The sequence below is a fragment of the Streptococcus sp. ELY_90 genome (assembly GCF_058314475.1).
Genome location: NZ_JBZFUJ010000005.1, coordinates 57,672 through 115,016, shown reverse-complemented (window position 1 = coordinate 115,016; position 57,345 = coordinate 57,672). Strand labels below are relative to the sequence as shown.

Annotated in this window: 55 protein-coding genes and 3 pseudogenes; 39 read left to right on the top strand and 19 right to left on the bottom strand. The window is 42.7% G+C overall.

The window, feature by feature from the left end; genetic code table 11:
- Positions 1-21 precede the first annotated feature (21 nt).
- Positions 22-1,650, top strand: coding sequence for a chaperonin GroEL (groL, locus tag AC4HAF_RS04680; RefSeq protein ID WP_491096864.1), 1,629 nt, complete (start codon positions 22-24; stop codon positions 1,648-1,650).
- 438 nt (positions 1,651-2,088) lie between these two features.
- On the top strand, positions 2,089-3,792 hold the full coding sequence (locus AC4HAF_RS04675; protein WP_491096863.1) for a zinc ribbon domain-containing protein: 1,704 nt from the start codon (positions 2,089-2,091) through the stop codon (positions 3,790-3,792).
- Positions 3,793-3,884: 92 nt separating this feature from the next.
- Here AC4HAF_RS04675 and AC4HAF_RS04670 read toward each other — a convergent pair whose 3' ends face one another.
- Positions 3,885-4,751 carry an RluA family pseudouridine synthase gene (locus AC4HAF_RS04670; protein WP_491096862.1) on the bottom strand — a complete coding sequence of 289 codons (867 nt, stop codon included), beginning with the start codon at positions 4,749-4,751 and terminating at the stop codon, positions 3,885-3,887.
- A gap of 43 nt (positions 4,752-4,794) precedes the next feature.
- Here AC4HAF_RS04670 and pbp2a point away from each other — a divergent pair, with 43 nt between their 5' ends.
- The 17 genes from pbp2a (at position 4,795) to AC4HAF_RS04585 (ending at position 23,074) form a co-directional block, all read left to right on the top strand.
- The gene (gene pbp2a / locus AC4HAF_RS04665; protein ID WP_491096861.1) at positions 4,795-7,065 is read left to right on the top strand and encodes a penicillin-binding protein PBP2A; all 2,271 of its coding nucleotides are present in this window, start codon (positions 4,795-4,797) and stop codon (positions 7,063-7,065) included.
- A gap of 51 nt (positions 7,066-7,116) precedes the next feature.
- Positions 7,117-7,269 (top strand): 50S ribosomal protein L33, encoded by a 153-nt coding sequence (gene rpmG, locus AC4HAF_RS04660; protein WP_486388101.1) that lies wholly within the window; start codon positions 7,117-7,119, stop codon positions 7,267-7,269.
- Positions 7,270-7,280: 11 nt separating this feature from the next.
- A complete protein-coding gene (secE, locus tag AC4HAF_RS04655) occupies positions 7,281-7,457 on the top strand; it encodes a preprotein translocase subunit SecE (RefSeq protein ID WP_491091995.1) in 177 nt (58 codons plus the stop codon).
- Between the two features lie 221 nt (positions 7,458-7,678).
- Complete coding sequence (gene nusG / locus AC4HAF_RS04650; protein ID WP_027975305.1) at positions 7,679-8,218, top strand: transcription termination/antitermination protein NusG; 540 nt, start codon at positions 7,679-7,681, stop codon at positions 8,216-8,218.
- Between the two features lie 231 nt (positions 8,219-8,449).
- Entirely contained in the window at positions 8,450-9,292 is an 843-nt protein-coding gene (locus AC4HAF_RS04645) for a patatin-like phospholipase family protein (RefSeq protein ID WP_491096860.1), read from the top strand.
- Positions 9,293-9,477: 185 nt separating this feature from the next.
- Positions 9,478-9,936: a ferritin-like domain-containing protein gene (locus AC4HAF_RS04640; protein ID WP_491096859.1), complete on the top strand. Its 459-nt coding sequence runs from the start codon at positions 9,478-9,480 to the stop codon at positions 9,934-9,936.
- Positions 9,937-10,142: 206 nt separating this feature from the next.
- Positions 10,143-12,644, top strand: a complete 2,502-nt coding sequence (gene leuS / locus AC4HAF_RS04635) for a leucine--tRNA ligase (protein WP_491096858.1) — start codon at positions 10,143-10,145, stop codon at positions 12,642-12,644.
- 231 nt (positions 12,645-12,875) lie between these two features.
- Positions 12,876-13,685, top strand: coding sequence for an amino acid ABC transporter substrate-binding protein (locus tag AC4HAF_RS04630; RefSeq protein ID WP_491096857.1), 810 nt, complete (start codon positions 12,876-12,878; stop codon positions 13,683-13,685).
- Positions 13,686-13,871: 186 nt separating this feature from the next.
- Positions 13,872-14,714 carry a MetQ/NlpA family ABC transporter substrate-binding protein gene (locus tag AC4HAF_RS04625; RefSeq protein ID WP_491096856.1) on the top strand — a complete coding sequence of 281 codons (843 nt, stop codon included), beginning with the start codon at positions 13,872-13,874 and terminating at the stop codon, positions 14,712-14,714.
- A 257-nt stretch (positions 14,715-14,971) separates the two neighbouring features.
- On the top strand, positions 14,972-16,345 hold the full coding sequence (locus AC4HAF_RS04620) for a M20/M25/M40 family metallo-hydrolase (protein WP_491096855.1): 1,374 nt from the start codon (positions 14,972-14,974) through the stop codon (positions 16,343-16,345).
- Complete coding sequence (locus tag AC4HAF_RS04615) at positions 16,338-17,402, top strand: methionine ABC transporter ATP-binding protein (RefSeq protein ID WP_491096854.1); 1,065 nt, start codon at positions 16,338-16,340, stop codon at positions 17,400-17,402. The genes AC4HAF_RS04620 and AC4HAF_RS04615 overlap by 8 nt, the downstream gene beginning before the upstream one ends.
- A 3-nt stretch (positions 17,403-17,405) precedes the next feature.
- Complete coding sequence (locus AC4HAF_RS04610) at positions 17,406-18,095, top strand: methionine ABC transporter permease (protein WP_491096853.1); 690 nt, start codon at positions 17,406-17,408, stop codon at positions 18,093-18,095.
- Positions 18,096-18,149: 54 nt separating this feature from the next.
- The gene (locus AC4HAF_RS04605; protein WP_491096852.1) at positions 18,150-18,932 is read left to right on the top strand and encodes a carbon-nitrogen family hydrolase; all 783 of its coding nucleotides are present in this window, start codon (positions 18,150-18,152) and stop codon (positions 18,930-18,932) included.
- A gap of 214 nt (positions 18,933-19,146) precedes the next feature.
- Complete coding sequence (locus AC4HAF_RS04600) at positions 19,147-19,992, top strand: SAM hydrolase/SAM-dependent halogenase family protein (RefSeq protein WP_491096851.1); 846 nt, start codon at positions 19,147-19,149, stop codon at positions 19,990-19,992.
- Between the two features lie 9 nt (positions 19,993-20,001).
- The gene (locus AC4HAF_RS04595; protein WP_491096850.1) at positions 20,002-20,547 is read left to right on the top strand and encodes an ECF-type riboflavin transporter substrate-binding protein; all 546 of its coding nucleotides are present in this window, start codon (positions 20,002-20,004) and stop codon (positions 20,545-20,547) included.
- Between the two features lie 27 nt (positions 20,548-20,574).
- Positions 20,575-22,251, top strand: coding sequence for an ABC transporter ATP-binding protein (locus tag AC4HAF_RS04590; protein WP_491096849.1), 1,677 nt, complete (start codon positions 20,575-20,577; stop codon positions 22,249-22,251).
- Complete coding sequence (locus tag AC4HAF_RS04585; RefSeq protein WP_491096848.1) at positions 22,244-23,074, top strand: energy-coupling factor transporter transmembrane component T family protein; 831 nt, start codon at positions 22,244-22,246, stop codon at positions 23,072-23,074. The genes AC4HAF_RS04590 and AC4HAF_RS04585 overlap by 8 nt, the downstream gene beginning before the upstream one ends.
- 87 nt (positions 23,075-23,161) lie before the next feature.
- Here the strand turns inward: AC4HAF_RS04585 and rsmG are convergent, their stop codons facing one another.
- Positions 23,162-23,875: a 16S rRNA (guanine(527)-N(7))-methyltransferase RsmG gene (rsmG, locus tag AC4HAF_RS04580; protein WP_491096847.1), complete on the bottom strand. Its 714-nt coding sequence runs from the start codon at positions 23,873-23,875 to the stop codon at positions 23,162-23,164.
- An 85-nt stretch (positions 23,876-23,960) separates the two neighbouring features.
- On the opposite strand from rsmG, the gene AC4HAF_RS04575 reads away from it, so the two are divergent.
- The 9 genes from AC4HAF_RS04575 (at position 23,961) to AC4HAF_RS04535 (ending at position 31,982) form a co-directional block, all read left to right on the top strand.
- Positions 23,961-24,521, top strand: coding sequence for a LemA family protein (locus AC4HAF_RS04575; RefSeq protein ID WP_491096846.1), 561 nt, complete (start codon positions 23,961-23,963; stop codon positions 24,519-24,521).
- Positions 24,522-24,530: 9 nt separating this feature from the next.
- Complete coding sequence (htpX, locus tag AC4HAF_RS04570) at positions 24,531-25,430, top strand: zinc metalloprotease HtpX (RefSeq protein WP_491096845.1); 900 nt, start codon at positions 24,531-24,533, stop codon at positions 25,428-25,430.
- Between the two features lie 239 nt (positions 25,431-25,669).
- Positions 25,670-26,206: a YceD family protein gene (locus AC4HAF_RS04565; protein ID WP_491096844.1), complete on the top strand. Its 537-nt coding sequence runs from the start codon at positions 25,670-25,672 to the stop codon at positions 26,204-26,206.
- A gap of 358 nt (positions 26,207-26,564) precedes the next feature.
- Positions 26,565-27,254 (top strand): response regulator transcription factor, encoded by a 690-nt coding sequence (locus AC4HAF_RS04560; protein WP_491092014.1) that lies wholly within the window; start codon positions 26,565-26,567, stop codon positions 27,252-27,254.
- 177 nt (positions 27,255-27,431) lie between these two features.
- Positions 27,432-27,923 (top strand): transcriptional regulator NrdR, encoded by a 492-nt coding sequence (gene nrdR / locus AC4HAF_RS04555; protein WP_027975324.1) that lies wholly within the window; start codon positions 27,432-27,434, stop codon positions 27,921-27,923.
- The gene (locus tag AC4HAF_RS04550) at positions 27,910-29,079 is read left to right on the top strand and encodes a DnaD domain protein (protein ID WP_491096843.1); all 1,170 of its coding nucleotides are present in this window, start codon (positions 27,910-27,912) and stop codon (positions 29,077-29,079) included. The genes nrdR and AC4HAF_RS04550 overlap by 14 nt, the downstream gene beginning before the upstream one ends.
- Complete coding sequence (dnaI, locus tag AC4HAF_RS04545) at positions 29,080-29,982, top strand: primosomal protein DnaI (protein ID WP_491096842.1); 903 nt, start codon at positions 29,080-29,082, stop codon at positions 29,980-29,982.
- Between the two features lie 12 nt (positions 29,983-29,994).
- The gene (der, locus tag AC4HAF_RS04540) at positions 29,995-31,305 is read left to right on the top strand and encodes a ribosome biogenesis GTPase Der (RefSeq protein WP_491096841.1); all 1,311 of its coding nucleotides are present in this window, start codon (positions 29,995-29,997) and stop codon (positions 31,303-31,305) included.
- A gap of 53 nt (positions 31,306-31,358) precedes the next feature.
- Positions 31,359-31,982, top strand: a complete 624-nt coding sequence (locus AC4HAF_RS04535) for an HI_0552 family protein (RefSeq protein WP_491092089.1) — start codon at positions 31,359-31,361, stop codon at positions 31,980-31,982.
- 139 nt (positions 31,983-32,121) lie between these two features.
- On the opposite strand, the gene AC4HAF_RS04530 is transcribed toward AC4HAF_RS04535, so the two are convergent.
- Together AC4HAF_RS04530 and AC4HAF_RS04525 are read right to left on the bottom strand one after the other, a co-directional pair.
- Positions 32,122-32,289 carry a hypothetical protein gene (locus tag AC4HAF_RS04530; RefSeq protein ID WP_491092018.1) on the bottom strand — a complete coding sequence of 56 codons (168 nt, stop codon included), beginning with the start codon at positions 32,287-32,289 and terminating at the stop codon, positions 32,122-32,124.
- A gap of 26 nt (positions 32,290-32,315) precedes the next feature.
- Positions 32,316-32,597: a bacteriocin gene (locus AC4HAF_RS04525; protein WP_491092019.1), complete on the bottom strand. Its 282-nt coding sequence runs from the start codon at positions 32,595-32,597 to the stop codon at positions 32,316-32,318.
- Positions 32,598-33,031: 434 nt separating this feature from the next.
- Here AC4HAF_RS04525 and AC4HAF_RS04520 point away from each other — a divergent pair, with 434 nt between their 5' ends.
- Positions 33,032-33,196 (top strand): hypothetical protein, encoded by a 165-nt coding sequence (locus tag AC4HAF_RS04520; protein ID WP_491096840.1) that lies wholly within the window; start codon positions 33,032-33,034, stop codon positions 33,194-33,196.
- Positions 33,197-33,338: 142 nt separating this feature from the next.
- Complete coding sequence (gene glpK, locus AC4HAF_RS04515; protein ID WP_491096839.1) at positions 33,339-34,859, top strand: glycerol kinase GlpK; 1,521 nt, start codon at positions 33,339-33,341, stop codon at positions 34,857-34,859.
- Between the two features lie 222 nt (positions 34,860-35,081).
- Here the strand turns inward: glpK and AC4HAF_RS04510 are convergent, their stop codons facing one another.
- The 3 genes from AC4HAF_RS04510 to serS all read right to left on the bottom strand — a co-directional run bounded on the left by AC4HAF_RS04510 (position 35,082) and on the right by serS (position 37,327).
- A complete protein-coding gene (locus AC4HAF_RS04510; protein ID WP_491096838.1) occupies positions 35,082-35,441 on the bottom strand; it encodes a hypothetical protein in 360 nt (119 codons plus the stop codon).
- Positions 35,442-35,484: 43 nt separating this feature from the next.
- Positions 35,485-35,712, bottom strand: a complete 228-nt coding sequence (locus AC4HAF_RS04505; protein ID WP_491096837.1) for a bacteriocin — start codon at positions 35,710-35,712, stop codon at positions 35,485-35,487.
- A gap of 331 nt (positions 35,713-36,043) precedes the next feature.
- Positions 36,044-37,327: a serine--tRNA ligase gene (gene serS, locus AC4HAF_RS04500; protein WP_491096836.1), complete on the bottom strand. Its 1,284-nt coding sequence runs from the start codon at positions 37,325-37,327 to the stop codon at positions 36,044-36,046.
- Between the two features lie 478 nt (positions 37,328-37,805).
- Between serS and AC4HAF_RS04495 the strand changes: the two genes are divergently transcribed.
- Positions 37,806-38,888, top strand: a complete 1,083-nt coding sequence (locus AC4HAF_RS04495) for an acyltransferase (protein ID WP_491092025.1) — start codon at positions 37,806-37,808, stop codon at positions 38,886-38,888.
- 208 nt (positions 38,889-39,096) lie between these two features.
- Here the strand turns inward: AC4HAF_RS04495 and AC4HAF_RS04490 are convergent, their stop codons facing one another.
- The 4 genes from AC4HAF_RS04490 to AC4HAF_RS04475 all read right to left on the bottom strand — a co-directional run bounded on the left by AC4HAF_RS04490 (position 39,097) and on the right by AC4HAF_RS04475 (position 42,536).
- Complete coding sequence (locus AC4HAF_RS04490) at positions 39,097-39,474, bottom strand: DUF956 family protein (protein WP_491092026.1); 378 nt, start codon at positions 39,472-39,474, stop codon at positions 39,097-39,099.
- Between the two features lie 231 nt (positions 39,475-39,705).
- A complete protein-coding gene (locus AC4HAF_RS04485) occupies positions 39,706-40,617 on the bottom strand; it encodes a PTS system mannose/fructose/sorbose family transporter subunit IID (RefSeq protein ID WP_491092027.1) in 912 nt (303 codons plus the stop codon).
- Between the two features lie 15 nt (positions 40,618-40,632).
- A complete protein-coding gene (locus tag AC4HAF_RS04480; RefSeq protein WP_491092028.1) occupies positions 40,633-41,448 on the bottom strand; it encodes a PTS mannose/fructose/sorbose transporter subunit IIC in 816 nt (271 codons plus the stop codon).
- Between the two features lie 95 nt (positions 41,449-41,543).
- Positions 41,544-42,536 (bottom strand): PTS sugar transporter subunit IIB, encoded by a 993-nt coding sequence (locus tag AC4HAF_RS04475; RefSeq protein WP_491096835.1) that lies wholly within the window; start codon positions 42,534-42,536, stop codon positions 41,544-41,546.
- Between AC4HAF_RS04475 and AC4HAF_RS04470 the strand changes: the two genes are divergently transcribed.
- Positions 42,520-42,795, top strand: coding sequence for a hypothetical protein (locus AC4HAF_RS04470; RefSeq protein ID WP_491096834.1), 276 nt, complete (start codon positions 42,520-42,522; stop codon positions 42,793-42,795). The two genes, AC4HAF_RS04475 and AC4HAF_RS04470, sit on opposite strands and share 17 nt — an antisense overlap.
- A gap of 85 nt (positions 42,796-42,880) precedes the next feature.
- Here the strand turns inward: AC4HAF_RS04470 and AC4HAF_RS04465 are convergent, their stop codons facing one another.
- The 4 genes and pseudogenes from AC4HAF_RS04465 to rnhC form a co-directional block, all read right to left on the bottom strand.
- Positions 42,881-43,351, bottom strand: coding sequence for a hypothetical protein (locus AC4HAF_RS04465; RefSeq protein ID WP_491096833.1), 471 nt, complete (start codon positions 43,349-43,351; stop codon positions 42,881-42,883).
- Between the two features lie 322 nt (positions 43,352-43,673).
- Positions 43,674-45,879, bottom strand: a pseudogene (gene recD2, locus AC4HAF_RS04460) (SF1B family DNA helicase RecD2); the annotation flags it as partial.
- 83 nt (positions 45,880-45,962) lie between these two features.
- Complete coding sequence (lepB, locus tag AC4HAF_RS04455) at positions 45,963-46,550, bottom strand: signal peptidase I (protein WP_491092032.1); 588 nt, start codon at positions 46,548-46,550, stop codon at positions 45,963-45,965.
- 13 nt (positions 46,551-46,563) lie between these two features.
- Positions 46,564-47,460, bottom strand: coding sequence for a ribonuclease HIII (rnhC, locus tag AC4HAF_RS04450; RefSeq protein WP_491096832.1), 897 nt, complete (start codon positions 47,458-47,460; stop codon positions 46,564-46,566).
- 208 nt (positions 47,461-47,668) lie between these two features.
- On the opposite strand from rnhC, the gene AC4HAF_RS04445 reads away from it, so the two are divergent.
- From AC4HAF_RS04445 to trxA, 4 genes and pseudogenes are all read left to right on the top strand, one after another.
- Positions 47,669-47,974, top strand: coding sequence for a hypothetical protein (locus tag AC4HAF_RS04445; protein WP_491092034.1), 306 nt, complete (start codon positions 47,669-47,671; stop codon positions 47,972-47,974).
- The gene (locus tag AC4HAF_RS04440; RefSeq protein ID WP_491092035.1) at positions 47,971-48,516 is read left to right on the top strand and encodes a CvpA family protein; all 546 of its coding nucleotides are present in this window, start codon (positions 47,971-47,973) and stop codon (positions 48,514-48,516) included. The genes AC4HAF_RS04445 and AC4HAF_RS04440 overlap by 4 nt, the downstream gene beginning before the upstream one ends.
- A gap of 70 nt (positions 48,517-48,586) precedes the next feature.
- Positions 48,587-50,917 carry an endonuclease MutS2 gene (locus tag AC4HAF_RS04435; protein ID WP_491096831.1) on the top strand — a complete coding sequence of 777 codons (2,331 nt, stop codon included), beginning with the start codon at positions 48,587-48,589 and terminating at the stop codon, positions 50,915-50,917.
- 70 nt (positions 50,918-50,987) lie between these two features.
- Positions 50,988-51,305, top strand: a pseudogene (gene trxA / locus AC4HAF_RS04430) (thioredoxin); the annotation flags it as partial.
- A gap of 566 nt (positions 51,306-51,871) precedes the next feature.
- Here trxA and mutY read toward each other — a convergent pair.
- Positions 51,872-53,035, bottom strand: coding sequence for an A/G-specific adenine glycosylase (mutY, locus tag AC4HAF_RS04425; protein WP_491096830.1), 1,164 nt, complete (start codon positions 53,033-53,035; stop codon positions 51,872-51,874).
- 1,337 nt (positions 53,036-54,372) lie between these two features.
- Between mutY and rpsF the strand changes: the two genes are divergently transcribed.
- From rpsF to rpsR, 3 genes are read left to right on the top strand one after another with little or no spacing between them, the layout of a single operon-like run.
- On the top strand, positions 54,373-54,663 hold the full coding sequence (gene rpsF, locus AC4HAF_RS04420; RefSeq protein WP_491096829.1) for a 30S ribosomal protein S6: 291 nt from the start codon (positions 54,373-54,375) through the stop codon (positions 54,661-54,663).
- Positions 54,664-54,680: 17 nt separating this feature from the next.
- A complete protein-coding gene (locus tag AC4HAF_RS04415; protein WP_027975348.1) occupies positions 54,681-55,172 on the top strand; it encodes a single-stranded DNA-binding protein in 492 nt (163 codons plus the stop codon).
- 36 nt (positions 55,173-55,208) lie between these two features.
- Entirely contained in the window at positions 55,209-55,448 is a 240-nt protein-coding gene (gene rpsR / locus AC4HAF_RS04410) for a 30S ribosomal protein S18 (protein ID WP_000068664.1), read from the top strand.
- Positions 55,449-55,478: 30 nt separating this feature from the next.
- On the opposite strand, the gene AC4HAF_RS04405 is transcribed toward rpsR, so the two are convergent.
- From AC4HAF_RS04405 to AC4HAF_RS04395, 3 genes and pseudogenes are all read right to left on the bottom strand, one after another.
- Positions 55,479-56,180, bottom strand: a complete 702-nt coding sequence (locus AC4HAF_RS04405; protein WP_491096887.1) for a hypothetical protein — start codon at positions 56,178-56,180, stop codon at positions 55,479-55,481.
- Positions 56,178-56,459: pseudogene (locus AC4HAF_RS04400) on the bottom strand (LytTR family transcriptional regulator); the annotation flags it as partial. The gene AC4HAF_RS04405 and the pseudogene AC4HAF_RS04400, both read right to left, overlap by 3 nt.
- A gap of 139 nt (positions 56,460-56,598) precedes the next feature.
- Positions 56,599-57,264: a DUF1129 domain-containing protein gene (locus tag AC4HAF_RS04395; protein ID WP_491096827.1), complete on the bottom strand. Its 666-nt coding sequence runs from the start codon at positions 57,262-57,264 to the stop codon at positions 56,599-56,601.
- Positions 57,265-57,345: the final 81 nt, after the last annotated feature.

The window sequence follows — 57,345 nt, the reverse complement described above, 5'->3', positions numbered from 1 at the left end:
TTAGATAAAGAGGATTAGATTATGGCAAAAGATATTAAATTTTCAGCAGATGCCCGTTCTGCAATGGTACGCGGTGTGGATACTTTGGCAGATACCGTTAAGGTAACGCTTGGCCCTAAAGGGCGCAATGTGGTTCTTGAAAAGTCATTTGGCTCTCCTTTGATTACCAACGATGGGGTAACCATTGCTAAAGAAATCGAATTAGAAGATCATTTTGAAAATATGGGAGCTAAGCTGGTCTCAGAAGTTGCTTCAAAAACCAATGATATTGCCGGTGACGGTACGACAACGGCAACTGTTTTGACACAAGCGATTGTTCGTGAAGGTCTCAAAAACGTAACAGCCGGTGCCAATCCAATCGGTATCCGCCGGGGAATCGAAACTGCGGTTGCAACAGCAGTTGAAGGTTTACAAGCAATTGCTCAGCCTGTTTCTGGCAAGGAAGCGATTGCTCAGGTTGCAGCTGTTTCTTCACGTTCTGAAAAAGTCGGAGAATACATCTCTGAAGCTATGGAAAAAGTTGGCAACGACGGTGTTATCACTATTGAAGAATCACGCGGTATGGAAACAGAACTTGAAGTTGTTGAAGGTATGCAGTTTGACCGCGGTTATCTGTCTCAATACATGGTAACTGACAATGAAAAGATGGTTGCCGATCTTGAAAATCCTTATATTTTAATTACTGATAAGAAAATCTCAAACATTCAAGATATTCTTCCTCTCCTTGAAGAAGTGCTTAAAACCAACCGTCCGCTTTTGATTATTGCTGACGATGTGGATGGTGAAGCTCTTCCAACCTTGGTTCTGAATAAGATTCGCGGTACATTTAATGTTGTGGCTGTCAAAGCTCCGGGATTCGGTGACCGCCGTAAGGCTATGCTGGAAGATATTGCTATTCTGACAGGCGGTACGGTCATCACTGAAGATCTCGGCCTCGAACTTAAAAATGCGACAATGGATGCTCTCGGTCAAGCAGCCCGCATAACAGTTGATAAGGATTCAACAGTTATCGTTGAAGGTTCAGGCAGCAAAGAAGCGATTGAAAACCGTGTTGCGCTGATTAAATCGCAAATTGAAACAACAACGTCAGATTTTGACCGTGAAAAACTGCAAGAACGTTTAGCTAAATTATCAGGCGGTGTTGCTGTCATTAAAGTCGGTGCAGCTACTGAAACAGAATTAAAAGAGATGAAACTTCGTATTGAAGACGCTCTGAATGCAACACGCGCTGCTGTTGAAGAAGGCATTGTGTCCGGAGGCGGTACAGCCCTAATCAATGTGATTGAAAAAGTTGCTGCTCTTGATTTGGAAGACGATGCTGCAACAGGCCGCAACATTGTCCTGCGCGCCTTGGAAGAACCGGTACGTCAAATCGCTAAAAATGCCGGCTACGAAGGTTCAGTTGTTATTGACAAATTGAAGAACAGCCCTGTAGGAACAGGCTTTAATGCCGCTAACGGCGAGTGGGTTGATATGATCAAAGAAGGTATCATTGATCCGGTTAAAGTGACGCGTTCAGCTCTGCAAAATGCCGCTTCAGTGGCAAGTCTCATTTTGACCACAGAAGCAGTTGTTGCTGATCATCCGGCACCGGAAGCTCCTGCTTCTGCTCCAGCCATGGATCCGGGCATGATGGGCGGTATGATGTAATTTAAAATGAAATAAAAAATTGAGCTGCAGAATCTTATTGATTTTGCGGCTTTGTTTGTTTTATTGATATTGATCGAGAGAGGATTTGACTGCCTTGTAAGATCGTTAATTTATGAGATTAAAACAGCCCAAGCTCTTTTACTGCGAAAGGGGGAAGCCGGAGCAAATACCTGTCCGGCCGTTTGTAAGTGAGCCTTCCATAAGAGACAGTTAAGATATTTGCTTTAAAAAACAGTTGATTTTGATTGTTTTGTTATCATTTTGTTATAATTTAAAAAAAGAAAAAAAGTATAATGCGAGAACAGATGAAAAGAACAGCGCTGTCTTGATATCTGTTTGCAGACTCAATAGGTTTATCTGCTTTTCTTTCCAGTGCTGAAAAAAGAAGCTCAGATGGTAAAAATCAATTGGTCAGTCAGTATTTGTGAGGAGTAAAAGATGGAAAAATTGAAGAAAGAATGGCAGCAATTCTTGCAAAAGGCAACGAATCTGCTGGGGCCGCTTTTTGAAAAAATCCAGAAGGCAGTCAAAAGGCTGCTCCAAAAAAAGCCCATACGTACCACTCTCGTGATTATTGGGGTTCTTTTAGTCATCTTCGGTTTATGGGGAAGTCTTCATTATTCTAAAACAGCTACGCTGGATCGTTATATTAAGGCTCGGAGCGCTTCGGGTAAGACTTTTGAAAATATCAAGGAATACATGGTCTGGGATGACACCAATGAGCTGATTACTAATGATGAAGCACAGTATACCAAATTTTTGCCTTTAAAAACGAAAGCTTCCCAACGCAGCTTGCGCAGAAAATTATTGACGGCTGACAGTTCTGATACGGTCTATCTCAAACGTATCGGGCGCCGTTTCTTCTTTTTTCCAGACTATCGGCTGGCAATGAAGCCGCTAAAATTAAAGCTGAAAACAAATGTGTCAGACTTGGATGTCCTTTTGAATGATAAAAAAGTTGCAACCAGCAATTCTGATCAGTACCATCTGACGCTTAGCCATTTACCGGTTGGGGATTACCGCTTTACCCTTAATGGTCTGCATAATGGCAAAGAAGTTGAATTCAGCAAAGACTATGATGGCAAGCATAAGACAGTTGATATGACTTTGGCCTTTAAGAATTTCACGGTCAAAAGCAATCTGGCAAACGGTGACCTCTATTTCGGCAAAAAGAAGGTCTCCTCACTTTCCAATGGAGAATATGCAGTCAGTGACTATCCTGTCATGGAAACCAGACCTGTCTATGTTAAAAAGACCTTTTCAGACGGGGAAATAAAATCCAAGAAGCGGTCGCTCCTTGATATTGCTGACGGTAGCACCGTTCAGCTGGATGTTGCGGATCAGCTGGATGATGCGACTGCTCAGAATTTGCTCAAGTCTGCTTTTGAGAAATTTTCGGCCTACGCTACCAGCGGTCAGGATCCTGTGGATTTAAATACTGTTTTTGAAAAAGGTGCAGAAAATCATTTTTACAGTGCATTAAAAGACAGCATTAAGCAAAAAATGCTGACAGACAGCCGAAAACCATCCAGTTTTGCCATTACTTCTGCGACGCTGAGCGACCTGCACCAAACAGGTGTCAAAACTTATAATCTGTCTTATGCAGCTACCTATGACTATTACTATGATGAAGCAACGGATCCAGAAAAGAAAACCTCAGGTCACCTGCTTCAAAGCTTTACTGGTCAGATCAAGGTTAAAAGAACAGCAAAAGGCTATAGCGTCATTAAATCAATCAGCGGCCCGACAATGGTCGGTGAAGACAATCAGGTGAAAAGTCCGACACCGCTGCCGGAGGAACTGATTGGAACTTGGGAGACTAAGGAAGATGACAAGACAGTAACCATGACCTTCTCGGAAGACGGAACTGTGACGAAAAAGACTGACTATAAGGATGATAAGAAAGAAGATACAACCAAAACGGCCAAGGTTGAAAAAACTGATGAAACTTCAGACGGTACTTATCGCTATTACTACCAATCCGGCGATAAAGCGGCCTTTACGGTTTTAGATGACATCGGTGCCGATGATCACTATACCTATGGTGTCAAAATCAACGGCACAAGTATTACAACGGTTTATTGGGAAAGTGATGACACCAGCGGTGCTCCTAAAACAGGCATCAGCTTAACCAAAAAATAGAAACTGGACGCTTTTGAATTTAGCTGTATTTGAAAAGCCCGGCCGGTTTGATTTCTATGCCAAGTCAAAGCAGAAAAGAGCTTCCAAAATAATTATTTTGGAAGCTCTTTTTCAAAACTGTCTGATTGTGCTTGCACGGTTATTTTCTGTAAGGTCAGAGGATGTGTAAAACTTAATTGGTGAGCGTGCAGCATGAGCCTGTTTGCCGTTTGATGACTGTACAAAGGATCTCCTATGAGCGGATAGCCATGATAGGCCAGATGGACGCGAATTTGGTGGGTACGGCCTGTTTGAAGCCGGCATTTGATCAGGCTGGTATGATTAGCACAGTGTCTTACAAGCGAAACTTGAGTGATGGCTTCTTGACCGTGTTTGCGGTCAACTACCCGCTTACGGCGGTCATGGCGGTCTCGCCCGATTCGTTCTTTAAAAACAAGGCTTTTTTCGGGGAATTGACCGGCTGTCAGAGCTAAGTATTCACGCTGAATGTGCTTGTTTTCCAACAAACGGTTGACGATAGGCAGAATAAACGGATTCTTAGCAAACAGGACAGCTCCGCTGGTCTCCATATCAAGCCTGTGGACCACATAGCAGGTCTGCTTTGTATAGGCAGATACATGGTTTAACAAAGCTATTTCTTTAGGTTCATTGCCGTGTACTTTCATCCCTTCAGGCTTATTGACGATAATCAGGTGCTCATCTTCGTAAAGACAGTCTATTAAATCCTTGTTTCCCATGGGAATCGTTTTAGTCGGATAGTCGCTGTCATCAAAGATTAACTCAATCAGGTCTCCTGTGTTGACAGGGCTTTGCCAATTGATCATTTCGCCATTGATGAAAACATGCTTCTTGGTTCTTAGAAAATGTCTGATTTTCCTTGGAATCAGCAAACGTTCTTCTAAAAGTTCTTTCACAGTCCCCTTGGGATAGGGATTGGTAATTTTTACGGTAAAAGTCATAATTTTATTATATCATTTTCGCCAAAATTGATATAATAGGTGCATGAGTATATTAGAATTGTTAAAAAAGAAATTTTTTCCTAAACAATATCAGGCTGAACAAGAACGCCGCAAAGAGGAGGAAGCTGCAGCTCTAAAGGAAGAGCAGGAAGACGCTGACAGCGGCTATCACCGCAGCTACGGCCAAAAAGCAGACACAGGGAAAGTCAATGCCTTTTTAGCTAAGATCGGTCTGGCTAAAAACGGCTTGGTGCGCAGATACTGGCGGCGCTATCACGTCGGAAAAATTTTGCTGATTGCGCTGGGAACCTTTGTTCTTTTGACGGGTTCTTACCTCTTTTACTTGGCCAAAACGACCAATGTCTCTAATTTGCAGCAGGCCTTAAAAGCAACGACGGTCATCTATGACAAAAATGAAAAGCAGGCCGGCTCGCTTTATGGCCAAAAAGGAACGTATGTTGAACTGGATGCTATTTCTGACGATTTAGAAAATGCGGTGATTGCAACCGAGGACAGAAGTTTTTATGAGAACAGCGGTATTAATTACAAGCGAATGTTTTTGGCTGTGCTCACTTTAGGGTATTCCGGAGGCGGATCCACCATTACTCAGCAGCTGGCTAAAAATGCCTTTTTGACTCAGGAACAAACGGTCAAAAGAAAAGCACGGGAATTTTTCCTGGCTTTGGAGCTGACTAAAAAATACAGTAAAAAAGAAATCCTGACCATGTATCTCAACAATGCTTATTTCGGCAACGGCGTCTGGGGGGTTGAAGATGCCAGCCAGAAGTATTTTGGGACAACAGCTGCTCAGCTGACGCTGGATGAGGCGGCAACTCTGGCAGGAATGCTTAAGGGACCCGGCATCTATAACCCGCTTTATTCGGTTGAAAATGCGACCAACCGGCGCGACACCGTTTTACAAAATATGGTAGCTGCCGGAAAAATTTCTCAAAATCAGGCTAGCGAAGCGCAAAGTGTCGGTATGGGCAATCGCTTGAGCGATACCTATGTAGCTAAAACAGATGACTATGAGTACCCGTCTTACTTTGATGCTGTTATCAGTGAAGCCAGCTCTGTTTACGGCATCAGTGAAAAAGATATTGTCAATAACGGCTACAAAATTTATACGGAACTGGATCAGAATTACCAGACCGGTATGCAGCAGACTTTTGATGAGGACAGTCTCTTTCCTGTTTCGCCCTATGATAACAGCAGCGCACAGGCTGCCAGTGTGGCCCTTGATCCGAAAACCGGCGGCGTCAGAGGTTTGGTCGGCCGGGTTAACAGTGCCAAGGATGTGACCTTTAGAAGCTATAACTATGCCACCCAGTCCAGCAGAAGTCCGGGTTCAACGATTAAGCCTTTGACGGTTTATGCTCCGGCTATTGCGTCAGGCTGGTCCATGGATAAGCTCCTGCCGAACAGAGCCAGAGATTTTGACGGCTATAAGCCGAATAACTACGGCAATATTGAAACAGAGGATGTTCCCATGTATCAGGCTCTGGCTAATTCTTATAATATCCCTGCGGTCTATACGCTTGATAAATTAGGCATTAATAAAGCCTTCTCTTACGGTAAGAAGTTTGGTTTAAATATGGATGATGCCAAAAGAGAATTAGGCGTTGCCTTGGGCGGCAGTGTTACGACCAATCCGCTTGAGATGGCTCAGGCGTATTCAGCTTTTGCCAATGGCGGCGTTATGCCGACAGCCCATCTGATTACTCGCATTGAAACGGCCAGCGGGGAAATTCTGAAGAAATTTACACCGAACGACAAGCGTGTTATCAGTAAATCTGTCGCCGATAAGATGACCAGTATGATGCTTGGAACCTTTTCAAACGGTACCGGGGTTAATGCCAATGTTTATGGCTATACCTTAGCCGGTAAAACAGGGACAACTGAAACTAATTTTGATGCCAACCTTGCCAGTGATCAATGGGTCATCGGCTATACACCTGATGTTGTTATCAGCCAGTGGCTGGGCTTCAACGAGACTGACGAAAAGCACTACCTGAGTGATTCCAGTTCAGGAACGGCATCGAATATCTTTAGCACGCAGGCAAGTTATATTTTGCCTTATACGAAAGGAACGGAATTTAAGGTTAAAAACGCCTATTTCCAAGACGGTATTCAGTCAACTTACGATCCAGATGATGCTTCTGACCAAACAAATACAGATTCACAGGACATTATTGACAGTATCCGGGAGAAGGCTCAGAATGCTACAGATTCAATCAAGAAGCAAGTGGATGATGCCAATCTGACAGATAAGGCTAAAAACCTTTGGGATAAGGTAGTCGATTATTTTGAGTAAACTTGCAAGAATAGTAGAACCATGTTAAAATAAAAAGGCTATGGAGGCATTATGGCACAGAAAAAAGCAAGTCTGGCCTGTGTGGAATGCGGTTCGCGCAACTACTCGATCGGAGTGAGCAGCAACCCCAAACCCAATCGGCTGGAAGTTAATAAATTTTGTAAATATTGTAAGAAATACACACTGCACAAAGAAACACGTTAGGAGAAACAGCGATGAAATTTATCGGAGGCGTCTTTTCGGTTCTAAAACATACTACTTGGCCGACACGCAAGCAGTCTTGGCATGATTTTATTTCAATCCTTGAGTACTCGGCATTTTTTGCCTTGGTTATCTTTTTGTTTGATAAGCTGCTGAACCTTGGTTTGACAGATTTATTGAATCGTTTTTAATCAGAGGAAATGAAACTATTTTAAGCAGAAGATAGGGTGACTTCTTCCGACTATTGGAAGATCTGACTGTTTACTTTGCGGAAAAAGCGCAGTCAAGCGGCTGCGCTTTTGTTTTTATTGCCGGGAATACAAAAAAGCCTGTCGTTTTTGGGACCTTTATGGTATAATACAGTAAAAGTTCCAAAAGCCGCACGGGCTTTTTTATAATGGAGGAAATTATTATGTTAGATTCATTTGATAAGGGCTGGTTTGTTCTGCAGACCTATTCAGGCTATGAAAATAAGGTTAAAGAAAATCTCCTGCAGCGGGCGCAGACCTACAACATGCTGGATAACATCCTGCGCGTGGAAATTCCCACACAGACGGTCAATGTTGAAAAAAACGGGAAAACCAAAGAAATCGAAGAAAACCGTTTTCCGGGCTATGTTCTGGTTGAAATGGTCATGACAGATGAGGCTTGGTTTGTGGTGCGTAATACACCAAATGTCACTGGTTTTGTGGGGTCGCACGGGAACCGTTCCAAACCGACGCCGCTGCTTGAAGAAGAAATTCGTTCAATCTTGCTGTCTATGGGACAAACCGTTGATGTCATTGATACCAATATCAAAGAAGGCGACGTGGTTCAAATTATTGACGGTGCCTTTATGGGGCAGGAAGGCCGTGTTGTTGAAATTGAAAACAACAAAGTTAAAATCATGATTAACATGTTTGGTTCAGAAACACAGGCCGAACTGGAATTGTATCAGATTGCAGAACTGTAAGCAAGATGAAGCTGGAACGTTTGTTTCAGCTTCTTTTCATATTAAGGCCAGCAGGCGCTCCAGAAAAAAATTAGGCCATTGGTCCTGTTTTTGGTTTCATTCTTTCAGCAAAGAAAAATCGTTTAGCCCGGTATTTTTGCTGACAGATGAGGTTCCATCAAGCCCCGGCACAACATTTTCTTGCCATCTTTTGTTATAATAAAGACATTGATTCGTGAAAGAAGGGATTAGATGTCTGTTGGTTTGGTTTTGGAAGGCGGCGGCATGCGCGGTCTGTATACGGCTGGGGTGCTGGATGCCTTTTTAGATGCAAAAATTAGGGTTGACGGTATTGTTTCAGTGTCCGCCGGTGCTCTTTTTGGGGTTAATTATGTATCAGGACAGCGCGGCCGTGCCTTGCGTTACAACAAAAAATACATCTCTTATCCTAATTATATGGGCCTGCGCTCCTGGCTGACAACCGGCAATGTGGTTAATAAGGACTTCACCTATTATAAGATTCCCATGGAGCTGGATGTTTTTGACGAAAAAACTTTTGAGCAGGCCGATATTCCTTTTTATGCAGTAGCGACAAATATCGAAACCGGTAAGCCCGACTATATTAAGATTGATAATGTTTTTGAACAAATGGAAGCTCTGAGAGCCAGCTCTGCCTTGCCGGTAGCATCGAAAATTGTCGAATGGAATGGCAAAAAGTATTTGGACGGCGGGCTGTCTGATTCTATTCCGGTTGATTTTGCCAGAAGTCTGGGTTTTGATAAGCTGATTGTAGTTTTAACGCGCCCGATTGACTACCGCAAAAAACCATCCAGCGGCCGAGTGTACAAGCTCCTCTATCGCAAATACCCTGATTTTGTCAAGGCAGCTTCTAAGCGTCCTGAGCACTATAATGCGACAGTCGAGCATATCATTGATCTGGAAAAAGCCGGGGAACTCTTTGCTTTTCGTCCCAGCCGTACGGTTGAAATCGGCCGTCTGGAGAAAAATCCGGATAAATTTGATGAGATATACCAGTTAGGACTGGCGGACACTCAAGCTGCTATGGAACAGCTGCAGAGCTACTTAGCGAAATAAAGAAGGCTGTAAATCTTACCAGTTGCTTGATTGTATGTGCTCACAGTTACTGACGGCTCACATCTGATGCAATGGTGCTCGAATGAACAGGGCAAAAGCAGGAAAAACAAAAAATTGATTTAAAAAATTAAAGTGATAAAATTTAAGACATAAAGTGTATATGGTCAATTTGAAAGGAGTTTTTTATGACAAAAGAAGCAGTTTTATATTTGCAAAATCTTGTAACAGCGATGAATACGCAGGCAACCCACCATCAGATGCAAGCCAGAATTTTTGGAGCGCTCGGTTTTAGCAAACTGGAAACAAAATATGACGGCCACGCCAAAGAAGAACGCGATTTTATGAATCAATTCATCAACCGTATCTTGGACTTGGGCGGAGAGTTGAAGATGGAAGCAGGAGAGTCAGAACCGCTTTTTCAAAATCCTATTGATTATTTGAAACATGACCTTGACGTTTCAAAAGAGGGGCTTGCTTCCTTAAAAGCGAATGGTCTTTTTGAGGATTTTAAGACAGACTATGCCACTTATGATCTTTTGAAAGATTATTACAAAGATGAAGAAGAAGACATGCTTTGGACAGAGGCCCAGCTTGATTTGATTGAGCTGATCGGGGCTCAAAACTGGCTGGCACAGCAACTATAAAAAGTGTAATAGTGAAGAAATCGCTTGATAGTACCCACAGTGGATTTATTCGCTGCAGATATTACAGAGCGGCTCGCAGCTGCTTGCTGAAGCCGCGCAGTCTTACCTATTAGCAACCGAAAAGGCGGAGAAGGAGCTCTTTTTCGCCTTTTTTCTTTAGTCATTTCGTGCTATAATAATGAAGACTATATTTTTTGGAGAATATTATGGTTTACTATAATCACAAAGCAATTGAAAAGAAATGGCAGACCTTCTGGGCTGGAAATAAGACTTTCAAAACCGGAACGGATGCTTCAAAACCTAAATTTTATGCGCTGGACATGTTCCCTTATCCATCTGGAGCAGGGCTCCATGTAGGGCACCCGGAAGGTTACACGGCAACGGATATTCTCAGCCGCTTCAAACGTGCTCAGGGCTATAATGTTTTGCACCCAATGGGCTGGGATGCTTTTGGTTTACCGGCTGAGCAGTATGCCATGGATACGGGCCATGATCCTGCTGAATTTACCGCTAAAAATATTGAAACCTTTAAACGGCAGATCAATTCACTTGGTTTCTCTTATGACTGGTATCGTGAAATCAATACCACTGATCCTAACTATTACAAGTGGACCCAGTGGATTTTCACTAAATTGTATGAAAAAGGCTTGGCCTATGAAGCTGAAGTCCCTGTCAACTGGGTTGAAGAATTAGGCACAGCCATTGCCAACGAAGAAGTCCTGCCTGATGGCACCTCAGAACGCGGCGGCTATCCTGTTGTCCGCAAACCTATGCGCCAATGGATGCTGAAAATTACGGCCTATGCAGAGCGTTTGCTGGAGGATTTAGAAGACCTTGACTGGCCTGAATCGATCAAAGACATGCAGCGCAACTGGATTGGCAAGTCAACTGGTGCTAATGTGACCTTTAAGATCAAGGACACAGACAAGGACTTTACTGTGTTTACGACGCGTCCTGACACCTTGTTTGGGGCAACTTATGCCGTTTTAGCGCCTGAACATGGGCTGGTTGATGCGATTACAAGTGAGGCTCAGGCAGGAGCTGTTGCTGATTATAAACATCAGGCCAGCCTCAAGTCTGATCTTGCACGTACTGACTTGGCCAAGGAAAAGACTGGGGTCTGGACGGGCGCTTACGCTGTCAACCCTGTCAATGGCAAAGAAATTCCTATTTGGATTGCTGACTATGTGCTTGCAAGCTACGGTACGGGGGCTATCATGGCTGTTCCGGCTCACGACGAGCGTGACTGGGAATTTGCCAAACAGTTTGATCTTGAGATTATTCCGGTTCTTGAGGGGGGCAATGTCGCAGAAGCTGCTTTCACCGAAGACGGTCCTCATATCAATTCCCAATTTTTAGATGGTCTTGATAAGGCTGCCGCTATTGATCAGATGGTCGCCTGGCTGGAAGAAAAAGGTGTCGGCAATAAGAAAGTGACTTACCGTCTGCGCGATTGGCTCTTTAGCCGTCAGCGCTATTGGGGTGAACCAATTCCGATTATCCATTGGGAAGACGGCACCTCAACTGCAGTTCCTGAAAGTGAGCTGCCGCTCGTTCTTCCGGTAACCAAAGACATCCGCCCTTCAGGAACAGGAGAGTCACCGCTGGCTAACTTGACAGACTGGTTGGAAGTCACTCGCGAGGACGGTGTTAAAGGCCGCCGCGAAACCAACACCATGCCGCAGTGGGCCGGTTCAAGCTGGTATTTCCTGCGTTATGTTGATCCGCACAATGATCAAAAATTAGCCGACGAAGACCTGCTTAAGCAATGGCTGCCGGTTGACATCTATGTCGGCGGTGCCGAACATGCGGTGCTTCACCTGCTGTATGCGCGTTTCTGGCATAAATTCCTCTATGATCTCGGCGTTGTACCGACCAAGGAACCCTTCCAAAAACTCTTTAATCAGGGAATGATTTTGGGAACAAGCTACCGTGACCACCGCGGAGCCTTGGTAGCAACCGATAAAGTCGAAAAACGTGACGGTTCTTTCTTCAACATTGAGACAGGAGAAGAGCTGGAACAAGCGCCTGCTAAGATGTCTAAATCGCTCAAAAATGTTGTCAATCCGGATGATGTTATTGAACAGTACGGCGCAGATACCCTGCGTGTTTATGAGATGTTCATGGGACCTCTTGATGCTTCCATTGCTTGGAGCGAAGAAGGCCTTGAAGGGTCACGCAAGTTTCTTGACCGTGTTTACCGCCTGCTGACGTCAAAAGATATTGTTGAACACAACAACGGTCATTTAGATAAGGTTTACAATGAAGCGGTCAAAACGGTGACAGAACACCTTGAAGCTATGCGCTTTAACACGGCTATCTCTCAGCTCATGATCTTTGTCAATGCTGCCAATAAAGAAGAGGAACTCTTTGCTGATTATGCCAAAGGTTTTGTCCAATTATTAGCGCCGTTTGCTCCGCATTTAGCTGAGGAGCTCTGGCAAAAGCTGACACAAAGCGGAGAGTCGATTTCTTATGTAGCTTGGCCGACTTACGACGCAAGTAAGCTGGTTGAAGATGAAATTGAAATTGTGCTTCAAATCAAAGGAAAAGTTCGGGCTAAGGCTGTTGTTCCTAAGGATTCCAGCCGTGAAGAGCTGGAAAAGATTGCCCTTGCCAATGATAAGATTCAAGCTGAAATTGCCGGCAAAGATATCATCAAGATCATTGCAGTTCCTAATAAGCTGGTTAATATTGTTGTGAAATAAAAATGAACATTTAAAAGATGAGGCTGAACCTTTGAACAGCTCCCTGTCCACTTGACAGGGAGCTGTTCACTTTGGTTTAGTCTCTTTTTGCCGGATTATTATCAGAAAAGCTAAGGCTGCCTTGCTTTAGCTGTGATAGAAATATCTTATCACCGTGATAGAAATAATATAATAGGCAAGGTTCTCAATTAGTGATAAGATAGAAGCAATCAGTATTCTTGGAGGAAACTTATGAAATTGAAAACTATTGTTAAGGCAGGCGCACTTGCTGCTGCTTCGCTTTTCGTGCTGGCAGCCTGCGGCTCCGGTTCGAAATCATCAAAAGAAACGGTAACGCTGGCAACTGTTGGAACGACGAATCCTTTTTCTTATGAAAAAGACGGCAAACTGACAGGTTATGACATTGAAGTTGCAAAGGCTGTCTTTAAGGGAACAGATAAATACAAGGTCAAATACCAAAAGACTGAATGGACCAGCATTTTCTCAGGACTTGACAGTGACAAATACCAAATTGGTGCGAACAACATCAGCTACACGAAAGAACGTGCCAACAAATATTTGTATTCCAATCCGACAGCTTCCAATCCGTTAGTGCTCGTTGTGCCTAAAGACAGTGACATTAAGTCTTATGATGACATTGCCGGACACAGCACCCAAGTTGTTCAGGGGAACACAACGGTGTCGATGCTGCAAGAATTCAATAAAAAACACAAAGACAATCAGGTTGACATAAACTTTACCAAGGAAGATATTGCCAATCAGATCCGTAATCTCAGCGATGGTAAATATGACTTTAAGATCTTTGAAAAAATTTCCGCTGAAACTATTATTAAAGATCAAGGACTTGACAACCTGAAAGTCATTGAGCTTCCGGCAGACCAAAAACCGTATGTCTATTTCATTTTTGCACAGGGACAAGAGGATCTGCAGAAGTTTGTGAACAAGCGGATTAAAAAGCTCTACGAAGACGGAACGCTGGAGAAAATTTCTCAAAAATATCTGGGCGGCAGCTACCTTCCGGACAAAAAAGATATTAAATAAGGCACAAGGGAGCGAACTGACCGAATGTAAAGCTGGAGAAGTTCAGCTCCTTTTTATCAGCAGAAGGGAATCGGTCAAACAAGAGATATAGTTTAAAACTATAAGAAAACGCTTGAAATAACAATTTGATAGCTATAAGCAATTATGAGAAAATAAGTGTACTTTAATAGAAAAGGTGGATTGACAATGAATTTGAAAAAAGCATTAAGTGTTTTAGGTTTGACCCTGGCAGCAGTATTTCTGCTTGCAGCCTGCGGTCAAAAAAGCGATAAAAATACCCTGACTGTTGGCGTGATGACCATGACGGATTCTGACAAGGCGCGTTGGGATAAGATTGAAGAACTCCTTAAAGAGGACAATGTCAAACTTAAGTTTAAGGAATTTACGGACTATTCTCAGCCCAATAAGGCTCTGAAAAACGGAGAAGTCGACATCAACGCCTTCCAGCATTACAATTTCTTAAATGACTGGAATAAGGAAAATAGGGGAGACTTGGTGAGTGTTGCTGAAACTTATATCAGCCCTGTCAATCTCTTTTCAGGGACCGAAAACGGCAAAGCTAAATACACCAGCGTCAAACAGCTTCCAGACAAAGCTCAGATTGCTGTTCCTAACGACCCTACCAATGAAAGCCGTGCCCTTTACGTCCTTCAGGATGCCGGTCTGATTAAACTTGATGTATCAGGCGACACACTGGCTACTATTAAAGATATCAAATCCAACCCTAAAGATCTTGATATTAAAGAAGTTGATGCCAGCCAAACAGCCAGAAACCTGACTTCTGTAGATGCTGCGGTTGTCAACAACAGTTACGCTGTTCCGGCTAAAATTGATTTTAAAACGTCTCTTTACAAAGAAAAAGTCAATGCCGGTTCTAAGCAATGGATTAACATCATTGCCGCACAAAAGAACTGGAAAAAATCAGATAAGGCAGCTGCTATTAAGAAATTAATCAAGGTTTATCATACAGATGCCGTTAAGAAAGTTATCGAAAAGACATCAAAAAATGTTGACCAACCTGTCTGGTAAGTGATAGCAGGAAAAAGGCAAGCAAATGACAAAGCAGGGCTCCGTAACTATTTTTCGGAGCTTTTGCCCCTGCCAAGGCGGGGCAGATGAGTGGGGAACAGTATTTGAGACCGGAGGTTTCTTGTTTGCAAGCTGAAAAAGTCTTAAAGGGCTCTTCATTTCTTTAAGTCATTGCTGCCTTAGACATGTCAAATGCAGATTACTGAAAGCGAGAGGTTGAGACACGGTCCCAGCCTCTTGTCGTATAAAGGAGAATAATGGTAGTTTCAAGTGAAAAAGAACAAATTGTCAAATTTTGGCAGGATGAAGTTGCTCAGCACTATTTTGAAGTTTTGCGAACCTTGATTTCTAAGAAATCAATATTTGCCCAGCAAACAGGTCTTCAGGATGTTGCCGGCTATCTGGGAGAAATTTTTGCCAATGTTGGTGCGGAGGTGACCATTGATGAGACCTATACGGCTCCTTTTGTCATTGCTAAATTTAAAAGTCCCAACCCTCAGGCCAAGACCATTATCTTTTACAATCATTACGACACTGTACCGGCTGACGATGATCAGGTCTGGACAGATGATCCGTTTAAACTGACCGTGAGAAAGGGCTATATGTACGGCCGCGGTGTGGATGATGATAAAGGACACATCACGGCTCGCCTGACAGCTGTTCGAAAGTACATGCGCGAAATTGGCAATCTTCCTGTTAACATTACTTTTATCATGGAAGGTGCTGAAGAATCAGCTTCGACAGATCTTGATAAGTATTTGACCAAATACGCAGACAGCTTACTTCCGGCCGATGTTCTGATTTGGGAGCAGGGCGTTAAAAACAGCCGTGGACAGTTAGAGATAACGGGCGGCAATAAAGGGATTATTACTTTTAATCTTTCGGTTTCCAGTGCCGAAGTTGATATTCATTCCAAGTACGGAGCAGTTGTTGAATCGGCAACTTGGTACCTTCTGAATGCCATCTCCAGCATGCGGGCTGATGACGGCCGGATTCTGATTGACGGCATTTATGAAAGGGTGCTTGAGCCCAATGAGCGTGAGCTGGACTTGGTAGGGCGCTTTGCCCTTGAAAACAGTGAGGGGCTGCGCAGGGTTTACGGCTTGAAACTCCCGGCTCTGAAAAAAGAACGGCAGGATTTTCTTAAAACCTACTTTTTTGAACCGGCTCTGTCCATTGAAGGGCTTTCCTCGGGCTATCAGGGTCAGGGAGTGAAGACTATTCTCCCGGCTTCTGCCAGTGCTAAGATGGAAATGCGGCTGGTGCCAGGGCTCAGTCCCAAATATGTTTTTGAAAAGATTAACAGTCATTTGAGAAAACTGGGCTTTGAGCATGTTAAAGTGACTTATACGCTGGGAGAGGAGTCCTACCGCAGCGATATGAGTGCTCCGGCTATTTTGAATATTGTAGAATTAAGCAAGCAGTTCTATGAAGCGGGGGTTTCTGTTCTGCCAACCGCAGCAGGTACAGGTCCTATGTACACAGTCTATGAAGCTTTGGGGGTTCCTATGCTGGCTTTTGGCATTGGCAATCCTAACAGCCGGGATCATGGCGGCGATGAAAATGTCAACCTAGCCGACTACTATACCCACATTGAATTAATTAAGGAGCTAATCAGAAGTTATGAGTAAGGCGATTATAAAACTTGACCATATTGATATCACCTTTCAGCAAAAAAAGCGCCGAATAGAAGCGGTTAAGGATGTCAGTGTGCACATTAATCAGGGCGATATCTACGGCATTGTCGGCTATTCCGGTGCCGGTAAGTCTACGCTTGTGCGTGTTATCAACCTTTTGCAGATACCGACGGCCGGAAAGGTTACGGTTGATGACGATGTTACCTTTGATAAGGGAAAAATTGAGCTGTCCAGTCAGGAGCTGCGGCAGAAGCGGCATGAGATTGGTATGATTTTTCAGCATTTCAATCTCATGGCACAAAAAACGGCCCGGCAGAATGTGGCCTTTGCTTTGCGGCATTCAGACTTAAGCGCTGCAGAAAAAGACCAAAAGGTGGCCGAACTGCTGGATTTAGTAGGTTTGTCTGACCGTGCAGACAATTATCCTGCTCAGCTGTCAGGCGGGCAAAAGCAGCGCGTGGCAATCGCGCGTGCGCTTGCCAATGATCCTAAGATTTTAATTTCGGATGAGGCAACGTCTGCCTTGGATCCTAAAACGACCAAACAGATTTTGGCGCTCCTGCAGGATTTAAACAAAAAATTAGGTCTGACGATTGTCATGATTACCCATGAAATGCAGATTGTCAAAGATATCTGCAACCGTGTGGCTGTCATGCAGGCCGGAGCGATGATTGAAGAGGGTTCGGTCTTGGACATTTTTTCTAATCCTAAGGAAGAGCTGACCAAGGACTTTATTAAAACAGCAACAGGTATCGAAGATGCTCTGATTAAGATCAAGCAGCAGGACATTGTCCAAAACTTACCGGCAGACGCGGTCTTACTGCAGCTGAAATATGCCGGTACAGCCACGGATGAGCCGATTTTAAATAATCTTTATAAGCATTATCAGGTAACTGCCAATATTCTTTACGGCAATATCGAGATTTTAGAAGCCACACCTGTCGGTGAAATGATTGTCATTTTAGAAGGTGATGCGGCTAATATCAAGCAGGCGCTGGCTGACCTGGAATCCTTAGATTTAACAGTGACTGTTTTAAAGAGGGGAGCTTAAGGAATGCATTTAATTCAAACTTATTTACCAAATGTCTATGAGCTTGGTCTGACAGGCGATGCAGGCTGGCTGACAGCTCTTTTAAATACGCTGTATATGACCGTTGTTCCTTTTATTATCGGCGGCGGTGTCGGTCTCATTTTTGGTCTTTTGTTAGTACTGATGGGGCCTGGCGGTGTCATTGAAAACAAGACCGTCTGCTGGATTATCGATAAAATAACATCTGTCTTTCGGGCCATTCCCTTTGTTATTTTAATTGCTGTCCTAGCGCCTTTGACCATGCTTTTGATGCAGACCAACTTAGGGGCGACAGCAGCCTTGGTTCCTTTGTCCTTTGCGACCTTTCCTTTCTTTGCCCGTCAGGTTCAGGTTGTCTTTTCTGAGTTGGACCGCGGTGTGATTGAAGCGGCTCAGGCTTCCGGTGCTACTTTTTGGGATATTGTCAAGGTTTATCTCAGTGAGGGCTTCCCGGACTTGATCCGTGTGTCAACAGTGACCTTGATTTCACTAGTTGGTGAAACGGCTATGGCGGGAGCTATCGGAGCCGGAGGACTTGGAAATGTTGCCATCTCTTATGGCTACAACCGCTTTAACAATGATGTGACCTGGGTTGCAACTCTCATCATCCTGCTGCTTATTTTTAGTATTCAGTTTATCGGCGATACGCTGACAAGAAAAGTCAGCCACCGCTGATAATGCGGCTGTGTTTTAGCTAAAAGCAGCTGTGATGATTTTGGAGGTGATTTTTTGAAGATAAGTCTTATACAGTTTGATATCAGAGACGGCCAGCCTCAGCTCAATAAAGAAAAGGTTCAGGAACTCCTGCAAGAAGCGCTTGCGGAAAATCCTGATGTTCTAGTTCTGCCGGAATTATGGAATACCGGCTATGCTTTGGACGAGCTGGAAGAGATAGCTGATGAAAATGGAAAAGACAGTATCGCCTGGCTCAGCCAGTTTGCTAAGGAGCATCAGATTGCTCTGGTTGCAGGCTCTGTCGCCACTAAGTGTCAAGGTAAATTTTACAATACTGCCTATACCTTTGCTGCAGACGGAAAACTTGTCAATGCCTATGACAAGGTGCATCTTTTTGGTCTCATGGCAGAAGATCGTTTTTTGACTGCAGGGCAAAAAGAAAGCCACTTTGAGCTTAATCATGTCAAAGCCGCCCATGTCATCTGCTATGACATTCGCTTCCCGGAGTGGACCCGCAAATTAATGAGTCAGGGAGCAGAGCTTCTATTTGTATCTGCCCAATGGCCTGCCGGCAGAATTTCGCAGTGGCGAATTCTGCTACAGGCGCGGGCTGTCGAAAATCAAGCCTTTGTCATTGCTGTCAACCGTATCGGCCGGGGAGCACAAGATTGCTTTAACGGACATTCGCTTGTGATTGATCCTTTGGGGAATATTTTGCTGGAAACGGATGACAGGGAAGGCATTTTCAGCAGCCAAATTGATGTGCAGCAGGTTCAGGAGGTGCGAGGACAGATTCCTGTTTTTGCCGATCGCAGGCCGGAGCTTTACGAGGGTTAAAAGGCTAAAGATCATAAAAGTTACTTTTCTCCTATGCTGTTCAGAGGCAGAGATGCTTATCTGTTTCCTGTTTTTAGCATGGAATAATAGAAATCGGCTTTCTTGCGGGAGCGTAAGGCCGAGGCAAAGCTGTTTTAATCTTTTTTTAATGGAATGCGCCGCAAAAGTCCGTCTTGTGATAAAATAGGAATTGAAAGGAAGGCGAGTCAGTTCAATGAGCAATAATTTATTAGTTTTGCAGTCAGATTTTGGTTTGGTTGACGGTGCGGTATCAGCTATGATTGGTGTGGCACTGCAGGAAGAGCCGACACTCGGCATTCATAATTTGACCCATGAAATCACTCCCTATAATATTTTTGAGGGTTCCTACCGTCTCTTTCAAACGGTGGAATATTGGCCTGAAGGCACGACATTTGTGTCGGTTGTGGATCCGGGAGTCGGTTCTGACCGAAAAAGTGTTGTGGCTCTGACTGAGAAAAATCAGTATATCGTAACACCTGATAACGGCACCCTGTCCTATATCAAAAAGCACATCGGCATTAAAGCCGTTCGGGAGATTTCTGAAATTGAAAACCGCCGGCGCAATACAGAACTGTCCTATACCTTTCATGGACGTGATGTCTATGCTTTTACGGGGGCAAAATTAGCCAGCGGTCACATCGCCTTTGAAGATGTGGGACCTGAACTGCCTGTTGAGGCTATTGTGGAGCTTCCGACGGTGGCAACAGTTATCGAGGATGATCTTGTCCGCGGGGCAGTTGATATTCTTGATGTTCAATTTGGCTCTCTATGGACTTCGATCACACGTGAAGAATTTTACACGCTTGCGCCCAAATTTGATGATCGCTTTGAGCTGACCATTTACAACAATGACATGCTGGTTTATCAAAATCAGGTCACCTATGGCAAATCATTTGCGGCCGTCCGTGTCGGCCAGCCCATCATCTATATCAATTCTCTCTACCGTGTAGGAGTTGCCATCAATCAGGGTTCCTTTGCCAAGGCCTACAACGTCGGGGTCGGCCCGCAATGGCGCCTTGAAATCAAAAAAATTAACTAAGGAGACGACATGAAAAATAATTCTATTAAAGCAGTTGTCGCAACCGGTATCGGTGCAGCTCTGTTTGTCATTATCGGTATTTTTATCAATATTCCTCTTTTTGCCAATACCAGTATTCAGCTGCAGTATGCGGTTCAGGCCTTTCTAGCTGTTCTTTTCGGTCCTGCGGTCGGCTTTTTTACCGGCCTCATCGGGCACATGGTTAAAGATATGTTTGCCGGCTACGGAATCTGGTGGTCATGGGTGATTCCAAGCGGTCTGGTTGGTCTGGGCATCGGCTTTTTGAAAAATCGTCTTCGTGTCGAAAAAGGGCTTTTTACGACTAAGGATGCGCTGACTTTTAACATTGTACAGATTATTATCAATATCATTGCTTGGGGAATTGTGGCTCCTTTAGGGGATATTATTATTTTCAATGAACCTGCCAGCAAGGTATTTGTTCAGGGCTTGCTGGCCAGTGTAGCCAACGCTTTGACTATTGGTATCGGTGCTACTATTTTGCTGGCTGTCTATGCTAAAACACGGACACAGTCAGGAAGCCTGTCCAAAGACTGACCTTTTTGAAAATTAGGGATATATCTTATGGAACCATTTATTGAATTTAAAGATTTTTCCTTCAAATACGATGCTCAGGCAGAACCCACTCTGAAAAATATCAATTTATCAGTGAAAAAGGGAGAAAAAGTGCTGATTGTCGGCCCTTCCGGCTGCGGAAAATCAACCTTAGGCCATTGTCTGAACGGCATTATTCCTAATATTTACAAGGGACAGATGAGCGGCAGCCTGACTATTGGCGGCAAGTATTCCTTTAATCTGTCTGTATATGAAAAATCACATCTAGTCTCAACCGTTTTGCAGGATCCGGACGGGCAGTTTATCGGTTTGACAGTGGCTGAGGATTTGGCCTTTGCGCTGGAAAATGACTGCGCAGACCACCAGACGATGGTTGAAAAGGTCAATATCTGGGCTGAGCGCTTGGAACTGACGGATTTGCTTGATCATCGGCCTCAGGACCTCTCAGGCGGTCAAAGGCAGCGTGTCAGTCTGGCCGGCGTTTTAATTGATGAAAGTCCGATTTTGCTCTTTGATGAGCCTCTGGCTAATCTGGACCCAAAAGCTGGCCAGGACACCATTGATTTGATTGATCGGATTCACCAAGAAGAAGGAACGACTACGATTATTATTGAACACCGGCTGGAAGATGTTCTCTACCGCCCTGTTGATAAAATTGTGCTGATTAATGATGGCCGGATTCTTTTCGATGGCAGTCCTGATGAGATTTTGCAGACCAATCTGCTGCGGGAAAACGGCATCCGCGAACCCCTTTATTTGACGGTTCTGCGTCAATTAGGTCTCGATGTGAAAAAAACAGCCCATTTAGCGGCACTCAGTCAGCTTGATCTCTCAGACATTCACTTTGAAGAAACCGGCAGCCTGCCTGCTTCTAAGGCTTCTCTGCCTTTGCTTACTATTGACGGTTTTAATTTTTCTTACACGCCGGATCGACCGATTTTGCAAAATTTGTCTGTTCAGATTAATAAAGGGGAGCGCATTGCTATTGTCGGGAAAAACGGTGCCGGCAAATCTACTCTGGCCAAGGCGCTCTGTCAATTTATAACTGTCAGCGGCCGCATCTACTATCAAGGAAAAGACATCTCTTTTGATTCTATTAAAGAGCGATCTGAGCGCATCGGTTATGTTTTGCAGAATCCCAATCAGATGATCAGCCAGACCATGATTTTTGATGAGGTGGCACTGGGGCTGCGTCTTCGCGGTTTTCCTGAGGAGCAGGTGAAGGAGAAGGTTTTTGCCGTTCTAAAAACCTGCGGCCTGTATGAATTTCGCAACTGGCCCATCTCTGCTTTGTCATTTGGGCAGAAAAAGCGTGTAACGATTGCATCAATTTTAGTTTTAAATCCGGAAATTATCCTACTGGATGAGCCCACAGCAGGGCAGGATAAGAGACACTATACAGAAATGATGGCCTTCTTAGATGAGCTGAATGCTCTGGGGCATACCATTATTATGATTACGCACGATATGCAGCTGGTGCTGGAGTACTCAGACCGGGCACTTGTCATTAGTCAGGGGCAGATTTTGGCAGATCAAAGCCCTGTTGAGCTCTTCAGTCAGCCGGAATTACTGGCAGCTGCTAATTTGAAACAAACCAGTCTCTTTGATTTAGCGAAAAAACTAGGCTGTGATCCTATTTCGCTGACCCGTTATTATATTGAGCACCAAGGAGGATCGGATGAATAAACAGTTGATAGGCTATCATGATGGCGAGGGCTTCCTCTATGAACTGTCAGGCGCCAGCAAGCTCCTCTTTTTTCTCCTTGTTTCCATTGCCTGTATGACAACCTATGATACTCGTTTGATTTTAGCAGTAGGGCTTATGTCTGTTTTGCTGTTTAAATCAGCTGATATTCACTGGCGGGATATTTCCTTTGTCATGAAGTTTGTGACGGTTTTTGCCGTTTTGAACGTGGTCATGGTTTATCTTTTTGCGCCTGACTACGGTGAGAAAATCTACGGTGCAAGAACACTGCTATGGGCAGGAACAGGGCGGTTTTACCTGAGTTGGCAGGAAATTTTCTACCTTTTAAATCTTGTTCTCAAGTATTTTTGTACGGTTCCTTTGGCAATACTCTTTTTGATGACTACCCATCCCAGTCAGTTCGCTGCCAGTCTTAATCAAATCGGCGTTCCTTATAAGGTGGCCTATGCTGTCAGCCTGACCTTGCGTTATATTCCGGATGTTCAGGAGGAATTTTACATGATTCGGACATCGCAGGAAGCCCGCGGTTTGGAGCTGTCTCAAAAGGCAAACCTGCTCAGCCGGATCAAGGGGAATCTGCAAATCATCGTTCCTTTAATTTTCAGTTCTTTAGATCGGATTGATACCGTTTCAACGGCAATGGAGCTGCGGCGGTTCGGCAAAAATAAAAAAAGGACCTGGTACATGTATCAGCCCTTTAGAAAAAAAGATATCTTAGCAATTGGCTTAGCCTGCTTCATCTTATTGATTAGTTTTTGGCTGTTCCGTTTGAACGAAGGCCGCTTTTACAATCCTTGGAGATAGGATTAGCTAAGTGATATGAATCATATAAAAAACTGTCATCTGACACCCGCATATTGTTGCGGCATCAAATGACAGTTTTTTAGTTGTCTACAGCGGTTTTTTATTGGGAATACCGGCTTTGCGCGGATATTTGTTAGGCGTTTCTTTTTTCTTTGTTACTAAGGTAATATTGCGCTCGTCTCCGTTAGGAAGCTGATAGTGATAATTTCCTGAAACCTGACTAAACAGCACTTCCAGCGCCTTCTGAGCAGCTGCGATTTCCTCATCAGCAGCGCTGGCTTTCAGCGCCAAAAGCTGACCGCCCACCTTTAAAAAGGGGATTGTCAGCTCGGCTAATACCTGCATCCGGGCAACAGCGCGGGCAGTAACTAGGTCAAACTGAGCACGAAATTGTTTGTCCTGTCCGAGATCCTCAGCTCTGCCATGATAAAAATGGACATTAGTCAGCTCCAGTTCCTCAGCCAGCACCTGCAGGAATTTGATGCGTTTATTCAGAGAATCAATGATTGTCACCTCAAGCTCGGGATAAATGATTTTCATGGGAAGACTGGGAAAGCCAGCTCCGGCGCCTATGTCTAAAAGCTTGAGCGGCTCATTTTTGATGCAGCCTTCTAAAATAGGTGCAATAGAATCGTAAAAGTGCTTGAGGTAGACATCATTTTCTTGAGTGATGGCTGTGAGATTGATCTTTGTGTTCCATTCGACCAGCAGTTTGAAATAAGAAGCAAACTGTTTTTTTTGATGATCAGACAGATTAATACGGTGCTCAGCCAATGCTTGGTAAAATTCTTCGGGGGTCATGCTTTCTCCTTTTATCTCCATTTATTCTAACATAATTCTTCTTTTTCTGATATAATGGAAACAGGAATTTTTAAGGAGAACTAACATGCTTATTTGGATTGTTTTAATTATTATTGCCTTGCTTATTGTTTGGGTAATTGTAAGCTATAATGCTTTGATCAGAAGCCGTATGCAGACACAGGAGGCTTGGAGTCAGATTGATGTGCAGCTGAAGCGCAGAAATGACCTTATTCCTAATTTGCTGGAAACGGTCAAGGGCTATGCCAATTATGAACAAAGCACCCTTGAAAAGGTTACAGAGCTCCGCCGTCAAGTGGCAGATGCCAACACGCCTAATGAAGCTATGCAGGCCAGTGACGCTCTTGGGAAACAAATGGCCAGCATTTTAGCGGTTGCTGAAAATTATCCGGATCTTAAGGCTAATCAAAACTTTATGAAGCTTCAAGATGAACTGACCAATACGGAAAACAAGATCTCTTATTCGCGTCAGCTCTTTAATTCAACAACTGCCAACTACAATGTCAAATTGGAAACTTTCCCGAGCAACCTGATTGCAGGCCTGTTTGGTTTTAAAGCCAGCGAATTTCTGGAAACGCCAGAGGAAGAAAAATCAGTGCCAAAAGTTGATTTTGGCGATATGGCTTAGGAGACTGCTATGCTGTTTGATCAAATTGCCAGTAATAAAAGAAAGACAATCATTTTGCTGGTTGTCTTCTTTCTGCTTTTAGCTCTTATCGGTGCTGCGGTCGGATATCTTTGGCTGGATAGTTTAACTGGTGGTGTTATTATTGCTTTAATTATTGGCTTTATTTATGCTTTTAGCATGATTTTCCAATCAACCAATGTCGTAATGGCCATGAATAATGCCAGAGAAGTGACAGCAGATGAAATGCCGGATTACTATCATATTGTAGAAGATATGGCTATGGTGGCTCAGATTCCCATGCCGCGTGTTTATGTGGTTGATGATCCGTCACTCAATGCCTTTGCGACCGGATCCAGCCCCAAGAATGCTGCGGTTGCAGCGACAACAGGTCTTTTAGCGGTCATGAACCGTGAAGAGTTAGAGGGTGTTATCGGGCATGAGGTCAGCCATATTCGCAATTACGATATCAGAATTTCAACGATTGCCGTTGCTCTTGCCAGTGCCGTAACCCTTATTTCCAGCATCGGCGGGCGTATGATGTGGTTTGGCGGCGGCAGAAACCGCAGATCAAATAATAATGAAGGCGGCGGTTATGTGCAGATTATTTTGCTGGTCTTTTCCATTTTAGCGATTGTCTTGGCGCCTTTGGCAGCTAGTTTAGTTCAGCTGGCTATTTCCCGCCAGCGTGAATATTTGGCTGATGCCAGTTCAGTTGAATTAACCCGCAATCCGCAAGGAATGATTAAGGCTCTGCACAAGTTAGAGCAGTCTCAGCCCATGGCCCATCCTGTTGATGATGCCAGCGCTGCGCTCTATATCAACGATCCGCAGAAAAAATCCAGTATGCAGCATCTGTTTTATACCCATCCGCCCCTTGCGGACCGTATTAAACGTTTGGAACAAATGTAGCAAAGAAAGATACTTTAAAAATCAGAAAATAAGAACTTAAACAAAAGAATCATTCCTGAAAGTTTTTAAGAATCAGTTCATTTTAAAACACAAGAGCAGAAAAAAGCAATCGATTCCTTTAATGCGGGCGATTGGTTTCTGCTCTTTTTAAATGCTGCAGTTTAAACAGGAATTGAGGGACAAGTCAGTAGATTATTGATATAATGTTAACATTTAAACATCACAGGAGGAAATCAACAATGTTTACGATTAGTGATATAAAAAAGCAGCCGGAAGGCCTGGCGTTTGAAGAGGAGCTGTCTGTTGAAGGAGCTGTAAAGGAAAGAAACCCCGATGTTTTAGTGCTTGAAGACGTTTTTGCCAAGGGAAGAGTCAGCTATGATGATGGGCTGTATCTGTTAAATTATGAGCTGAGCTACACAATCAGCCTGCCTTCCAGCCGTTCTTTAGAAACGGTGAAACAAGCAAAAACACTCTTTATCAATGAAGTTTTTGTAGAAAACAGCCGATTAGAAGATAAGAAAGATCTGGTAGATGAGGATCTTGTCTTAATTTTGGAAGATGGAACCATTGATTTGGAAGAAAGTGCTATTGATAATATCTTACTCAATATTCCTTTGAAAATTCTTACTGAAGAAGAAAAGCAAAATCAGAATCTGCCTTCAGGACAGGATTGGACTCTCCTCAGTGAGGAAGATTACCAAAATCTGCAGAAAGAAAAAAAGGAAAAAGAGAGTCCTTTTGCAGCTTTGGATGGATTATTTGACGAAGAATAATTTTTTCTGCTGCCGGATGTCAGGAAACAGGTTCAAGGTTTCAAGTTGTTGAATAACTCAAATTTTTTTCTTAGAAATTGACTGAGAAAAATTAAGAACAGCCATTGAAAAAAGAAAATAGAAATAGTATAATGAAAAAACTGGTGGATTATTTTAAAAAATAAAATTTTAAAAAGGGATTTGATGAAGTTCTTTTTTCCTTGATAATAAAGGGATTATCCGTCATCATAATAAAAAAATAATGACCTTATAGAACTGTAATAAGTTTGTTGCCCAGACTTTATAGTTTAATTATAAAAACTTTATTTTATTGGAATAATATTAGAAAACTATATTAGAATAATAAGCAGAGGGGTATATGGCTAAAAGTATTTTAATTATTGAAGACGAAAAAAATCTGGCAAAATTTGTTTCTCTGGAACTGCAGCATGAAGGGTATGAAGTTGACGTGGAACATGACGGACGTTCCGGCTTAGACAGGGCTCTTGAAAGAGACTTTGACTTGATCCTTCTTGATTTGATGCTGCCGAAGATGGACGGCTATGAAGTAACACGCCGGCTGCAGCTGGAAAAAACAACTTATATTATAATGATTACTGCCCGTGATTCTACTATGGATATTGTCACCGGCTTGGACCGCGGCGCAGATGGCTATGTTGTAAAACCTTTTGCTATCGAAGAATTACTGGCTCGGGTTCGTGCGATTTTCCGCCGCCAGGATATTGAAAGAGCCAAGCATTCCGTAAAGAAAGACAGTGCCTACCGTGATCTGCAGCTGGATGTACACAATCGGGCTGCCATTCGAAATGGTGAAACCATACCTTTAACCAAGCGAGAATTTGATCTGCTCAGTGCTCTTATGGAAAACCTCAATCAGGTTATGACCAGAGAAGAACTTTTGGATCGGGTCTGGAAATATGATCAAGAGGCTGAAACAAATGTCGTTGATGTCTATATTCGTTACCTGCGCGGTAAGATTGATGTTTCCGGAAAAGAAAGCTATATTCAGACTGTCCGCGGCATGGGCTATGTCATCCGCGAAAAATAGATTAAAGCAAAGGGGAGAAAGAAATTTCTGCCCTTTGTTTTTGTGCAGAGGTGTGCTGAACAAAAAACATTGCCGCTGGCAGGCATACAGGATTCATTTGGCTGCTGCTTACTTTTGTTCCAGACCAAAATATGGTAAAATAAAGTACTAACTTGAATCAAGAAGTGAGGTGTTTTCATGCGCTGTCCTAAATGTAATTATTTAAAATCCAGTGTTGTTGACAGCCGTCAAGCTGAGGAAGGCAACACTATCAGACGCCGCCGAGAATGTGAAAATTGCCATACACGTTTTACAACCTTTGAAAGAATTGAAGAACTGCCGCTTTTGGTTGTCAAAAAGGATGGAACCAGAGAGCAATTTTCCCGTGATAAAATTTTCAATGGCATTATCCGCAGTGCTCAGAAGCGTCCTGTCTCCAGCAGTGCTATTGAAAAAGTTGTCAACGATATCGAGCAAAAAATCCGCAGTGACTATGACAGCGAAGTTTCCAGTGTTGTCATAGGAAATCTGGTCATGGATGAGCTGGCAGAGCTGGATGAGATTACTTATGTTCGCTTTGCCAGTGTCTATCGCAGCTTTAAGGATGTTGATGAAATTGAAGCGCTCCTGCAGCAAATTACTAACCGCGTCAGAAGTAAGAAAAAGAGTAAATTAGATGAAACCGATTGATGAATTTCTCTATGTCAGGCAGAACTATCTTTTGCCTGATACTGTCAGCTTAATGCGCTTTTATTTGCCCATTATCGGCAGTGACGCTGTAGCTCTTTATCAGTATTTTATCAGTTTTTTTGATAATGGTGAAAAAAGGCATAAATTCAGCGAAATTCTTAACCATACGCAATTTGGCATGGCTCGCTTTGAAGAATCTCTGTCTGTTTTGACAGCCATGGATCTTTTAGCCTTTTATGAGAAAGACGGCCTTTATTATGTGAAATTGCTGGCGCCTTTAACTGCTGAAGCCTTTTGTAAAAATGCTGTCTACCGCAATCTCTTAGAGCAAAAAATCGGTCAGATTGCTTTAGAGCATTTGGAACTGGCTGTTCCAGACGGAGCTGACAATCTGTCCAAACGGTTTTCTGATGTTTTTGGTTATACAGAAGAGCAGCCTCAGCCGCAGGAAGCAGCTAAAAGCAAAACAGACTTTGATTTGGACAGTTTTAAACACTTGATGACGAGAGACGGTCTTCAGTTTGCTGATGAACGGACCGATGCGGTTGCTTTATATGTGATTTCTGAAAAATACAAACTCACTTGGTATGAAACCTATCTTTTAGCAAAAGAAACGGCTACTCAGCATAAGATTTCAACCAAGCGCATGCAGCTGAAGAAGGAGCAGGCCAAGCAGACTGATACGTCCGGTCAATTTTCTAAGGAAGAGCAGATTATTATTCAGGAAGCCAAACTTGACCGCCCTGAGGTTTTCTTAGCTAAGATTAAGAAGGCGCGGCATGCAGCTATTACAGCGGATGAACGAAAGCTGTTGGCTGATTTGGCAGAAATGAGCTTTTTGGATGAAGTTATCAACGTTATGGTTTTATATACGGTTTCCAAAACAAATTCTGCCAACCTCAACAAGCGCTATTTGATGAAAATTGCCAACGACTTTGCCTATCAAAAGGTTGTTTCGGCAGAACAGGCTGTTGAAAAGATGCGTGCTTTTTCGGAACGCAGGACGAACCAAAATCAGGGAAAGACCAAAACAAAGAGCAATGTTCCCGAATGGAGCAATCAGGATTACAAGAATGAAACAACGGCAGATGAGCAGGCACGTTTAGAGGAAATTAAACGTCAGACGCTTGCCAGATTGAGAAAGGATGGTGAGTAGATGGAAAAGATTGGACAAACGCTGGCCAAAAAGGATACTAAAAAACACTACAATACCGAAGAAATGATGCAGACTATTTTGGCAGACCAAGATATTGCTGATTTTATCACTGCTCATCAGTTGACTCAGGAGCAGATTAAGCTCAGTCTTCCTAAGTTCAATCAGTACCGCTTAGAGCGCGACCGCTTTAAAAATCACGATGAAAATTACGTGGCCAAGGGCTATCAGCCGATTCTGACCATGAATGCAGGCTATGCAGACGTTTCTTATTTAGAAACTAAGGAGCTTAAGGAATCTCAGAAGAGACAGGCCGTTTCAGAACGCATCAATGTGGTCAGCCTTCCCAGATCCTATAAAAACATTTCTTTTGATGATATCAGTCTTGATGATGTCAAACGTTTAGATGTCTTTAAAATGGTTGCTGACTTTGTTGAAAACTACCCCAGCCCTGACCAAAAAGGTCTTTATCTTTATGGAGATATGGGGATCGGCAAGTCTTATCTGATGGCGGCCATGGCTCATGAACTTTCAGAGCAAAAAGGCGCTGCGACTACTCTGTTGCATTTTCCGAGTTTTACTATTGACGTGAAAAATGCCATCAATACTGGAACTGTCAAGGATGAGATTGATGCTGTCAAAAAAGCTGAAATCCTGATTTTGGATGACATAGGAGCCGAGCAGAGTACCTCCTGGATTCGGGATGAAGTTTTGCAGGTCATTTTACAGTATCGTATGTTAGAGGAGCTGCCCACCTTTTTTACCTCTAACTATAGTTTTAAAGATTTAGAAGCTAAACTGGCCAATATCCGTGGGAGTGACGAAACCTGGCAGGCTAAGCGTGTCATGGAGCGGATTCGCTATTTAGCTAAAGAAGTTCACCTAGAAGGTGAAAATAGAAGATAAGAAGGAGCAGTAATGGCTTTACCAACCGTAGCGATTGTCGGCCGTCCCAATGTCGGCAAATCAACGCTTTTTAACCGTATAGCCGGTGAACGCATTTCCATCGTTGAAGATGTTGAAGGTGTAACAAGGGATCGTATCTATGCAAGTGCTGAATGGCTTAACCGTAAGTTTTCCCTGATTGATACAGGCGGCATTGATGATGTTGATGCGCCGTTTATGGAACAAATCAAGCATCAGGCTGACATTGCCATGACAGAGGCTGATGTGATTGTCTTTGTGGTATCCGGCAGAGAAGGCATTACAGATGCTGATGAGTATGTTGCAAGAATCCTCTACCGTACCCAAAAACCGGTCATTCTTGCTGTTAATAAGGTTGACAATCCTGAAATGCGCAGTGAGATCTATGATTTTTATTCGCTCGGTCTGGGTGATCCCTATCCTGTTTCATCTGTGCATGGGCTTGGTACCGGAGATGTGCTCGATGCTATTGTGCAAAATCTCCCAACAAAGCTCGAAGAAGACAATCCTGATGTGATAAAATTCAGTTTAATCGGCCGTCCCAATGTTGGTAAGTCCAGTCTTATCAATGCTATTTTGGGAGAGGAGCGCGTGATTGCAAGTCCTGTTGCCGGGACGACGCGTGATGCAGTTGATACGCATTTTACGGACAGTGAGGGTCAGGAATTTATCATGATTGATACTGCCGGTATGCGAAAATCCGGTAAGGTTTACGAAAACACTGAAAAGTACTCCGTCATGCGTGCCATGCGTGCTATCGACCGTTCTGATATTGTGCTGATGGTCATCAATGCAGAAGAAGGAATTCGGGAGTATGATAAACGCATTGCAGGTTTTGCTCATGAAGCCGGCAAGGGCATCATTCTCGTTGTCAATAAGTGGGATACCATAAAAAAAGACAACCATACAGTTGCCCAGTGGGAGCTTGATCTGAGAGACAGTTTCCAATATATCACTTATGCACCGATTGTCTTTGTCTCTGCTCTAACCAAACAGCGTCTTAATAAGCTGCCGGCTATGATTAAACAAATCAGCCAGAGCCAAAATATGCGTATTCCGTCAGCAGTGCTCAATGATGTTATCATGGATGCCGTTGCCGTTAATCCAACACCGACTGATAAAGGCCGCCGGCTTAAAATATTCTATGCGACACAGGTCTCTGTCAAACCGCCGACCTTTATTATTTTTGTCAATGAAGAAGAGCTGATGCATTTTTCATATCTGCGTTTCTTAGAAAATCAAATCCGCGAAGCCTTTGTGTTTGAAGGCACTCCTATCCGTTTGATTGCCCGAAAACGTAAGTAAGGGCTATCTCTTTGGCAAGTGTCTAGTCTCATGGATAGAGAAAAGAGATTATGATGTATCAAGCTATTCAAAAATATTTGAGTCAGCAAGGGTTCAAATATACCAAGCCCGAAAAGTCAGGGCCTCTAGCGGGAGAAATGCTGGCTTTAAAGTCTCTGGGTCAGGCTGCCCGTCAGGAATTTACAGAAATCGCCAAAACTCTGGAACCTAAAGTTGCGCCGTTTCAGATGACTCGTGTCAGTAATTGGGCCAGTCAGGCTCAGATAGCCAGACCTCATTTTTGGTGCTATTTTAAAAGACCGGAGGACAGCCAGTCTGATGTTGGTCTTGCCATAAGGCTCTATGGCCAGTCTGAGGACTTTGGCATTAGTGTGGAAGTCAGTTTTGTCGAACGCAAAAAATCAGAAACGACGCTCCTTAAGCAGCATCAGGTTTTGGAAATACCGATTGCTGAGCCGCTTTACTATTTTGCTCAGGAAAACGGTCTCAGCCACCGTCTTGCAGGAACTGAAGCAAATCGTCGGGAGTTAGGTGAAAAAGTTGCAAGCGGTCAGGTTCGAAAAGTTTTGGTCAAGTATGATGTTCCTGTGACAGAACACATGGTTTTATCTGAATTGACAAATCAATTGGCTCAGGGATTTGACAAGCTTATGCCTTATTACCAGGCAACCAGATGAAAGATGTTGGGCCGCTTTGACTTAAACTTTTATGGGATTTGTTTTGTCAATAGGCAATAGGGTAAAAAAACAGCCTGATTCCTTTGAAACCTAGGAATCAGGCTGTTGTTATTTGACTTGAAGCTGTTTTCACGTGATATTATGCAAAATACTTTCCTTTTAAGTAAAGTGCAATCACCAAAAGATTTTCGACCAGCAATATTGTAAATACAATAGGCTTAATATTTTTAATTGGAAATAACAGTGAAATCATCAGTAAGATAGGGTAGCTTGCAAGAACAAGCCAAGCAAATTTAGGTGATAACATAGAGCCACCTTCTTTCTAGCAGCAAATTAAATCCAAGGGCCCCAATTATCAACACTGGCTCCAGCCAGACCTAAAGTAGCAGCGCCGGTTACAGCTCCGCCGATAGCTCCGACTGTAGTTCCTGCAACGGTTCCGACAACTGGAAGAGTTACTGTTCCAACGGCTGCTCCGGCAACCCCTCCCGTTAAGAAGCCGCCCACTCCTCCGGCTACGGCACCAACGGCCCCTAAAAGAACACCGCCGGCCTCAACGGATGACAGAGATTCGGTATCCAACGTTTCAAATTGTTCAAAAGCTAAAGTGTTCATTCAACAAGATCTCCTTTTTTATAATTTATATTCATAATAATACTTTTTTTGCAAAAATCAAGGAATGAAATTAATTGTTGTGAAAACGTTACCTTCTTGAAAATATCCCTTTTACTTTCTGAATATTTTCTTTAAAAATAATATTATGGTAACATAATTATTAAAATACCATCAATACATAAACGGATAGTAGGTAAGAACTATCCTTTTTTTATAATCGACCTGATTGCTGTATATTTATTGAGTTGATAATTGTAAAACAGTTTATTTGCACATATGCAAATAAGTAAAAATAAATTTTCATATTTGCGAATTTTTGAAAACTGCGAACTAAAATGGTAAGGTAATATTAGAAATAACGTTGTTGGCTTTGCAGGCAGCAAAATAGCTTTTGTTAATATTGTCAGTTGATTATACTAGCAGGGGTTCATAATATGAAAAAATATTTAGCTATTCCTTGTGTATTGATAGTCTTATTTTTAGGGATTAGGGTTCTCTTAACATCAAGTAATATGCTGCAGATAACATTTGCCCTTATTGGCATGCTGCTGGTTTTATTCGGCGTTTTTAGAGAATACGGTAAGGCTGACAAAAAGTAAGGTCAAGTAGACTTTTTGATGTCTTTTCGCTAGTATTTTATCAGAGATAACAGGGTCTTCTAAAAGGCTCTTTTTTCTCGCCTTGTGAAAAGAAAGCGAGTAAGGTATAATGTCTGTAAACGTTATCAAAAGGAGACGACAGGTGACAGAATCTTATATTTTAGCAATTGATGAGGGAACAACGTCAACGCGGGCCATTCTTTTCGACAAAGCGGGAAAGAAAGTACATGAAGCTCAAAAAGAATTTCCCCAATATTTTCCGCAGCCCGGCTGGGTCGAACACGATGCCAATGAGATTTGGAATGCTGTGCAGGCGACCTTAGCAACTCTTTTTATTGAGTCCGGTATTAAACCTCAGCAGATTGCAGGCATCGGTATTACCAATCAGCGTGAAACTACGGTTATCTGGGATAAGGCAACAGGCTTGCCCATCTACCATGCGATTGTCTGGCAGTCCAGACAGACCAGCAGTATTGCTGATCAGCTGGTAGCTGACGGTTATCAGGAGATGATCCATGCCAGAACAGGCTTAATTGTTGATGCTTATTTTTCGGCCACTAAGATTCGCTGGATCTTAGACCAAGTACCGGGTGCCCAAAAGCGGGCAGAAAATGGGGAGCTGCTCTTTGGGACGATTGACACTTGGCTGCTCTGGCGTTTAACAGGCGGGCAGGCGCATATGACAGATTATTCTAATGCCAGCCGAACCATGCTGTTTAATATACATGAGTTGACTTGGGATCAAGAGATTCTGGATTTGCTGCAAATTCCGTCTAAGCTCTTGCCGGAAGTAAAGGCTAATTCAGAAATATACGGACATACCGTTCCTTTTCACTTTTTTGGCAGTTCCGTTCCTATTTGCGGCATGGCAGGAGACCAGCAGGCGGCTCTCTTTGGACAGTTGGCCTTGGAAGAAGGAATGGTCAAAAATACTTATGGGACAGGTGCTTTTATTGTTATGAATACAGGAGCACAGCCCATTAAGTCAGCCAATCATCTTTTAACGACGATTGCTTATGCTTTAGATGGAGAGGTGACCTATGCTTTGGAAGGCTCTGTCTTTGTAGCAGGCTCTGCCCTGCAATGGCTGCGCGACAAATTGCATCTCTTAGCTTCAGCACCTGATTCCCAAGCGGCGGCCTACCGTTCTAAAAGCCATAACGAAGTTTATCTGGTTCCTGCTTTCACAGGACTTGGAGCTCCTTACTGGGACAGCGAAGCGCGCGGTGCGGTTTTTGGTCTGACCCGCGGAACGAGCGATGATGACCTTATTAAAGCAACCTTGCAGTCATTAGCATATCAGACGCGCGATGTCATAGATACCATGCGGGCTGATACGGGTATCGCTATTCCTCAGCTGCTGGTGGATGGCGGTGCGGCTATGAATACTTATCTTATGCAGTTTCAAGCAGATATTCTGCAGATACCGATTGAACGGGTAGCTAATCTGGAAACAACAGCTCTGGGAGCAGCTTTCCTAGCAGGTTTGGCTGTTGGTTATTGGCAAGATACAGAAGAATTAAAGGGGCTTTTTGCTGGCGGTCAGCGATTTGAACCGTCAATGCCTGTCAAAGAAGCACAAGAGCTCTACCGCGGCTGGCAAAAAGCTGTTGCCGCCACTCGTTATTTTTCTGCTAAAAATCAAAAGAAAGAAGGTTCTTAATGAAAAAATTTAAGTATTTCTGTGAGTAAAGCGCTAAGATGAAGGAATGGTAAGCTGTTCATCAGAAGTTAAATTTACCGGGCCTATTGTCAGCTGCGGGGCTGATGTGAACTCTTTTTGTTAGAAAATTGCTGAATTAATCAAAAAAGTCCTCAGAAAACTTTTCTGAGGACATCTTCTTTAGTTTACGACCTGGTTTCAAACAGGTTTGGCTGTTATTGATCAATCTTTCTTCTTTCTGGCTATCCACCTGACAATCCCGGCAACTAAGAGCACTGTTGTTAAACCTAAAGCGACAATAATTACCGTGGAGTTGACTACAGTGGGTAAGGTATCAATTTTATTGATTAAGCGCATGGCAGAAAGGACAGCGAGAAGAAGTAAGGCAGAAGATTCAATCCTGATAAGTGACGTCATTTCATTATCAATTGCCCATAAAAAGCCTGGGAAGCAAACTAATGCAATCGCTATTACAAATAGATTTGACAATTTCTCCTCACCATTGTTAATAACTGTCATCATAAGAATATTTGATATGATGATAATTGCTGTACAAATGACAAAAGAACTTTTTCTTCTCACGATAACCACCTCAAATATTAGCTTGATTTAACAAATACCTAGATTAGGTTGCCAAACCATAGCCAATGTATGCACCTGAAGCTGCACAAGTAGCAAGGTATGCTGCGCCCACTCCCCAACCGATTGGACCAGTAGTTGCGCAGAGCGCCATAGTCGCACCAAGATAAACTGTAGTACCACCAAAAACACGATCCCAATCGACTCCGCCTTCCACACTGGCAAGCATGTCATCGTCCATAAGTTTGAACTGATCAAAAGCTAAAGAATTCATGATAAACTCTCCTTTAAATTTTTATTTATTCCTGCTCAATTAAGTAACAGGATTTTAACTTATCGGATACATTTTCATTCTAGGCTCGTTTTAAGAAAAAATCAAGGGGAGCAAGATTTGCCATGTATACTTAATTATTTTGATATATTCGGATAATCTTTTAAAAGCAACGTAAAATAAAATAATCTATTCTCTTATTTTGACAGTCTTAGTAGGATTTCTGATTACTCATCAAGATTAAAATTGCTCTTACTAAGAAAAAACTATGGCGCACCTGCAAGTACACTCTAGTTGTAATGGAGTAAAAGCAATTTATTAGCTGAAGCTGTGTTTATTTATTTTTGGGACCGATAACCTCAGCTCCGCCCATATAAGGCCGGAGCGCTTCAGGAATAGTAACTGAACCATCTTTGTTTTGGTAATTTTCAAGAATGGCAGCGACTGTACGGCCCACGGCAAGACCTGATCCGTTGAGAGTATGAAGCAGTTTTACTTTGCCGTCAGCTTCGTCGCGGTAGCGGATTTGAGCGCGGCGGGCTTGAAAATCTTCGGTATTTGAGCAAGAAGAGATTTCACGATAAGTGTTTTGTGCAGGAATCCAAACTTCTAAATCGTAGGTTTTGGCTGCTGAAAAGCCCATGTCGCCGGTACATAGAGTAATAACACGATAAGGCAGTCCCAGTTTTTGCAGGATATTTTCGGCGTTGGCCACCATTTTTTCCAGTTCATCGTATGATTCTTCCGGCTTAGCAAACTTGACCATTTCAACCTTGTGAAATTGGTGCAGCCGGATGAGCCCGCGGGTATCACGGCCGGCAGAGCCGGCTTCTGAACGAAATGAGGGGCTCATGGCCGTAAAGTAGATTGGCAAGTTTTTGCCGTCGATAATTTCATCGCGGTAGTAATTGGTTAAGGGAACTTCAGCGGTCGGGATAAGAACATAGTCAGTATCTGCCAGTTCAAAGGTGTCTTCTTTGAATTTTGGGTATTGACCTGTCCCAAACATAGACTCATGATTGACCATATATGGCGGAATAACCTCTGTGTAGCCTTCTTTAGCGTGTTCATCCAGCATGAAGTTATAGATAGCCCGCTCTAAACGAGCTCCCAGTCCTTTGTAAAACAAAAACCGTGAACCCGTGACTTTGGCACCGCGTTCCCAATCTAAAATATCAAGATTTTCACCAATATCCCAGTGCGCTTTGATGTCAAAATCAAAAGCAGGCGGAGTTCCCCAGCGGCGAACCTCGACGTTTTCGTCTTCATCAGCTCCTAGAGGAACGCTCTCGTGAGGTGTATTTGGCAAAATGGTAATGATGGCATTTAGTTTTTCATCGATTTCAGCTAATTCAGCATCGATTGTTTTAATTTGAGCTGATAGCTTTTGCATAGCAGCAATCTGCTCAGAAACGTCTTCTTTATTGCGCTTCGCCTGTGCGATAGCAGCAGATGCTGTGTTGCGCTCGGCCTTAGCTTCCTCAGAACGGATGAGAAGAGACCGGCGTTTGCTGTCAAGGTCTTTTAGTTCTTGCAAGGTGTCCTCTTCAACACCGCGATTGACTAATTTTTCAGCGATACTGTCAAAATTATTGCGAATACGTTTAATGTCTAACATAAGTTAAGATACCAAGGGCGTAAAATCCGATAGAAAAGAGGCAAGCAGCAAAGTGTACTGGTACACTGGACGGCATATCTTTTTTGGGATTCAGCCCGGGTTCAGTTAAGCATAGCTGCTTAACCAAACTTTCCTTTCTATTTTAATAAAAAAACACAGATAATGACTTGCTGGAGCGCCTTAAGCGCGGTTCCATCCAGCTTCACATTCTGTGCTCTTAATTACGGTAATAAAAAATATCACGGTAGAATTTCACATGGTCTCTTTACCTGCTCGCAGCAGCCGCAGGCTTTCTGAAAAAGATTCGATGCTACTTATCCGTTGTTTTCATTATACAAGATTTAAAATAGAATGTAAATATGGAAGTTTAGAATTCTCTTGTTCAGAATCATTAATTTTATGAAATTACTTTAACAAAATATCTCAAATTTAAAACAATTTTCCCTTTGCCTGTTTCCTGTGTTAAAATAGTAAAACGATGAAAGAAAAGATTAGAGAAAACAGACAGTCACACTATAATTCTGGCATCGATTTTCTTCGTATTTTTGCAATGTTTATGATTGTTGTTACCCATGTTCTGGGGAAAGGCGGCATTCGCTCAACTGTAGAAGAGGATTTTGATCCTTATTATTTTGTGACATGGAGCATTCAAGTGCTGGCTTACAGCGCGGTTAACTGCTATGCCTTAATCAGCGGTTATGTTGGTGTTCATTCACGCTATCGCTATTCGAAGTGCCTTTCTTTATGGCTGCAAGTCTTCTTTTATACAGTTGCTTTTACTGCAATTTTTACATTCTTGCAAAAACCGGTAACCTATCATGACTGGATTGAGGCTTTCTTTCCTATAATCACAGGGCAGTATTGGTATGTGACAGCTTATTTTGGGCTCTTAATTTTTATGCCCATCTTGAATCTGGCTTTAAAACGACTGAGAACAAAAGATTTAAAGCATACGGTCATTTTGGCAATTGTCTTTTTTTCTGTGCTTCCGGTTTTGTTTAATACGAAGGTGGATGAGTTTTCCTTTGCCAAGGGCTTTAGTATGAACTGGCTGATTGTTCTTTACATTATCGGGGCCTATTTGCAGCGGCTTGATTTAAAACATTTATTCAGCCGCAGACTGATACTTCTGATTGCCCTGACGGCCATGGCCGCAACGCTCGCTGCTAAACTGCTCATTGGTGATATTTGGTACTGGTACACCTCACCGACACTTCTTTGTGAAGCCTTAGCTATTTTCATCTTCTTTGCGACTTTAGATATAAAAAAGGACAGCCGTTTTTTCAAGCTGATCAAGGTGCTGGCTCCGACAACACTGGGAGTTTATCTGTTTCACCTCAATCCTTTGATGGTTCGCTTTTTCTTGGAAGATGGTTTTGAATCATTCGTTGCAGCTCCTATTTGGCTCTTTCCTTTTCTGATTTTAGGAACGGCTTTTCTTATCTATGTGGTCTCTACGGTGGTTGAGATTTTGAGGATAAAGCTGTTTGATATGCTGAATCTGCAACGCTTTATCATGAAAATAGACAGTTGGCTGCCTTTTGGAGACTATGATAACTAAAAAGAGTCTTGGACAAAAAAGTCCAGACTCTTTAGCATTATTCCAGATTTACCAGATTGACGCAGTGGTTGGGAGTAAAACTTGTCGGCTTAGCCGACTTAGTCTTACCCCTGCACAGTTATTAGATGCTTTAGCACCACTGAACCACTGCTGGTTTTTGTCCCACTCTCTTTTCATTGCCTTATTCATAAGAAATAGGCTTAATTGTTTAATTCTTAGCCGCTTTGTTTTTTCTGCTGAAACGCGAAGCGATTTTTTGAATGAGGCTGGGATACCTCACAACCTTGTCGTTGCCGATATGCTGGCGGGATATTTTTAAGATTTTACCTGAGTCAGATGATGCAAAGAGAAATTTCCCCTGGTCAGTAACGATTTCAAAATGCCGGCTGACTTTTTTTCGGCTGACATTGGCGCCCATTTCAATGATGCTTGTCCAAGGAATCTGAATGAAGTGCTCGACATTGGCATCGTTGTAAAATTCAAAGGCGCGATCGCCTAAGAGAAATTTACCGACTTTACCGCCGATGCCCAGATAAGAAACCCCTTTGCCTGTATATTCTACTTTTGTATTGATTGATTGTGCCATAATATACTCCTGAATAATATGTTTTATTATATCAAAAAAAAATAGGCTTAAGCTATTTCAGATAGCAAAATAGCGATAATCAGTTATAAAGCTGAGGCCTTCTGACTGAGCAGCTCAGCTTTTGAGCAGCAAAAAACTCCCCTGTGAGCTCAATGAAACTTTTCACTGCCGCGATTAGGGGAGTAGGTCTGCAAAACTCTAAAGAATTTTCAGTAGTAAAACAGCTTAATCTTACATCAATCCAATGACATGGGCTACGATACCAACGATAAAGAGTCCGATGATGATTGTGATTGGAGAAACTTTTTTCTTAAGCAGCCACATACACAAGAAGGTAAGAAGCAAGCCCATCAGACCTGGGATCAAAGAGTCCAGCTGACCTTGCAGGGTGTTTACTTTGTCCTGTGTTAAGCTGAGGCCGTCTGCTACCTGACCGAGGATCTTTTGCAGTTGAGAGCCTGAGACACTGCCGTTAGGAAATTCAATATAAGCTCCTTTGGCAAGTGGTGTTGATGGAAGACCTACAGTAAATTTAATAGATACCCAACGTTCTACTAAGGCTGCTAGGATGAACATACCTAAGATAGAAGCCCCTTTGGTAATATCTTTAAGAATACCGCCGGAGAGGTCTTTTGTAATTTCAGAACCTGCTCTGTAACCGAATTCTTGTGTGTACCACAAGAAGGCCATACGGATAATATTCCAGCCAAAGAAGAAAATGATTGGACCAAGGATGTTGCCTGAAGATGCAATAGATGCACCGAGGGCACCGAGGATAGGACGAATGGTAAACCAGAAGACCGGATCACCGATACCGGCTAAAGGTCCCATCATACCGATTTTAACCCCTTGGATAGCGGCATCATCGATTTCAACACCGTTAGCACGTTCTTCTTCCAGAGCGAGGGTAACCCCCATAATAGGAGCAGCTACGTAAGGGTGGGTATTAAAGAATTCCAGATGGCGTTCCAAAGCAGCAGAACGCTCTTCTTTTGATGTATAAAGTTTTTTGATGGCGGGGATAAGTGCGTAAGCCCAGCCCAAGTTTTGCATCCGTTCATAGTTCCAAGAACCTTGCAGGAAAGTGGAGCGCCACCAAACTTTACGACGATCAGATTGTGTTAATTGAATTTTTTCTGCCATGTTAATCGCTCCTTTCTAGTAGTCTTCTAAGATGTCGCCGATTGGATCTCCGGAACTGCCGGCTGAACCACCGTTACCGGAACCGCCTTGTTTTGAAAGGTTGAGGTAAATAAGAGCCATAGCAACACCAATTGCACCAAGAGCGATTAAAGTTAGATCGCTAAGGGCAGCGAAGACAAAACCGAGAACGAAGAACGGCCAAACTTCACGAGTTGCCATCATGTTGATAACCATAGCATAACCAACGGCAACAACCATGCCACCGCCGATTGTCATACCATCTGCCAGCCAGTCAGGAATCGCATTGAGCATTGATTGTACAGTTGATGTAGGAAGAGCGAGCAGAAGGGCTGCGGGAACAGCGATACGAAGACCTTGCAGGAGAAGAGCAGTGAAATGGGCACGTTCTACCCCAGCGATGTTACCATTTTTAGCGGCCGCATCAGCACCATGAACGATTGCGACGGAAAGAGTCCGGACGATCATGGTAAGGGCAAGTCCGGCAACAGCCAATGGTACGGCAACAGCAGTTGCGACACCGATACCGCGCTGGCTAAAGTTACCGCCTTTTATCATGATGATAGCGGCAGCAGTTGCAGCTAAAGCGATATCCGGTGCAACCGCTGCACCGATATTTGCCCAGCCGAGAGCAATCATTTGAAGTGAGCCACCTAGGATAATACCTGCTTCAAGATGGCCTGTCACCAAACCGATCAATGTACATGAGACCAGTGGTTGGTGGAATTGAAATTGGTCGAGAATACCGTCCAGCCCTGCGAAGAAGGCGACGATAACGACTAAAATCATAGAAATAATAGAAATATCTGACATGTTTCTACATCCTTCCTTTTTGATTAAGTTATAAGTGAATTGATAAGGACGACGAGAAGATAACGGGTCTGTTTCAAAGAACAGTCACCTTATCTTTACTGTACGTGAGCTTTTTCAATGAGTTCAAACAAGTCTTTTTGAGTGTCGTTTGGCACCTTGCGAACATCAAACTTCACGCCTAAATCGCGGAGTTTTTCGAAGGTTGCGACGTCATCTTTATCCATGGAAATAACATTGTTGACCATTGTTTTTCCGGTTGAGTGAGCCATTGAACCGATGTTTAATTCTTTGATCGGCACACCGCCTTCGATCGCTTCAAGAGCTTCTTGAGGTGTTTCAAAGAGAATCAGGGCATGTGTATTGCCAAAACGTGGATCTTTGGCTGCTTCAATCAATTTCTTAATTGGAACAACATTGGCTTTAACACCGCCTGGTGCGGCTTGCTTGATCAGACCTTTGCGCAGCTCGTCTTTTGCTACGGTGTCAGATGCTACGATGATACGATCAGCCTTAGAAGCCGGTGTCCAGTTGGTAGCGACCTGTCCATGTAAAAGTCGTGTGTCCACGCGGGCAAGGTTGATCTTGAGCTTACCATCACCAATAACCGTTCCTTCGGGGATGGCACCTTGAGGCGCCACGCTTGCAGCAGCGGCAGCAGGTGCTGCGTCTTTGGGCTGCAGCTCTTCAGGGAGGGCTTTGACACCGTCCTTAGCCTCTTTGATAATATTTGCAGCTACCTTTTCAACCCCGGCAGACGCATCCATCATGCGTTCTGTATAGGCTTGAATCAGCATAGGCAAATTGAGTCCGGTGATGATTGCAAATTTACGGTCAGGATTTTCTTCCATGACACGGCTGGCCTGATTAAATGGAGAACCGCTCCACAAGTCAGCCAGAACTAAAATCTCATCATCCGCATCGAATGCAGCAATTGCATCGTTGAATTTGGCATAAAGGTCATCAGGTCCTTCACTTGGCATGAAAGTCACAACTTGAACTTTCTCTTGATCGCCAAAGATCATAGAACCAGATTGATGAATACCAGCGGCAAACTCACCATGACTGGCGATAATGATTCCGATAGCCATTCTTGTTCTTCCTCCTTATAAAAATTTTTTCTCAATTAAAAAGAATAATGCTCCTTGGATCAAGTCACAAAATTCTCCTTTGTTAAAGAAATTTAAGAACATTATTATTGTAAAACGTTTTCATGAAAAAAGCAATAGCTTTTTTATAAAAAAAGGCAAAAAACGGCAAAAAACAGCAAAACTGCCCATTTTACACGGGAAAAAATTTTCAGAAAAAGACAGTGTTAATTTTAATTTTGCCAGAATTTGCCAGAAATAGTGGCAGATAATGACAGATTTTAAAACTCCAGACCGTCAAAAAAAGCTGAAGACATAGCCCCAGCTTTTTGTATTGCTTAAAAAGATTACTCTTCTTCTTTTCCGGCCAGTGTTCTTGCTTTTTGGATAGCGTAAAAATACAGAACAATATAGGCGGCTTGAATCAAGAGCGCAATGACTGACAATTGGTTGAAAATCACGAAATAAACGATGTTAAAGGTTGACAGTATAATCCCTAAATAATAAGGAATTGAGCTGACAGACTGTTCTTGCTTTAATTTTGATAAATTGATGAAGCAAAAAACAGCGATAGCGATATTGATAATAAGCGTGACAACAGTAATCATAATGGCTGTTGATGTGATGGATTGTTTGAGGGCAGCTAACTGCTCTGCGGTTAACTTGTATTGATCAATTTTTCCGCTTTGAATAGCTTGGCGCAGGGAAAAAGCGCCAAGTATGCCCCAAAGTCCTAAAATAATGCTCAAGGTATTGAGAACAGCAACGACAATTGTGCTGGTTTTCAGCGACTGCCTCACTTTTTCGTATGATACCATATAAACCTCCTAAAAATAAAAAAGCCTGTGTCTTATGACACAAGCCTATTTTAACATAAAGTAAAGCTGTTGAAAATAGATGAAAAGGGCATTTTGCAGTCTTTCAGACTGTGTTTGCAAAAATACATTGCCATGATCATTTTGTCCTAAAAATAAGTAAGCTACTTTTTAAAGAAAATCTCAAAATCAGCTTGTGACAGACCGATCATAGGGTCGATAGTCAGCAGATTGTTTTCGGTCAGGATGAAGGCATCTTTTTTGGGAACCTGCAGGTTTTCACCGCCTTGTTCCGTCTTCTCCAAGACTGCCGAAATTTGCTTAGTTTCCGGGACTTTAAATCGTTGGACAAGATAGGTCCGGCGCACGGTTCCCTGATTCTTAACGGCATAATCAAAGGCTGCTATTTCACCCAGCATTATCAGTTTGCTTTTGGCGCGTGTAATGGCGGTATAAATGAGATTGCGCTGCAGGAGCCGTCCTCCTTGACGCGTGATGGGAAGAATAACGACTTTAAACTCGCTGCCCTGAGATTTATGGATGCTCATGGCATAGGCCAGTGTGATCTTGATCCAGTCACTGCGAGGATAGGAGACTTCTGTGCCTTCAAAGTCAATGACAATTTCGTCCTGCTTGGATTCAGTGTATTTTGCAGGCATCAAATCAGTGATGTAGCCGATATCGCCGTTAAAAACATTGATTTCGGCATCATTGACCAAATGAAGAACTTTGTCACCCTTGCGAAAATGCAGGTCATTGAACTGAAATTCCTGCCGTCCGGCTAAGGGATTGAGGAGCTCCTGCATCAATGTGTTAAGGTTGTTAATGCCTGCCTGTCCGCGGTACATAGGAGCCAGAATTTGAACGCCCTGGGCAGCAATGCCGCTTTTAAGAGCAGCTTTGACAATCTTAGTTATCATTGGAGGAATGTGGCTGCTCTGTGCTTCAAAATAAGAACGATCCGCTTTTTTTTCTGTAAAATCAGGAGGAAGAATGCCCTGCCGAATTTGGCTGGCCAAGGTGACAATCGTTGAATCCTCAGACTGTCTGAAAATCTTGGTTAGTGAGACCTGCGGCAGCGAGCTGATTTTCAGTAAATCAGCCAGCACCTGTCCCGGACCGACAGAAGGGAGCTGATCACTGTCACCGACAATAATAACCTGTGTGTCTGATGCGATAGCGCTGAACAGCTGATTGGCCAGCCAGGTATCTACCATGGAAAACTCGTCAATAATAATCAAATCACAGTCCAAGAAATCTTCGAGCGCCTGATAGTCGCTGTCGCTGTTTAAACCCAGATGGCGGTGAATCGTCGCACTGGGAAGACCTGTTAATTCGTTCATGCGTCTGGCTGCCCGGCCGGTTGGCGCAGCCAGAATAATAGGAATATCGCTGCTGTCAAGATCAATATTATGAAGACTGGCATAGGCTTTAATGATGCCGTTAATGACCGTTGTTTTTCCTGTTCCCGGTCCGCCGGTCAAAAGAAAGACTTTGTTTTGCAGCGCTTTTTGGATAGCTTCTTTTTGAGTGGCGTCATAGTGAATAGTGAAGTCTTCCTGAACATGTTTGATTTCAGCTTCAATATCTGTATCGTTGACAGGTTTTTGCAGCGGCTGTTCAAGAATACGGGAGAGGTGCTTTTGAATACCAACTTCCGCATAGAAAAGCGTATTATCAAAGATTTTAGTGTCAATATTCTGCACCTTATCCTCGGCAATCAGTCGGCTCAGCTCCTCAGCCACCTGACTGGGATCAAGTTCGATTTGTCTAGCTTCTTCAAGAATAAAAATGGCCTTTTCCAGCAATTCTTTAGCTTCAATGTAAGTGTCTCCCTGATTGATGGAGGTTTCCAAAAGAGTATGGACTAAAGCTGCACGAAAACGCTGGGGAGCATCACTTTCAATTCCCAGCTGCTCAGCTAACTGGTCCGCCAGTTTAAAGCCGATTCCCTGAATGTCCTCAACCAGCTGATAGGGATTTTCATTGATGATATCCAGACTGTCTTCTCGGTAATGATCAAAAATCTGGACGGCAAGTTTAGTGCTTAAACCATATTCCGCCAGCTTGGCCAGGATTTGTTCGGTACCGTAATTGATTCGCAGCTTGCTGACGAATTTTTCCCGGTTGACTTTAGAGAGACCGGCGATACTGCTTAGTTTGCTGGGATCTTTTAAAATTTTATCAATGGGTTCGTCACCGTAAAGCTGGATAATTTTTTCAGCAGTTTTTTTTCCGATGCCCTTGAAATGTTCGCTGGAAAAGTATTTAATCAAGCCGGCAGAAGAAGGTTTAGCGCGCTCGTAGCGCTCGACCTTCAGCTGTTCGCCGTATTTGGGGTGCTGGGTCAACTCTCCCCAAAAGGTGTAATTTTCTCCTTCGATCACATCGGCAATGGTTCCGGTGACAATAATTTCAAAGTCATCAAAATCACTGTCGGTATCATCAATTTCCAGAAGAATAATCTTAAAAAAATTACTGGCATTTTCGAAAATGACACGTTCGATAGTGCCTGAAAAATAATAGGTCATAGCAGTTCCTTATAAAAAATCGAGAGCGGAAATAACCTCAAAGCTGTCTGAGTTTTCCTGCTCCCGTTTAGTTGAAAGTCTTCTTATTTATTTGAAATAAAACGGACAGCGTTGAGCGGCCAGAAGCGGAATTTCACTTCTCCCACCAGCTTATCCTTGGAAAAAGTTCCGACTTGGCGGCTGTCTTTGGAGACAATGCGGTCATCGCCCAAAAGAAGATAGCGGTTTTTGGGCACTTTAATGGTAAAGCTGGCATTTCCTTGGCTGTCCGTTGTAAATGCGGTGGATTTTGAAGCCAATTCTTGGAAATAGGGATTGTAAGAATAAGTATTGTACAGTCTGTCCGCAGCGAATTTTTTCTTATACTGTTTCAGATAGGTTTCATCCGCTTTTTTACCGTTGATAGAAAGCATGTCATTTTCATAGGTGATAGTGTCGCCGGGCATACCGATAACACGTTTTACGATATGCTTATTACCTTCAGTGGCAACGACAATATCAAAGTGTTCAATAGATGCTGTTTTCACAACGATAAGATGTTCTCCGTCAGCCAAAGTAGGGTCCATCGAGTGGCCGTCTACCTGAACAGGGAACCAGACAAAGAGACGCAAGAGTCCGAAAACGATCAAGAAGGACAAAAGGAGTCCCCATTCTTTTAAAAAACTTTTCATGATACCATCCTTATTATTTTAGTAATTGATAGGCTTTTTCTGTATTTTTGAAATGGAGCTTGGCTGTATGCCTGAGCCCGTCTTCTCCATAAACTTTTAAAATCTGACTGGCTGTCCTATCAGATTGGGAACCTGCACCGCTGGGCAGATTAAAGCCGATTTCCTGACTTAAAGCAGCAAGATTGTCTAAAAAGAGCTTGCGGGCAATGATAGAACTGACAGCGACTGCCAGATATTTTCCTTCTGCCTTTTCTTCCAGACTGATAGGGTTGGAAAAACGATTGGCCTCATGCTTCACATATTTTTGATAATTATTGAAGCTGGTGAAGGCATCAATAACAATTTTATCAGGTGCGGCTCCTTCTTTCAAAAGCAGAAAGATGGCTTGATTGTGCATGGCTACCTTAACAGAAACTGCATTGTGCCTGTGCTTGGGACCTACTGCCTGATTGTATTTTTGAGGCGTCAGAAGCAGTGCCTTATGCGGTATTTTTTCCTCTAATAAGGGCGCAATCTGGCGAATTTTAGCATCTGTCAGATTCTTAGAATCATCTACGCCTAACTTTTTTAGAAAGGGACCGTCAGAGGACCGGACAAAACTAGCAACCACTGCCAAGCCGCCAAAGTAAGACCCGTTTCCCACTTCGTCAGAACCAATGAAAGAAAGATTTTTGCTGCTTTGCTCATCTTGATGGGCAGGCTCGGCCTGAAAACCTAAAGTGTGAGCAGTTTCTGAAATGTTTTTTCCTTGGAAAACAACCTTGCCTGAGGTGTAAATCAGGATTGTAGTCTCTTTAAACTTGGCAGCAAAACGAACGTAAGAATTGCTGTTTTGAATGCGAAAGCTACTGAGTTTTTTGATCAGGTCTTGGACAGCCTTTTCATCGAGCTTCAGAACAAAAGTATTCATAAAATATATTTTAGCATAAAAAAGCAAATCTTTGGAATATTCTAATGTGATATGGCTGATAAAAACGCGATTAAAATTTTTGTAAAAAATTTTTAAAGGAAAAAATCTTCTGTTTTTCCTGCCTGAAAGGGATTTTGGGAGAGAAATTAAAAATTCTCTAATTTACGAAAAAAAGATTTTACGCTATAATAAAATTCGAGGTGGACTTATGACAAGTAAAAATCGTTACAAATTCACGTTTGGTGAAAAAACATTAACCCTGACAACCGACAAAGACAATCTCTTTATGGAAGAGATTGAACGGGTTGCGAAAGAAAAATATGATGCCATTAAAGAAAAATTGCCTCAGGCCGATGATGAAACGATTGCCATCTTGATGGCTATCAATGCCTTATCGACCCAGCTCAGCCGAGAAATTGATTTTGATAAAAAAGAAGAAGAGCTGGAAAAATTCAGAACGAAGGAACTGTCTATTTTGAAAGGCCGGGCACAGCGAAGCGGAGATAAAAAATGATATCGCTTTTGATTCTCTTGCTTTTAGCTTGGAATTTTTATATTGGCTATCACCGCGGTATTATCTTACAGACTTATTACTTTACAGCCAGTCTGATTTCGCTGGGAATCGCTGCAGCATATTACAAACCTCTGGCTCAAGTGCTGACACTTTGGGTGCCCTATACTAATGCCAGTGAAGGGGCATCTGTCACTTTTTTCAGTTCAGTAGGTTTGTTTGAATTGGATCAGGTATTTTATGCGGGCTTGTCCTTTTTTAGCCTTTATGTTTTGGCTTATCTGATTTTTCGCCTGCTTGGTATTTTTGTGCACTTTGTCAGGCTGGATCGTTTTGAGAGACCCGTTTTTGCCTGTGTCAGCGGCGGTTTAGCCGTTTTGGTGACCATGCTGTCATTCAATCTCTTTTTCAGCATTTTGGCAACTATACCTGTCGATGCGGTCCAGAATTTTCTGGCAGGAAGCTGGGTGATTCGTCTGTTGATTAATTTTCCTTTGCTTTCATGGATGGTCAATCATTTTTGGATAGCTGCTGTATTAAAGTGAGGTTCGGCCTCGCTTTTTTACTGCGGTTTTTAGTGTCCGGCATTTTGCTGCATTGTGGTATAATAAGGCCATGAATACAAAGATTTTAACGGCCTTGGAATTTGATAAGGTAAAAAAACAGTTTGCCGGTTTTCTGCAAACCGAGCAGGGACAAACAGAACTAGACAGCTTACTGCCGATGGCTGATAGGGCTAAGATAGAGCGTTCTTTTGAAGAGGTGGCAGATGTTGAGCAGATTTATCAGGAATACGGCTCTTTTGGGCTGGGACACAGTCAGGATATTTCTGAGAGTTTGCGCCGCTTAGAATTGGGAGCTGATCTCAATATTCAAGAACTCCTTGCCTTTAAGCGGATTTTACAGCTGTCGGCTGAAATGAATGACTTTTACGATAACTTAGAGAATGTTTCATTAACCGCTTTGAATCGTGTGTTTGAAAAAATTGAGCGTTTTCCTGATCTGCAAGGAAGCCTGCAGGCGATTAATGACAGTGGTTTTATCGAGGATTTTGCCAGCCCGGAATTAACGCAGATTCGTCACAAAATTCAGCAAAATGAGCAGCAGGTTCGTCAGATTCTTCAGGAAATGTTAAAAAAACAAGGTGACTTGCTGGCTGAAAACCTTATTGCCAGCCGCAGCGGCCGCAGTGTTTTGCCTGTCAAAAACACTTATCGCCACCGGATTGCAGGTGTCGTTCATGATATTTCGGCTTCCGGCAGCACGGTTTATATTGAACCCAGAGCTGTTGTCAACCTCAATGAGGACATGACACAGGCGCGTGCTGATGAACGCCACGAAATGATGCGGATTTTACAGGCCTTATCGGACAGGCTGCGCCCTGAGACAGCTGCCATCAGAAATAATGCTTGGCTGCTGGGGCATCTTGATTTTGTGCGTGCCAAGTATCTTTATATGAGAGAGTATCAAGCGTCTATTCCCAGCTTGACTGTTGACAAAACCATTCAGCTGCTGGGCGTCCGCCATCCTCTTTTAACGCATCCGGTCGCTAATGATTTGCATTTTGGCACGGATACAACCGCCATCTTAATTACCGGCCCCAATACAGGCGGTAAGACGATTATGCTGAAGACACTGGGAGTAACTCAACTTATGGCTCAGTCAGGCCTTCCGATTCCGGCTGATCAAGGGAGCAAGACAGCTGTCTTTAAAGAAATATTTGCTGATATCGGTGATGAACAGTCCATTGAACAAAGTCTGTCGACCTTTTCAAGCCACATGACGCATATCGTTGATATTCTGCAGACCGCTGATAAGGACAGCTTGGTACTTTTTGATGAACTGGGCGCTGGGACAGACCCGCAAGAAGGTGCAGCCCTAGCCATGAGTATCTTAGAGCACCTGCGTCTGTCGGATATCAAGACAATGGTGACCACACACTATCCTGAACTTAAGGCCTACGGTATTGAGTCGGATTATGTGGAAAATGCCAGCATGGAATTTGATATGGTAACGCTGAGTCCTACCTATCATTTCATGCAGGGAGTGCCAGGGCGTTCCAACGCCTTTGAAATAGCCCGACGTCTGGGTCTGTCAGAAATTATTGTTTCAGAAGCCGAAAATATGACAGATACAAACTCTGATGTCAACCGGATTATTGAACGTTTGGAAAATCAGACCATTGAAAGCCGCAGGCGTCTGGACAATATTCGTGCGGTTGAACAGGAAAATCTCAAGTTTAATCGTGCTGTCAAAAAACTTTATAATGAATTTTCACATGCCAGAGATAAAGAATTGGACAAAGCAAAAGCTCAGGCTCAGGATATAGTTGATAAGGCTTTGGCAGAAAGCGACAGCATTCTCAAAAACCTCCATGCTAAATCACAGCTTAAACCCCATGAAGTCATCGAAGCCAAAAGGCAGCTTAAAACCTTGGCGCCTGATATTGATTTATCTAAAAACAAGGTCTTAAAAAAGGCTAAGAAAAAACGAGCAGCCCGGGTAGGAGATGATATCATCGTCAGCAGCTACGGACAAAGAGGAACTCTTGTCAAGCAGCTTAAGGACGGCCGCTGGGAAGCTCAGGTCGGACTAATCAAAATGACTTTGCAAGAAAGTGAATTTGATTTAGTGAAAAAAGACAGTGCCAAGAATCCTCAGAAAAAACACGTTCAGGTGGTCAAAAAAAGTTCTCAAAAGGCTCCCCGTGCTCGGCTTGATCTGCGCGGTAAACGTTATGAAGAGGCTATGCAGGAGCTGGATGAGTTCATTGATCAGGCACTGCTCAATAATATGGCTCAGGTAGATATTATCCATGGAATTGGAACAGGGGTTATCCGAGAGGGTGTCACCAAGTATCTGCGCCGCAATAAAAATGTTAAAGAATTCGGTTATGCCCCTCAAAATGCGGGCGGTTCAGGAGCAACAATCGTTACCTTCAAATAGCGTAGCAAATATTAGGCAAATGATATCTTTTAGTGTAGAATAGGCTTATAAAAAACAATGGAGGAAAAACACTATGACAAAAGCAGTCACAGATACAACCTTTGAAGCAGAAACAAAAGACGGTCTTGTTCTTGTTGATTTCTGGGCAACTTGGTGCGGTCCTTGTCTCATGCAGGCTCCCATCCTTGAACAGCTTTCAGAAGAACTGGACGAAGACGAACTCAAAATTGTCAAAATTGATGTTGATGAAAATCCTAATACAGCACAGCAGTTTGGCATCATGAGCATTCCAACGCTTCTCTTTAAGAAAAACGGCGAAGTTGTTAAACAAGTAGCCGGTGTTCATACTAAGGATCAGCTTAAGGCAATTGTAGCCGAGCTTGGTTAATGAGCTGTATTGCTATCAGTAAAGAAAGATTGAGACGAAAGTCTCGATCTTTTTAGTTTATCTTTGTAACTTAATTTCATAAAAATAACACCCTAATCGTTAGATTTTGTGTCCAACTTTTGGGGTGCAGGTCATTTCTCAGAGCTCTTTTTTAGGAGATTTTACCGCAGTCGTAGACCTTCAGGCCGTACGAATACGTATGCAACAGCTACTGTCAGCTTAAACGGCAAAGCCGTGAGAAGATGACTAGCAGCCACTGCTATGAAAAAGATACGCTCACTGTTTGAGCTTTAGCTCCTTACAGTGATGGGTACCGAGCCATGTTTGGTGAAAATTTTACATTAGTTGTTACTATTTTAACAGCAAAACAGCCCAACAAAAGTTGGGCCGTTTTTAGGAGATTTATGAAAAAGAAAAGTTTTGGGAATCCTATTGCTAGGATGACTCTAGTATAGAGGTGCTTCCTTAAGACAGGCTTAAAGAATTCTTTCAGAAAGCTTAAATAACATTTTTTAGTCAGTCAAAGAACATTTCTGAGATGATTTTGCAGGGACAGGCAGGTGATTTTAATATTTTTTGGAGTCTATCGTTTTCAAATAGGCTTCTATCATTTTTTTCTGAGGTGTCGCCATGGGAAAACGGTCAAACTCTTTAGCAGAAACCCAGCGAAGCTCATGTTTGGCTGGCAGACTGTCGCTTGCCGTGAATCCTTCTGTCAGCTCAATTTGCCATTTTTGATGGCTGAAAGTGTGTTTAACAGTTTTAAAAACCTTATCAGACCAATCAACTGTCAGCTGATAATCCTCTGTAAAAATCTGTTTTTGCGACTGCGTTTCTAAAACAGTGGCTTCATCATTTTCAAAGAGATTCAGCTGCCGGCTGATAAAGTCCGTTTCCAGAAGCGGAAATGTCCAAAAGCTTTCCAATAAACGCCCCTTATTATTTTTTTCGAGCAGGAAATCGCCCTTTTGGTTGCGGATGACAAAGGCCTGGATCTGCACGGGACGCGGCTTTTTCTTAGGCAGTTTAATCGGGTACTTGTCCATTGTCCCGTGGAGATAGGCAGCGCTGAAAGAGCGGACAGGACTTTCTTCCGGCCGTGGATTTTTGGCGGCTTCAATATCTGTTCCCAAGTCCATTAGCGCCTGATTAAAATCTCCGGGTCGCTTGGGATCAATGAGTATTTTGGTGATGGTTTGAAAAATCTTACGATTTTTAGGATTGCCAATATCATAGTCAACTTCAAAGAGCCTGGCCATCACCCGCATGACATTGCCGTCAACTGCCGGCTCTGGCAGGTCAAAAGCGATACTGGCAATAGCTCCGGCTGTGTAAGGACCGATTCCTTTTAGTTTAGCAATAGCATCATAAGTATTGGGAAAGTAACCGCCATGCTTTTCCATAATTTGCCGGGCAGCGGTCTGCATATTGCGCACACGGGAGTAATACCCCAAACCTTCCCAAGCTTTAAGTAATTGTTCTTCGGGTGCCTGAGCCAAATCCTGAATGCTTGGAAACCAGTCCAAAAAACGTTCATAGTAAGGGATGACTGTTGTCACCTGAGTTTGCTGGAGCATAATTTCAGAGACCCAGATGCAGTAGGGATTTTTTGTCCGGCGCCAGGGCAGATCACGCTTTTCCTGATCATACCAAGCTAATAATGTTTTTCTAAAGGAAGCAATTTTGTCTGCTTTCCACATTTTGATACCGTAATCATTTAAATCTAGCATAAAACTATTGTAGCAGATGCTGATTTATTTTCCAAAAAAGTCATATTTTTAATAGTTTTATCTTGACAAATGTAAGCGGTTACGATAAAATGAATTTAGAAAAAAGATAAGAAGTCATTAACAATAAGGAGGAATTCTTATGGTAAAATTGAATATCGCACGGTACAAAAACGGAGATTAAATATTTCTATAAACCATTAGTTTTTTGTTAAATAGGAGGTGGCGCTTATGTTAATGCTTGATGTAGGTCGCTATAAGAACGGTGACAAAGAATAGACGGTAGGCAGTAACTTTACAAATAATGTTTTATTGTAGATGTGATAAACAAGCAAGAGGACAGTTGAAGATTATAATCGGGATATGAAGAATAAACGACCAGAGACGATTGTACGAAAAAAAGAAGTTTTGGGTGGTCATTATTTAAAATCCTTACAAGTAAATGCTCGCGAGCAGAGTCCTCTGCTTTAATAAATAAGAATAAAGTTATGGTCGACAATCTAGGTAGATATTTAGGTTGGAGAGCTCAAAGACCTAGTAATTCTTAAATAGAATATTAAAGGAGGTCTACCATTTTAGAGATAAATCAGAAAGACTATGAAAATAGTGAATAACTCCTTGAAAATCAAAAAGTGCAAAGGAGAAGTCCAATGACACTTTGATTGTAAAAGCAGAAGGAACCCCGGCGATGAGCGTGTAAATCGTCGGGGTTTATTGTATGGGCTGAAGCGTGACTCTTATGATTAAGAATTATGAGAGTGAGAAAAAAGTGTCTAATTCTCGTCTAACTACTTGATCTCAAAGTAAATGATGGCATAAATCCCTATTAGGAGGCATTCTAAGAGACCAAGGCCGGCGTAAATATAGCGCACAGTTTTGCTGGGAGTTGTTGAACCAATTCTTGCTAAAGTTGAAAAGCTAGCTGATACAATAAGCATCACTATTATTGAAAGGTAAAGTTTTTTCATTACATTGTATGCCCTTATTCCCAATCTTCTAAAGTTCCTTTAAAACTTCTTATTATAATGGTGATATTTTAGCACTTAAACTTTTCCTAATCAACTTTAAATAGAAAAAGTAACTTAATTGACATAAGTTGAGAAAAGAGCGTGATTTTTGTTAATTAAATGTTTGAAAAGTTTAACAAATTAAAAGCTATTGGGTTTATAATACTTTTTCTTGCGGTATGAAAAATATAGTGGGATTTACGTATTGCAGAATGGAAATATTATTTTTCCTTGCATTTGTTCCATAATTTATGTATAATGGTATTTCGTGAGTATCCCTCACTTACTCATGGCAAAGACCGTGGGTCATTAGTCCAAAAGGAGGAAAAATCAATGGCAAAGTACGAAATTCTTTATATTATTCGTCCGAACATTGAAGAAGAAGCGAAAAACGCTTTGGTAGAACGCTTTGACGCTATCTTGACCGACAACGCTGCAACTGTTGTTGAATCAAAAGATTGGGAAAAACGCCGTCTTGCATACGAAATCCAAGATTTCCGTGAAGGACTCTACCATATTGTCAATGTTGAGGCTGAAGATGCCGTAGCTCTTGACGAGTTTGACCGTCTTTCAAAAATCAACGGCGATATTCTTCGTCACATGATCGTTAAACTTGACGCTTAAGAAAGTAGTGGTCGTTTATGATTAATAATGTAGTACTCGTTGGTCGCATGACTCGTGATGCTGAGCTTCGTTACACCCCAAGTAATCAAGCTGTTGCAACTTTCACGCTTGCGGTTAACCGTAATTTTAAAAATCAAAATGGTGAACGTGAAGCTGACTTCATTAACATCGTGATTTGGCGCCAGCAGGCTGAAAATTTAGCTAACTGGGCTAAAAAAGGCACTCTGCTTGGAATTACAGGCCGTATTCAAACCCGTAATTATGAAAATCAGCAGGGTCAGCGTGTTTATGTCACAGAGGTTGTTGCCGATAATTTCCAAATTTTGGAAAGCCGTGCTACACGTGAAGCTCAGTCTGGCAGCTATAATGCCGGCGGCAATTTTGGTGGAAGTAACTTTTCTGCCCAGCAGGATGCTTCACAATCGCAAACACCAAACTTCGGCAGAGATGAAAGTCCATTTGGAAATTCCAATCCAATGGATATTTCGGATGACGATCTTCCATTCTAATGGAACGAATACAAAAATATAAAGAGGAGAAAATACATGGCTCAACAACGTCGTGGCGGATTTAAACGCCGTAAAAAAGTCGACTATATCGCAGCTAACAAGATTGAATATGTTGATTATAAAGATACTGAATTGCTTAGCCGTTTTGTTTCAGAGCGCGGAAAAATTCTTCCACGCCGCGTAACAGGGACTTCAGCTAAGAACCAACGTAAAGTAACAACAGCAATCAAACGTGCTCGCGTTATGGCACTTATGCCTTTCGTAAATGAAGACTAAGAAAAAGAGAGTGATTTTTATCACTCTTTTTTAATACTGAATAACAGCTTCTCCAAAAGCGACGGTACCTGTCAGTGCAACGGATACGAGATCGTTGCTGCCGGCGTCGTGGCTGCCTGAATAAGAAATGGAGGCAAAAGGTGTGCTTGTTTTATTGACGATACGCCAGTTGCCGGGGATGCGGATATTGGTCTGACCAAAGGCGATATCAAGCCGGATTTCAGGAGAGTCTGTCATAAACTGTGCCTGCGTGAAATCAATTGACTGCTCGCCAAATTTCGTGTTGATGTAAACATTGGTTAGTTGCTTTGAGGTTACATAAGTAGTGTTTTCTGAAAAGAATGTCCTAAGATAGAGGTCGGTTTCATTGTCAATATAGTTGGCGCTTTTTTCATCGTCAAAATGGCGGTGCGATGTGCTTTTGCTTTTATAAGTGTAGGAGCTGCGGGGTCTAATCAGATTATGCAGCACGACACCGATAAGAACAAGACCTGCAAAGAGCGGACCGGTGGAGTAAGTGAAGTGGAAGAGATCTTTAAGGTAAATGCTTAAGAATCCCAATCCGATAAAGAATAAAACGAAATTATGGCTGCTGATTCCAAAGAAAGCAAAGAGCAGGGCTAAAACCAGCATGCCATCAAGAATCAGATGCAGAGCGGGAAAGAAAGCGATAACGATAAAATAAACAGCAAGCAGCAATAGCAGCAAATACCAAGAATATCCTTTTTTCATGATAAACTCCTTTTTCATAATTAATCTTTGTAATATTTTCGGAAAATCCAGGTTGTTTTGGCTGAATTTCTGAAGCTGATTTTTGGGGCGGACGAAAAAGATTTGTTGATGGCAGAAAACTCAAGACTGTTGGCAATCTGACTCTTACCGATTTGTTGGAAATAATCAGGCAGCAATTTCATGTTGTGATGAAACCAATATCTGTATGTGTAAAAAGAAAATGTCTTTTCCTGAAAATACCTTAACTGACTGATGATTGGAATTTAAGAGAATTTCCATCACACCAAGCAGCCGCCCTGTCATCAAAAATATATCTTGTCTCCATGTATTAACTATAGCATAAAAATTCCTAAAAAAGGCCACTTTCTTTCTAAGTGGTCATTTTTTATGTCTAAGCTGTTATATTCAGCGGTAAAAACTATTTTGCACTTTGCTGCGGAGCCAAAGCATTTTCGATGTTATATTTTTTCTTGAGAAGGTAGCGAATACCAAAAGCAATAGCTCCTAAAATAAGCAGTGTCAGTCCTGAGAGCTTAGGGTTGATTGCTGCCGGCAGCAGGCTTGATGCTGTATAGAGTACCATCCAAAAGAACATAAAGAGAATTAAAATGCCAAATGATTTCAAAAAACTCGGACGCTCTTCTTTAGGTTTTCCGGAATGCCGATAAACAAAGTAATAGCTTGCAAACATGACTGCACCGCCGCCAAAACCGATAAAGAGGATTGAGACGATGCCATAGCTTGGTGTTTGTTTGTTGAAGAAATTTAACAGCCCTGTTATTAAAGCGACGATGGCAAGAAAAAAGAGAGACGTATCCAGCCACATCAGCCAGGGATTGGTGTTTTTAGGAGCGGCTTTGTTTGCTCTGTCTTCATCATTTTCAATAAACTGAGCAGCCCAGACACTCGGAGCGCCAAGAAAAGAGCGGGCAGGGATTCCTTGCTTTTGCTTTTCCAAGATATCCGGCAGGTGTTCTTCGAGAATGGCTTTGATGTCTTCATCGGACCTACCTGCTTGGATTAATTGGTGAGTGACGATGCTGATAAATTCTTGATTTTTTTTGGTGAGGTTTTGTAAATCCATGGGTTAGAATTCTCCTGTTTATAAAAATCTAAGTAAAAATATAATGGGGAAAGGCAGGCTGCCACTTTCAGCAGCCGATTC

Bases quoted from the DNA above. Each gene is read 5' to 3' on its own strand.
- AC4HAF_RS04675 (WP_491096863.1), top strand. From the start codon at position 2,089: ATGGAAAAATTGAAGAAAGAATGGCAGCAATTCTTGCAAAAGGCAACG.
- dnaI (WP_491096842.1), top strand. From the start codon at position 29,080: ATGGAAAAGATTGGACAAACGCTGGCCAAAAAGGATACTAAAAAACAC.
- AC4HAF_RS04530 (WP_491092018.1), bottom strand. From the start codon at position 32,289: ATGTTATCACCTAAATTTGCTTGGCTTGTTCTTGCAAGCTACCCTATC.
- secE (WP_491091995.1), top strand. From the start codon at position 7,281: ATGAAATTTATCGGAGGCGTCTTTTCGGTTCTAAAACATACTACTTGG.
- AC4HAF_RS04495 (WP_491092025.1), top strand. From the start codon at position 37,806: ATGAAAGAAAAGATTAGAGAAAACAGACAGTCACACTATAATTCTGGC.
- AC4HAF_RS04590 (WP_491096849.1), top strand. From the start codon at position 20,575: ATGGAACCATTTATTGAATTTAAAGATTTTTCCTTCAAATACGATGCT.
- AC4HAF_RS04620 (WP_491096855.1), top strand. From the start codon at position 14,972: ATGGTAGTTTCAAGTGAAAAAGAACAAATTGTCAAATTTTGGCAGGAT.
- AC4HAF_RS04395 (WP_491096827.1), bottom strand. From the start codon at position 57,264: ATGGATTTACAAAACCTCACCAAAAAAAATCAAGAATTTATCAGCATC.
- AC4HAF_RS04640 (WP_491096859.1), top strand. From the start codon at position 9,478: ATGACAAAAGAAGCAGTTTTATATTTGCAAAATCTTGTAACAGCGATG.
- AC4HAF_RS04550 (WP_491096843.1), top strand. From the start codon at position 27,910: ATGAAACCGATTGATGAATTTCTCTATGTCAGGCAGAACTATCTTTTG.
- AC4HAF_RS04535 (WP_491092089.1), top strand. From the start codon at position 31,359: ATGTATCAAGCTATTCAAAAATATTTGAGTCAGCAAGGGTTCAAATAT.
- rpsR (WP_000068664.1), top strand. From the start codon at position 55,209: ATGGCTCAACAACGTCGTGGCGGATTTAAACGCCGTAAAAAAGTCGAC.
- AC4HAF_RS04465 (WP_491096833.1), bottom strand. From the start codon at position 43,351: ATGGTATCATACGAAAAAGTGAGGCAGTCGCTGAAAACCAGCACAATT.
- lepB (WP_491092032.1), bottom strand. From the start codon at position 46,550: ATGAAAAGTTTTTTAAAAGAATGGGGACTCCTTTTGTCCTTCTTGATC.
- AC4HAF_RS04485 (WP_491092027.1), bottom strand. From the start codon at position 40,617: ATGGCAGAAAAAATTCAATTAACACAATCTGATCGTCGTAAAGTTTGG.
- AC4HAF_RS04505 (WP_491096837.1), bottom strand. From the start codon at position 35,712: ATGAATTCTTTAGCTTTTGATCAGTTCAAACTTATGGACGATGACATG.
- nusG (WP_027975305.1), top strand. From the start codon at position 7,679: ATGTTAGATTCATTTGATAAGGGCTGGTTTGTTCTGCAGACCTATTCA.
- AC4HAF_RS04490 (WP_491092026.1), bottom strand. From the start codon at position 39,474: ATGGCACAATCAATCAATACAAAAGTAGAATATACAGGCAAAGGGGTT.
- htpX (WP_491096845.1), top strand. From the start codon at position 24,531: ATGCTGTTTGATCAAATTGCCAGTAATAAAAGAAAGACAATCATTTTG.
- AC4HAF_RS04405 (WP_491096887.1), bottom strand. From the start codon at position 56,180: ATGAAAAAAGGATATTCTTGGTATTTGCTGCTATTGCTGCTTGCTGTT.
- AC4HAF_RS04565 (WP_491096844.1), top strand. From the start codon at position 25,670: ATGTTTACGATTAGTGATATAAAAAAGCAGCCGGAAGGCCTGGCGTTT.
- AC4HAF_RS04610 (WP_491096853.1), top strand. From the start codon at position 17,406: ATGCATTTAATTCAAACTTATTTACCAAATGTCTATGAGCTTGGTCTG.
- rsmG (WP_491096847.1), bottom strand. From the start codon at position 23,875: ATGACCCCCGAAGAATTTTACCAAGCATTGGCTGAGCACCGTATTAAT.
- AC4HAF_RS04480 (WP_491092028.1), bottom strand. From the start codon at position 41,448: ATGTCAGATATTTCTATTATTTCTATGATTTTAGTCGTTATCGTCGCC.
- AC4HAF_RS04595 (WP_491096850.1), top strand. From the start codon at position 20,002: ATGAAAAATAATTCTATTAAAGCAGTTGTCGCAACCGGTATCGGTGCA.
- AC4HAF_RS04615 (WP_491096854.1), top strand. From the start codon at position 16,338: ATGAGTAAGGCGATTATAAAACTTGACCATATTGATATCACCTTTCAG.
- AC4HAF_RS04600 (WP_491096851.1), top strand. From the start codon at position 19,147: ATGAGCAATAATTTATTAGTTTTGCAGTCAGATTTTGGTTTGGTTGAC.
- AC4HAF_RS04415 (WP_027975348.1), top strand. From the start codon at position 54,681: ATGATTAATAATGTAGTACTCGTTGGTCGCATGACTCGTGATGCTGAG.
- rnhC (WP_491096832.1), bottom strand. From the start codon at position 47,460: ATGAATACTTTTGTTCTGAAGCTCGATGAAAAGGCTGTCCAAGACCTG.
- AC4HAF_RS04445 (WP_491092034.1), top strand. From the start codon at position 47,669: ATGACAAGTAAAAATCGTTACAAATTCACGTTTGGTGAAAAAACATTA.
- pbp2a (WP_491096861.1), top strand. From the start codon at position 4,795: ATGAGTATATTAGAATTGTTAAAAAAGAAATTTTTTCCTAAACAATAT.
- mutY (WP_491096830.1), bottom strand. From the start codon at position 53,035: ATGCTAGATTTAAATGATTACGGTATCAAAATGTGGAAAGCAGACAAA.
- AC4HAF_RS04520 (WP_491096840.1), top strand. From the start codon at position 33,032: ATGAAAAAATATTTAGCTATTCCTTGTGTATTGATAGTCTTATTTTTA.
- AC4HAF_RS04440 (WP_491092035.1), top strand. From the start codon at position 47,971: ATGATATCGCTTTTGATTCTCTTGCTTTTAGCTTGGAATTTTTATATT.
- AC4HAF_RS04475 (WP_491096835.1), bottom strand. From the start codon at position 42,536: ATGGCTATCGGAATCATTATCGCCAGTCATGGTGAGTTTGCCGCTGGT.
- AC4HAF_RS04630 (WP_491096857.1), top strand. From the start codon at position 12,876: ATGAAATTGAAAACTATTGTTAAGGCAGGCGCACTTGCTGCTGCTTCG.
- rpmG (WP_486388101.1), top strand. From the start codon at position 7,117: ATGGCACAGAAAAAAGCAAGTCTGGCCTGTGTGGAATGCGGTTCGCGC.
- AC4HAF_RS04625 (WP_491096856.1), top strand. From the start codon at position 13,872: ATGAATTTGAAAAAAGCATTAAGTGTTTTAGGTTTGACCCTGGCAGCA.
- serS (WP_491096836.1), bottom strand. From the start codon at position 37,327: ATGTTAGACATTAAACGTATTCGCAATAATTTTGACAGTATCGCTGAA.
- AC4HAF_RS04575 (WP_491096846.1), top strand. From the start codon at position 23,961: ATGCTTATTTGGATTGTTTTAATTATTATTGCCTTGCTTATTGTTTGG.
- leuS (WP_491096858.1), top strand. From the start codon at position 10,143: ATGGTTTACTATAATCACAAAGCAATTGAAAAGAAATGGCAGACCTTC.
- AC4HAF_RS04585 (WP_491096848.1), top strand. From the start codon at position 22,244: ATGAATAAACAGTTGATAGGCTATCATGATGGCGAGGGCTTCCTCTAT.
- AC4HAF_RS04470 (WP_491096834.1), top strand. From the start codon at position 42,520: ATGATTCCGATAGCCATTCTTGTTCTTCCTCCTTATAAAAATTTTTTC.
- AC4HAF_RS04560 (WP_491092014.1), top strand. From the start codon at position 26,565: ATGGCTAAAAGTATTTTAATTATTGAAGACGAAAAAAATCTGGCAAAA.
- AC4HAF_RS04670 (WP_491096862.1), bottom strand. From the start codon at position 4,751: ATGACTTTTACCGTAAAAATTACCAATCCCTATCCCAAGGGGACTGTG.
- rpsF (WP_491096829.1), top strand. From the start codon at position 54,373: ATGGCAAAGTACGAAATTCTTTATATTATTCGTCCGAACATTGAAGAA.
- der (WP_491096841.1), top strand. From the start codon at position 29,995: ATGGCTTTACCAACCGTAGCGATTGTCGGCCGTCCCAATGTCGGCAAA.
- AC4HAF_RS04645 (WP_491096860.1), top strand. From the start codon at position 8,450: ATGTCTGTTGGTTTGGTTTTGGAAGGCGGCGGCATGCGCGGTCTGTAT.
- groL (WP_491096864.1), top strand. From the start codon at position 22: ATGGCAAAAGATATTAAATTTTCAGCAGATGCCCGTTCTGCAATGGTA.
- AC4HAF_RS04435 (WP_491096831.1), top strand. From the start codon at position 48,587: ATGAATACAAAGATTTTAACGGCCTTGGAATTTGATAAGGTAAAAAAA.
- AC4HAF_RS04525 (WP_491092019.1), bottom strand. From the start codon at position 32,597: ATGAACACTTTAGCTTTTGAACAATTTGAAACGTTGGATACCGAATCT.
- nrdR (WP_027975324.1), top strand. From the start codon at position 27,432: ATGCGCTGTCCTAAATGTAATTATTTAAAATCCAGTGTTGTTGACAGC.